Here is a 57,671-nt window from a genome sequence, read left to right on the forward strand (position 1 = left end):
CGAGTATATTTTTCAATGGTATCTTCCTTCCGCTTAGTTTAATGAATCTGTTACTTCTTAGGTTCTGCTTATGCGATCGTATTTAAAATACATGGCAATTCCGTATACGATGTGTAATACGCCAAATCCCAATACCCAAAACCAAAATCCATATCCGGGTAAACTTACGCTCAGCAGTCCTAAAACAATCTCAGAAAGTCCTAAATACTTGATGTACCCCAAGGTAAATTTAGAAGCACTCACCAAAGAAAACCCGTAAAAGAGTAACATTAAGGCTCCCGATTGTCCATAACGACCTTGCCATAAGCTAATGCAAATATACAGTCCTCCTGCCAATAAAGGCACTAACATATGACCTAATAAACTGCGCGTTTTCGCATCCCAAATAGATTCTCTATTCTTTTTTGCCTTACGCGTTGTTAGCCATATTCCGGTTCCAACACTCAAGATAGCCACGGTAGCCAATATTCCCAAACACTGCCAAAATATAGTACTTCCCAATACCAATATACCTTTCGACTTTTCTTCTACTAACCAGTAAGCATAGGCTGCACCGATCAATGCATAAGATCCTGCCAGTACCCCTGACAAGCCATTGAGCGATATAAATCGCGATGATTTTTGCATGATGCTTCTGATTTCTTGCAGGTCGTCTAGGTATTTTTCTTTAGTCATAATTAAAAGTACTTTGCATTACAAAGTTAAAATATAAATATCAATACACCAAAAAAAACGGGAGAAAAGCATTGGCTCTTCTCCCGTTATCAGTATCTATATACGTTTTTAAATCAATCGGAATTCGATGTACACATCTCCATCCACTACTAAAAACAACTTTTGACAGTTTTTACTCGGTGTAATTTTAATGTATCCTACACTGTTTTTATACACCACACTCGGCTTTTGTGCAAAGCGATAACTACTCAACCCACAGAGAACGGTTTGAAATGAGAGCAAATTCTTCACCTGTAAGGTCAGTGATTCTCCCTCTGTGGTTTTCAACAAACCATTGGTTGGCGCGATGAGTTCAAGATTTGTTTTTAAGAACTCCGTCGTATAAATGGGTTGTTCGTAAAACTCTTTTTTACTCATCTCACTTCCCATTCTCCAGCGAGAAAGCTCTGGGTAATGTGTTTTTAAAAAATGCTTTTCTGGAATTTTAAAATAGTAGGTGTCAAACTGAGGTTGCCAGCGGCCGTTAATCACGGAACCTGCTGCCCACGTAGCATCGATCGCCATCCATTTATCTTTTATAAACACCGCATTCCACGCGTGGTTTGGTCTGGCCAAGGGCGCACCTATTTCCATGTAGGAGTTGCGTACATATCCTTTCACCACCTCGTTTTGTATGCCGAGTTCACTCAATATTTTCGCCAAGGTTTGAGCATAACCTTCACAAACGGCCTTTCGTTCTTTTAGGGTTTTGACGACGATACTGTCTTTTATAGCTCGTAATTTCTGTAAGCGTTCTTCTTCTGATCGGTATCGAAATCCTACCGATTTTCTAATGCCTCGTCTGTACGCATTAAAATTGTACTTGATATTTTTTGCAACCCAAATAAAGGCCGCTTTTGCCTGCACTTCGGGGTCGTCAAAATCCACAGCGATTTTGTCGGCGATTACTTTTGCCGAATTTGCATTGCTGTACAGCTGAACTTTTTGCGCGATGCTCTTATAGCTTTGCGCATACGTTTGACAGCTTAAAAAAATAAGTAGGTAGAATAGCCGCTTCATATTCATCAGAAAAATTACAACTTTAGCAAATAAACAAAAACTATGCCTATAATGCCAAGACAGTTTTTCTAATTGCTACTAAATTACTCAATAAACCTTCTAAATGTTTTAAATCTAACATATTTGCTCCGTCACTTTTGGCATTTGCTGGGTCAAAATGCGTTTCGATAAACAAGCCATCGACATTGTTTACCACTCCTGCTCTAGCGATGGTCTCTATCATTTCTGGACGACCTCCGGTCACACCACTCGACTGGTTGGGTTGTTGCAGTGAATGGGTAACGTCTAATACTGTAGGAGCGATGGCACGCATGGTAGGAATCCCTCTAAAATCTACGATCATATCTTGGTATCCAAACATGGTTCCTCTATCGGTGATCCAAGCCTTTGAATTTCCACTATCGTGAACTTTTTTCACTGCGTGTTGCATGGCTTCTGGACTCATAAATTGTCCTTTCTTCAAATTTACTACTTTTCCAGTTTCAGCAGCAGCCACCACTAAATCCGTTTGACGCACTAAAAAGGCTGGAATTTGCAATACATCTACGTATTGGGCTGCCAACGCAGCATCACTTACCTCGTGGATATCGGTAATGGTAGGCACCTCAAAAGCTTCTCCTACCTTCTTTAAAATTTCCAATGCTCTTTCATCACCGATTCCAGTAAAACTATCGATTCTACTGCGATTTGCCTTCTTAAAACTCCCTTTAAAAACATAGGGAATCTTCAATTTATTGGTAATTTCCACCACGCGTTCCGCAATACGCATTGCCATATCTTCTCCTTCAATGGCACAAGGTCCTGCTAGTAAGAAAAAGTTGTTTGAATCTGTGTGTTTTATACTCGGTATCTCTGATAAATGCATAGTCATTGTTAATTTCCTACAAAAATAAGAAATTAAATTAGCTATATTTAAGCTTTAAAATCAAATTAACATGAAGAAACACACCGTTCTTTTTATCGGATTGAGCATGGCTTTATTTGCGTGTAAGCAAAATAGCAGCAACGACAAAAAAGACCTCCCCGAATCCACTGAAACCCAAGAAGTGGCAGTGACTACTACCCAACCGGTGATCGATTCACTAGTAATAAAAAAACACCTCTACACGCTAGCCTCTGATGAAATGACCGGGAGATTACCGGGTACAGAAGGTATGGAGAAAGCTACTCAGTACATAGAAAATGAATACAAGCGTATTGGTTTAAAGTTTTACGGCGATCTTACGAGCTACCGTCAAGAATTTGAGCACAACGGTATTAAGATGTCCAATATTATCGGAGTCTTGGAAGGCAAATCTAAAAAAGAGGAATTTGTAGTCGTTTCGGCCCATCACGATCATTTGGGTGTCAAAAAAGACGGTGAAGGCGATACTATTTTTAACGGAGCCAACGACGATGCCTCAGGAGTTGTTGGAGTACTTTCCTTGGCTGAATACTACGCTCAAAAAGGAAACAACGAACGTTCGATCGTTTTCGTTTGTTTTACTGCTGAAGAAATGGGACTTGTTGGATCAAAACACTTCGGAAAAGATATTGACGCGTCTAAATTCGTTGCTGGAATTAACCTAGAACTCATCGGTAAAGAACCAAAAACAGGACCTAAAACGGCATGGTTAACAGGTTTTGACCGTTCTGATTTTGGTAAAATCATACAAAAAAATCTAGAGGGTACTGGCTACAAACTCTATCCAGACCCCTATCCAAAATTCAACCTCTTTTTCCGTTCTGACAATGCTTCATTGGCACGCCTAGGGGTACCCTCACACACATTTTCAACAACGCCTATCGACGTCGATGCGGATTACCACAAAGTATCGGACGAGGCGGCTACTTTAGATACTCGTGTATTGACAGAAACGGTTAAAGCTGTAGCTAAAGGAACTGAAAGTATCATCGAAGGAAAAGATACTCCCACTCGTGTGGTGATTACCGACTAGCTACCAAAGAATTAAACAATCTCAGTAATAGCAAGGGCTCTCCCTTGCTATTTTTTTTGTTTTAATTTCTTTCGATTACCAATTTGCTATTTTTGATATTACTTTTTTACGATATACTATATTTTTGATTGTATTTTTTAATATATTCGCTATAATTTAATACAAAACCCTTCAAAACCATGAAAAAAATACTCATGAGTATAGGAATCGTATGCCTTATGATTTCCTGTTCGTCGAATGATGCCCTAGAAGTAGAAAACCAGGTAACGCAAGATGCTCTAAGTAAAACCGAAATCAATTCTCTTATCAAAAAATCACTAGAAACTACCGGTGATTTTGAGTGGACCAAACAAAATGCACATACCATTTGGAGTGCATTAAAGCACGGTGAACAGATTTTAACGGTTGGTTATGGAACCTCAGCCACTGACTATCAAAGAAGTGCTTCTTCCAAAAATATCAAAGAACAACTCGTAGCTTTAATCTCTCAATCAGAAAAACAAGGTTCACGTGCCAAAAACGAGTTATTTTCCGATGAAAATATCAATGTACTCGATATCAAGGTCGAAAACTTAGCCACGATAGAAGCCTTACTCAAAGACAGTCGTGTACGCTATGTTGAACCTGCCGGATACACTGCCTTTACAGCAGGAGCCGAAAAAATGGCTTCTTCTGCAGGATGTGGTTACCGCCAAAATACCATAAATGCTAACGATTACAGAACCATCGCTCCAGGAGCCAAATTACCTTGGGCCTTTGATGCTCATAAAATCCCACAAGCTTGGAATCACAGTACAGGAGCCGGAGTAACCGTGGCTGTTATAGACACCGGATTATCACCAGAGCAAAAATGGATGAATCAGTACTTTAACGATGGCTATTCATCGGGAAGATTTGTACAGAAGTACGGAACCTATGTAGATTCGTGGTGGGCTTGGTCAAACAACTACGATGGTGTCAATGACAAATGCGGTCACGGAACCAGTATGGCTTCGGTTGCCACTGCCCCAAGAAATAACGACAATTTACCTGTAGGAGTTGCTTACAACGCCAACTTAGTGAGCTATAGAGCAGTTGCCAACGTGGTTATTGATGATTATCACGAAAAAAGAGGTATTGCTGAAGCACTGACGGCTTTAGGAAATCGAAGTGATGTCAAAGTTATTTCGATGTCGCTAGGATCGCCATTCAGTATCAGTCGCGTAAAAGACGCTGTAAAGTATGCCTACAACAAAGGAAAGATGATTGTCGCTGCTGGAGGAACTTCCACTTCTTTTACTACTTGGTACGGCGTTATTTTCCCGGCTTCTATGGATGAAACGGTTGCCGTAACAGGAGTTCAGGAAGGCGTTTATGACAATTGTGACGTTTGCCACAAAGGATCGAAAATCGATTTTACCATTCAAATGCAACGCAGAAATGGTACAGACAATAAAATTCCGGTGTTGAGTTACTACAACGGTAAAGAAAATTACGTAGGAGGATCGTCGATAGCAACGGCTACGACTGCTGGAATCGCCGCTTTAGTATGGTCGAAAAATCCAGGCTGGTCCAGAGCTCAGGTATTGCAAAAAATGAAGCAAGCCTCAGAGTTTTATCCAAATAAAAATGGAGACTACGGATATGGTAATATTGATGCTTTGAAAGCAGTGCAATAAACCACCTACATACACATGCATGAAAAGCTTCGAAGAAATTCGAGGCTTTTTTTAATAAGGTACAATTTTTGTTACTTTAGCTCCTAAAACGGAATCATGAGAACATTCAAATATATCTTTCTATTCATTTTTATAAGCTGCTCGTCCACGAAAGTCGTGTACGATTACGACAGTGCGGCCAATTTTGCGAAGTACACCAGTTTTAACTACTTTGAAGATGCCGGGAACGGCTTGAATGGACTAGATATCAAACGCGTACAACAGGTGCTCGATCAACAATTAAAACTCAAGCGCATTACGCAGTCAACATCACCTGCCATACTCGTCAACTTTTTTGTAGAAAAACAACCGGTTCAAAATCGAAATACTATCGGAGTAGGTATCGGTGGTGGCGGAAATATAGGCTTTGATATCTCTGGAGGTATTCCTATTACTACCGTAAAAATTAAAGAAGTATTTACCCTCGATTTTGTAGATGCTGAAAAAAACGAATTGCTTTGGCAAGGAGTTATTTCTTCTGAGGTCAGAGACAATTTAAAGCCTGAAGAAAAAGAGAGACACTACCAACACATTATCAGTAAACTGTTGAGTAAATACCCTCCTAAAAAATAAAAATAGCAGCTTTCGCTGCTATTTTTTTTATGTCTAGTACTCTAATTTTTTTAAGTAATCCAACTTCATTTGCCAGATGTCGAGTTCGTCTTTAAATTCTTGAATTCCTCGACGTACATTTTGTACTAATGGGTTGTCTTCCGTAGCGTTTGAGATAAAGCTCAAGTTGTTTTCTAACTGTTGCATTTCTCGGACATTCTCGTCAATCTTACGTCGGATAAACAACTGCTCACTATCGAGTTTCCTATAATCTTCTTGGTCTAGATAACCGTCTACCACGTTTTTAAATTTCAAAAACTCGATATCTGTTCTGCTCATATCTAGCTTTTCTAAAAACGCATCTACCGCCTTGTTAAATTTGTCATTTAAATGACGCGCATTTCTCGGTAGGTTTCCTAATTTTTTCCAATCGGCGATGGCTGCCAGCACTTCATCCAACGATAAACTTGCCTTTTCTTTAAACGCATCTAAAAATTCTTTTTTCGCATCAACTACGACTAAAAGTTCTTTATTAAGTTCGTTCTTGCGTTCGTGCAAACGATCAAAATAATAATTACAGGCACTCTTAAAACGCTTCCAAATTTCATCGGAGTACTTTCTTGGCACATGTCCTATTTTCTTCCAATCTGACTGAATGCGTTTCATGGTATTCGTCGTAGTATCCCAGTCATCGCTTTCTTTTAAACTCTCAGCGAGTTCTACCAATTCCATTTTCTTTTTAAGGTTGTCACTTTGCGCGCTTTTTTCCTGTTTATAGAACGCGTTTTTAGCGGTGTTAAACTTCTTGGTAGCCGCTTTAAACTTCTGCCAAATAGCTTCGCTTTTGTTATAAGGTAACTTCCCGATATCAAAGTACTTTTTGCGCAATGCTTCAATTTCCACGATGCTCTTTTGCCAATCGTTGTGGGTTTTGTTCCCCGACACATCGAAGGCGTTAATTTCATCGACAACGACTAATTTCGCATCGATCATATCTTGATACTTTGATTTCAACTCTTTGAAATACTGATGACGTTTGTCGTGAATTTTTTTCGTAGCCTCACTAAAACGCTTCCACACATCTTCTCGGTGCTCTTTACCAACCGGTCCAATTTCTTCTTTCCACAAGCGGTGTAACTCTTGTAATTCTTTAAAAGCAACATTGATATCTACCAACTCATTTAAAGCTTCCGCTCGCGTTATGAGCTTTAACTTTTCTTCCAGGTTGTGTTTGAAATCGAGTTCTCTGAAATCTTTATTCAAATGTAGTAAATCGTAGAAACGCTCTACGTGGTGGTGGTAAGTTTTCCAAGTATCGTTGTACTTGGTTTTTGGCACTGCTCCAATATTTTTCCAACGCTGTTGAATTTCTTGAAAATCGTTGTACATAGACTTGACGTCTCCGTGCTCGATTAGTGATTTCAATTCTTCAATCAGCTCGTTTCTTCTTTCTAAGTTATCTTTCAGTTGCTTTTCCAACTGATTGTAATAGCTATCTCTTTTGGTTTTGTACTCTCCAAGTAACTTATTGTATTCCGATTTTACCGGGCTAGAAAACTGAAAGTCTATAGAATTTCCACCCTCTGCTAAAAACGCCTCTTTTTTATCGGCCAACAACTTGCCGAACTTCGTATTGAACGCTAATTTTAACGCATCTACATTGGCTTTTAATTGTTGTATCGGGTGTGCTTTAAGTAATTTTTTTAACTCATCTACCAACGCATCTAGTTCCATGGCTGCGTAGTCGAGCATAGGTATCTCATGTTTTTCATCTGCTTTTTCCGCTTCCTGAGCTACTTCGTTCTCAATATCAGAGACCGCTTTTTCAGCTCCAGTCACAACAGTTTCTTCATGATTTGTTGGTTGTTCAACCTTTTCTTCGTTGTTTTCTAACATATCTACAATGTTTAAGTTCCTTTCGATTAGAGCTTAAATATAAGCATTCTAAAAGAAATGCAAACTTTATTTTTTGTTTAAATTATTGATTTGAGTTCCATATTTCCCAAGCTTTCTCAGCTTGTTGCTCTAACATTTCCAACCCATTTTTGATTTGAGCACCGCGCAATCTTCCATTTTTTAAAAATGCAGTCTCTGCCGGATTGTATATCAAATCATATAGCAAATGCCCTTCTCCAATGCCCTCGTATGGGATATCAGGACATTGTTCTACATCCGGAAAAGTTCCGAGAGGTGTACAGTTTACTATCAGGGTATGTGTCGCAATTAGCTCAGGAGTCAACGCGTCGTAAGTAAGTGATTTCTCAGAGGCCGATCGCGAGACAAAAGTATAAGGAACCCCCAATTGTTTTAAGGCATAGGCAACCGCTTTTGAAGCGCCACCCGTTCCTAAAATCAAGGCTTTAACTGCTCCTTTTGGCAGTAAGGGAGCTAGTGACACTCGAAATCCATAAACATCGGTATTGTATCCTTTTAAGCCACCGTTCTCTAGCAGCTGTACGGTATTCACAGCGCCAATTTCACGGGCTTCCTCATCCAACTCATCTAAAAAATCAAAGATGGCTAATTTATAAGGAATCGTCACATTCATTCCTCCTAGCTCGTGAACCTGTGTTGCCAAAGTAGCTTTTAACTCCGAAATTTCTGCCAAATCAAAATTGACATATTCGCAGTTTTCCAGGCCTAATTTCTGAAACTTCTCCGTAAAATATCCTCGTGAAAAAGAATAAGAAATATTTCTTCCTATCAAAGCAAAACGCTTAGTTAGCACGTTTTCTTCCATAATAATCAATTAATAATATCAATGCTATACCGATAGCTATAAAAGTGATGGCTAGCCAGGTAGCTCCCAGTTGCATGTCGGGAATATAGCGTTCGTAGTTTTCTATAATTTTATTGCCTTTTTTGTCGAGTAGGTATACGCCTGCCTCCATTTTATGAATCGTCGTTTTCCAAGGCCATACATTTCCTAAGGACCCCGTAATAAACCCGATAATGATAGCAGTAACCAGCTGATGCCACCTTTTGAGCACATAGCCCAAAACATGAGAAATTGAGACCAACCCAAAGGCCGATCCTGCTGTAAAGACCGCAATTATTTTTAAATATCGCTGCTTAACAGCATCTTGGAGCACCGAGAAATCTCCTTGGAGTAAACTGGTAATGACGCCTCCAAACACATTGACACTATCTACTAAAAGCAATACGTAGTTACCGAGTAAAATTAAAATAAATGAACCCGACAATCCCGGTAAGGTCATACCTGAGACACCGATGATGCCGCAGAGAAAAACAAACCACAAATTATCATTTTCCTTGGCAGGTGTCATAAAACTTATCGCAAGTCCCACTCCAACTCCCAACAAGAGGCCGATACCATTTTTTAAGCTCCAATCAGCAAAATCTTTAGCTATGTAATAAATAGACCCGATGATCATTCCAAAAAACCACGACCACACATAGAGTTCGTAATTCTTTAAAAAATAATCGAGGAGTAACGATACGCTAAAATAACTACACATGCTCCCCGTCATCACGAGTACTAAAAACTCCAAATTAGTATAGCGACTAAAACTTTTAAACCGACCGTTAAACAGCAGTTTAAACGCCTTGCCATTAACGCGTTGGAAGGTAAAGATGAGCTCTTCGTAGAATCCCATAACAAAAGCTACCATACCTCCAGAAACTCCTGGAACTTTATTGGCACCTCCCATGGTTAAGCCGCGAATAAATAGCCCTATCTTTTCACGTAGTGATCGTTTATTGTGCATTTCCAATTCCTTAGTCGAACGAAGTTACACAATTTCTAGCTCTTTTCAACAGCTAATTTTTCTAGGAGTAAAATCAATCCAAAACCGACTACAGCAAGTCCTATTGCCGCGAACAACTGTGGATCTCCTTCAAAAGAAAACGGCGATATCGAAAGTTCGTTAAAAGGCACCTGCTCTCCGTGAGAGTTGGTACGATAGGTCAGAACTTTTTTCCATGGCCATATTTTATTTAAAGACCCTAAAATAAAGCCCGTAAGTACCGCCAGTGTGTAATTTTTATAATGGGCAAATAACCATTTCAAGATTCTCGAAAAAGACAATAAACCAACAATCGCTCCTAATCCTACGACAGCAATGGTAAACAAATCACGTTGATTTACTGCTGCGAGTATCGCTTTATAAGCTCCGAGCAATACCAAAATAAAAGACCCCGAAATCCCTGGTAAAATCATGGCACAAATTGCCAAGGCACCTGCGAGAAATAAAAATAGCGGGGATGAGTTTTCCGAAACCATAGGGTTGAGTGTGGTGATATAATAGGCCAACACTGCTCCTACGAGCATCAACACCACTGAAGCGACATTCCAGCGTTCTATTTGCTTTCCGATATACAATACACTTGCCAATACCAAGCCAAAGAAAAAAGACCAGAGCAATACCGGATGTGCTTCCAACAACCAGGAAATCAACTTCGCCAGAGAGGCCACACTAATGGCAACTCCGAGTAAAAGCGCTGCTAAGAAATTTCCGTTCACCTGTTTCCAAGCCGTTGCTAGCCCATCGTTTTTCAGTGTTTTAAGCACACCTAGGTTTACAGAACTTATCGACTGTAGCAACTCTTCGTAAATACCTGAAATAAAAGCTATCGTTCCTCCTGATACTCCTGGTACTACATCTGCAGCTCCCATGGCCATTCCTTTTAGTCCTATGATTACATAGTCTTTAATAGATCGTTTCATATTAGTTTGGTTATTTTTTAGTCTTTTTCTTCGATTTAAAATGCATCATTCGATTTTTAGGTTTTTTAGGAAGGCTGTCTTTTTTAGCTTCCTTTTTCTCTTTTTTCTTTAAACCTAATTTTTGTCCTAACTCCTTTAAGTTATTAAAATTTACTTGATATGACAAACCGACTCCTTGCGTATAGCCTTCGTCCTCTGCCGAATACTGTACGTCATTTTGCCTGTTAAATACAGTACCTCTAAAGTTTCCTTCCTCATTTAGTAGCACCTCAACCTTAACCTCTCCCACTACACTGGTTTGAGTGTTAGCTCCAACGGGAACTCCTACTTTTCCGTTGACCAGTACACGATCACTGAGTTGTGTACTCACCGAAACATCTACCTGATCATCACTATTTACATTGTTAACGTCTCCTCGATTTCCTTGCGTATACCCAACTCCAAACTTCACCTTACTTCCATCACTGTTCAGCATGTCTGATAAAATACTCGTCGCAATTTCAGAGGCGGTTCCGGTAAGTCCGTTGGTGGCACTAGTTCCGATAGCCTCTTCGTTATAAAAGGTTCCGAATGCCAATAAAAACGAGAAATGCTGCATTTTGGTATTCAAATCGTTCTCATTGAGTAAAAATTCCAACTCGGAACTCACTGTAGAATTCGCGTTGGGAATTTTAATATCAAATTCCTGTTTAGAACTAAACAAGCCTCCCGTAATTTTGGTGTACAAATCAATCGGGATTTTTCTACTCGAATTAATATTGTCTAATACCTGTGCTGGATTTGCTTTGGTTCGATACACGGCTGTAATATCCAACTCAGCATCAAAAGGACTTCCCGTCCAAGAAATTGTTCCTCCCTTTTGCACCACAAAAGGCTTGGTAATTCCGGCGTATTTAAAGTTATACAACCCTTTTTCTACCTTAAAGTCTCCGAACATATTAAACTTTCCTCGGGTATTGATATCTATCTGGAGGGTTCCTTGTCCACTTCCTTTCAATTCACTTCCCGATACTTTATCGATTACTACCTGTGCTTCCGCATCTTTGGTCACGTCGAGACGCATTTTTAAATCGAGTCCTTTAATATCTTCGATGAGTTTTTCCTTTTCTACCGTTTCTGTAGCGCGCTTTTCAAAATGAATCAACTTGTAATTGTCTATCATTTTAACATCACTCAGCGGAATTACAAACTTAGTATTCGGTTGGGTACTTCCTTCCACAACGATATCTAAGTTACTCGTTACCCCAGTAATTTCGGCTGTTCCCTTTAAAAATGCCGTTCCGTAATAGGGTATTTCATCAGACTCCTTCGTGTCTAAAACCAGTAAATTATCGGTTGTTAAATCTAAATCCATAAACCACAGGTCAAAATTACGATGCGCGATATACCCCGATAAATTTCCTACGGTATTGTGTTTGGTATCTTCCAATATTACATCCGACAAAATAAACTGCTGTCCTTCGAGTACTATTTCAGAATTTCCTTTTAAATCGAAATCAACATTTAAGTACGGAAACGCTAAACCGGCTTCTTCCAGTACCAATTTCCCGTCAAACTCCGGATTTCGGATATAGCCTTTTGAGGTAAAATCACCCGACACTCTCCCCCGAAGTTTTGAAAGCACTTCTTGTCCTAGCGGACTAAATGCTGCTATTTCATAGTCTCGCAGTGCTACCGACAAGTCCATTGTTGGACGTTTTTGGCTGAAGTCGAGTGTTCCCTGCGCAGTAATACTTTTGGCGTTCTCGTTTTCTAAACTCATGTAGGCGCTGTACTTCTCAAAGGAGTTTTCTCCTTTTATTTGCAAAGACAGGTTTCCTTGTTCAAAATCATTAATACTGAAGTCTTGAATGCGCATTTCTGCCTTCGGATCTAGTATTCCTTCTTTTTGCTTTAAGGCAAACAAACCATCTACCTTTCCTCTCAATCGCAGGCTGTCAATACTGGGTAAGAAACTCTGTAATTTTACGGATCGGAAACTCGCTTGGATATCTTTGTAATCCTCTCCTTTGATGTCTCCACGGAAGCCTATGTGTTGTTCCCCAGAAATTAACTCGACAGGAGCTACGCTAAAATCCTTTTTTTGCAAGTCAAAGGTCACCTTACTCTCTTTATCGTTATTAGGATTCACCACCCAGTCAAACCCCTGGTAGTTGAGTGTTGATTTTTGTACTCCTACCACCCATTTCTGATCGGGGTTAATGGTAAAGTAAAAGTCAAAATTAAATTTTTGATCAAAATTCTTCCCCCCGTTAAACAGCGATTTAAAAAACAGCGTGTCCTTCTCTGTCCTGTTCAACAAGTTGAGCTTTTCAATATCGTAGTATTTACTATCTATCTTCCCGGCGGTTAAGTGAGTATTGTACAGTGCATTTTTGTTGTCTAATCGGAGAACTACTGTTTCCAGGAGATTGCCATAGGCGTTGATAACCGGCGTTGAAAAAGTCAATTTTACCGAATTTCTATCCGAATTAATACGTCCTTTCAATCGCGTATTTTTCCCTATGGACATCTGCGGTAAAAACACATCGATGATCTGGTTGTAAATGGTAAAGTCAAAATCTAAAAACTGGTTGGGAGTTACCTTAAAGGGCTCGTAGTTTGTATACACACTTCCCAGAGCATTTTGCGTCACAGACCACAACTCATTAAATAAAAACTTCCCTTCCAATTTCCCTCGTACAATATCTTCCGAGTTGACTTCAATGGTTTTGATACTGTCTTTGACAATAGAACTAATGTCAAATTTCTTAAATCGATAAGCCTGCTTTTGGTTGGTATATACAAAATCTTTAAAGGACGCCTTTCCTATAATATCATCGAACGTATTTCCAGAAATATTCAGTCCTACCTTTCCTTTTAACCTCGCAATACTATCGCGGGTAAAGAGGTTAGTCGCTTTCAAATTTACATGGGCGATATCGGCCTCAAAGTCGAACTTATTAATCGCCGAAGAGAAATCTGCTAATCCTTCAAAAGTCATTTTGAAATTCTCATCATCCGCACTCAAAAACCCGTCGAACTTTTTGTTTTGAAATTGTCCGTTTACACTGAGGTCTTTGTATTCATAGTCGTTAAATTCCAGGTTGGTTATTTTCCCGATAATGGTCGTATTGACATTCTCTACATTAAAGCCACTTCCGTTCACATCGGCAATCAAGGAAATTTTTCCTAAGAGCGGATCGTTGGCAAATACACCTATATCAAAATCTTTAAACTCCACTTCCCCCACGTATTCCGCTTCATCTATGTTCTCGATATTCGTAAGTTGCAGATCGGAGATGGTCGTTCCGATGGCCGATTCGACATTTAGGGTGGCTTCCATTTGCTCCGGAGTTACTTTTACCAGTCCTACCATGGTAAAATTCCCCAAACGCTGAAACTCTGTAGGCAAGGTTTTTCCTAACAAATTGGGCAATACACTTTTTAACTGAAAGTAATTTGCGGTAACATTAGCCAAATCAGCATCAAAAACAAACCCACGTTCGGTACGCAGGGCATTTACAAAGCCCATATCACCAATGATCTTCATTCCATTTTTCGAATGTAATCGAACCTTGGTAGCACTAAAGTTATTTAAAACACCTTGAATTTTACCGGTGAAATGCAGCATATCATCTCCGCTGAGTTCGCGGTATAACTTGCTCAAATCTTTTACCGACATGCTGCTCTTGTTAAACGTCGCTTTGATTTGCACCTTATCGTTAAAATCAACAAAGTCTTTTCGGTTATAGCTCAGTTTGACGTTGGCCGCCAATTTGGAATTGTTGTCCGTGCGCAATACCAGGTTATTAAACAGCATCTTCGTTTTGGTATAACTAAAATCGGTACTCAAATCAGTAACTACCACTCCTCGGTTGTCTGTAAAGCCCATGTTTCGTATGTCTGCATTCACATCGGGCCCCACAACGGCGAAGTTATTTAACGATGCCGAGAGCTTGGACGCTCCAAATTGAAGATCTTCGCTGCGATTTTCATCGCGCAATCGAAAATCCATATCGGCTAAATTAATCTGTTCGCAGCGCAATATAAAAGGAGTCGCAGTGCTGTCTTTAGGCTTATTATCATCAAAACTTTCGATAAATACCGACAGGTTATCATTGGATTCCCCTTTGTAGGTTTTCATATGAAAATGAATTCCGCTCAACGAAGCTTCTCCCAAGTCCACTTTATTCTCCAACACCTTTTTGGCGTTTAACAAAGAGGTCTTTAAGTTTTTTACAAAAATTAAGGTGTCTTGATGGTGATCTCGGATTTCAATTCCTTTCAATTGTACGGTTCCCAACCAAGAAAGGTCTAGTCGCTTTACAACGATATTGGTTCCAAAAGCTTCATTCACGTAATCTGTTGCCTTTTTGGCCAACCTACTTTGTACTGGCGGTAAGGACAGTACTACAATGAGCAACAACAAAAAAAGCACTACGTACTTAACGATCCTCCCCAATATTTTCTTTGCTCTCTTGATACCCGCGAATTTTGATAGTAATAATTTAACAAAAGTAACTAGCTAATACCAAAAATCTTGCCCAAAATGTAAAGAAAATTCGATTTTAACGATTTTCTAACTCATTATGAATATTTTTGCAGGATAAATCTCTTGAAATTGGATAAAAAGAACGTTTATATATTAGGAATAGAGAGCTCTTGTGACGATACAAGTGCCGCAGTTTTACACGATGGAAAAGTATTGAGCAATATCGTAGCCAACCAAGAAGTGCACGCCAAATACGGTGGTGTTGTTCCTGAATTGGCCTCTCGAGCCCATCAACAAAACATCGTCCCTGTAGTACAGCAAGCAATTGCCCAAGCGGGTATTGAAAAATCAGATTTGAGTGCCATTGCCTTTACCAGAGGGCCTGGACTTATGGGATCTTTATTGGTCGGAACTTCCTTTGCCAAATCACTGGCTTTAGGACTTGACATTCCGCTGCTTGACGTCAATCATATGCAGGCACATATATTGGCCCATTTTATCAAGGAAGAAGGATCTAAAATTCCTCCTTTCCCTTTTATCTGTCTTACCATTAGTGGTGGACATACCCAAATAGTAAAAATAACAGACCATTTCGAAATGGAAATCTTAGGTGAAACCATCGACGATGCCGTTGGAGAAGCCTTTGATAAATCAGCAAAAATATTAGGACTCCCCTATCCTGGAGGTCCTTTGGTCGACAAGTACGCCCAACAAGGGAACCCCAAAGCCTATAGCTTTAGTAAACCACGTGTGGGAGATTTGGATTTTAGCTTCAGTGGACTCAAAACAGCTATTTTGTATTTTATCCAACGAGAAACCAAAGCCAATCCAAATTTTATCGAAGAAAACCTCTACGATATCTGTGCCTCAATACAACATACGATTATTGAAATTTTAATGGACAAAATTAAAAATGCAGTAAAAGCTACAGGTATCAAACACATTGCTATTGCAGGAGGTGTTTCGGCAAATTCCGAAATAAGAAAGCGTTTAGAGCTCGCAGAAAAACACTGGGGATGGAACACTTATATTCCAAAATTCCAATACACCACAGACAACGCGGCAATGATTGCCATCACTGGATATTTAAAATACCTAAACAACGATTATTCGGATGCGAGCATCACTGCTCAAGCACGTTTAAAAGTTACTGAATAATTCATGAACACATTAAAAACCAGAGCCGAGCTCGCCTTGTTTTATTTTCTATGGTGGCTCGGATATTTTGCCTTTTCTCGCTTTTTATTTCTGATCTTTTACATGGAAAAAACTCGAGAAGCTGGTCTACTTACAAGTATCAAGACTTTCGTTTACGGAATCCAATTAGATCTTTCCTTTACAGGATACCTGTCCTTGATTCCTTTTCTCATCCTCATGCTAACGGTTCCGTTCAGAGCAACGGCAACTCGTTTTTTACTGAAAGCCTACAGCTACCCTATCATCGCCTTGACGAGTTTACTCATCATAATTGACACTGTACTGTATAAATCATGGGGAGTTCGAATCGACAGTACCTTATTTAACTATATCAGCACGCCAAAAATCATGCTCGCCTCGGTATCGGGAACCTTGCTCGTTGTGGGTATTTTTATATGGCTCAGTTTTACTGCAATCAGTTGTTATACCCTTAACAAAACACTTCAAAAACCACTATCGCAGTTAGCCCCTGGAAAACTCTGGGAACTCCCAGTATTTTTAGTTGTGATTGCCTTGTTAATCCTTCCTATTCGCGGCGGTTTTCAAACAGTTCCCATCAATCAAAGTAATGTGTATTTTTCCAATAATATGTTTGCCAATCACGCGGCTATAAATTGTATTTGGAATCTAGGAAATACGCTGACACACAAAACAGAAGACCACAATCCATACACGCATTTTGACACCAAAATTGCGCAAGAAATTATCGAAAAACGCCGAACTCCTTTATTACAAAGTACCGACAGTGTGCTGTTAGCTAACAAGCCTAATGTATTGTTGATTATCTGGGAAAGCCTATCTGCCAAAGCAGTAGGGTCGCTAAACGGTGCCGAAGGAGTGACAGAGCACCTCGATCAGCTGGGTAAAGAAGGCATCTTGTTTTCTAATTTTTACGGAAATGGTGACCGTACCGACAAAGGACTTCCTGCCATCTTGAGTGGCTATTATCCGCAACCTACTCAGAGCATCATCAAAACTCCTCATAAAACAAGGTCCTTACCTATGCTGACTGCCGAAATGAAGAAACTCGGGTATACAACCAGCTTTTACTACGGAGGTGATACGAACTTTGGAAATATGAACACCTATTTACGAAATGGTCAAATCGATCAAATCGTCGAAGGAAACGAGTTTGACCGTGCAGATTGGAACTCTAAATGGGGGGCTCACGATCACATCATGCTCGAACGTTGTATGCGTGACTTAAAAGAAAAACAATCAGCACCATTTTTCACCATTGCTTTAACATTAACTAGCCATGAACCCTACGAATTCCCAGGTGAATACAAATTTGGGAAACGCACAGAAACGGACCTGTACAAAAGCGCACAAGCCTACACCGATGCAGCTATCGGTGCCTTTATAGCGGAAGCAAAACAGCAAACTTGGTGGGACAACACCCTAGTGATCATCGTAGCAGACCACGGACATCCATTGCCTAAACACGAGGGGTATTTCAATGCTCCAAAGAAGTTTCAAATCCCAATGGTATGGTTGGGAGGTGCTTTAAAGCAAAAAGGAGTGGTCAATACCACTGTGGGCTCGCAAATCGATATTCCCTATACCTTACTCGACCTGCTCAAAGGTGATAAAGACGCTTTTTCGTTTGGATCAAACTTGTTTAATCACAACGAGCAACACTACGCTCATTACATTTTTAACAAAGGATTTGGTACCGTTAGTAAATCAGGAGCATATGTTTACGATTACGTAAGCAATAAGCCCGCCCTTACCCAAGGAACGACCGACGATTTAGAAAAACTAGGAAAAGCCATTTCTCAAGAGGCTTATCAGGATTATCTCGATAAATAAGAAACTATGAATCCTTGTATTCGTTTATTCTCCAAAATTACCCGTTTAACACCAGAGGCTATTGAGGCCCTAACCAAAGTTGGTTATGAAAAGTATTCGGTAAAAAAGGGTGCCCCCCTCATTCGGGTACATCAGGGCTGCCAAGAGTTATTTTTTATTGAAGAAGGCCTGGTAAAGTTGCGTTTTTTTAAGGATGATAAAGAGTTTATCATGCGTTTCTTTAAGGAAGGAGAGGCGGTTACAGACTTGGCTAGCTTTTACGGAAACACCAGTGACAAATACGAAATCATAGCCCTCGCTACTACAAAAGCTTTCGCTATTCCATTACAGGCATTAGAACAATTGTGTACACAGCATCCGTCCATAAATACCGCTTATCGCAAATTTATGCTAATGGCTAACCTCAACATGATCCAACGTATTTCAGAAATGCTCGAACAGGATGCGAGTATTCGTTATAAAAATTTCTCTCAACAAAACGCCGAACTCCTACAACGTATAAACTTAGGAGATGTGGCTAGCTATCTCGGTATCACCCAAGTTTCTTTGAGTAGAATTCGAGCTAAATAAGTGTTTTTATCATTTGTTAAAGGATTCAAGTCGTCAAAAGATGAATTTTGACACTAAACTTTAACACATATGAAACAAGCAAAGCTCACCATCGTCCATGAACACCTTCGTTATCCCAAAGTAAGCCTATGTGCCACTAGTTCGGCGAAATTCATCCATATTGCTGCTGAAATCGATCGTAGTAGCACTCCTTTTTATTGGCGAACATCTTCGAAAAAAAAGGCTGCCATTGGTTTGAGTACAGAGGCTCTTCAAAAACTTCAGGCACAGCACCCAGCTATGGAATTCTCTTTATTCAAAGCAAAATTGAGGCCTCCAGGTAGAGGGCGATATATTCGAGAACACTACGCCGAACATCAGTTTGCTGCTTACGACTTCGTCATTTTTATTAGCATCGATTGCGAAAACTCTCGACAAACTCTTATGAGTTCCCCAACTTTTCAACAGCTCGTACAAAAACTCAATCAGCTCGCTCATAAAACTACGATAACACAGGCTTCCAACATTCGTCAAATTGGACCTGTTCCTCCCCTTGCAGGCCACACTTTTCTCTTCAACTATTTCAGCGCAGAAAACACAGCTCAAAACCTAGGTATCTGGGAATATACCGCCTCTTGGTTTGAGAAGGAAACCCAACTCAAAAACTCTGTGCTACTCTTACCTGATAGTTCGAGTTCTTACAGTATCATCAACCATTGTTCCTGGCCGAGCATTTGGGACATCCTCCCTAAATTACTATTTAAATCGTCCTTTCGTTCGTATGTATTGGATAACTTTTATGCAAATAATGTGGGAGCACAACCCATACTCTACCGTTTAATTTATACCCAAAAGCATTGATTATCAAGTATTTTTTAATTACCTTTAAGGGACTAGTCAGTCAAACAGAAGGCTAAAGAAAACAACTAATTAATTTATTAACTTACTTACGCGATGTCTAATCTATCAAACCTCCGTCCCCCGAAGTACAGTGATAGGATACAGTTACCTGTCCACTTCGACGTCGAAAAGATGCTTCAAGAATTCGAAGCTTTAAAGAAAAACCACTTAACGAGTTATGAGTATTACGATGTAATTCCACTGAGAGCACCTGCTCATATGGTAAATCCCAGTCTACCTTTTCCACCTCCGGCAAATGATTATGCCGATGGTTCTTGGACCGACTGGCTCGATACGGAAGCCTTAAAAAACTCAGCGTATCTTACAGAAATCATCGATTATTTTAAAACCCATACTACGGTCACTTTGGTTCGTTTACTTCGACTTGCTCCTGGAGCTATTGTCAAAGAACACACAGACCCAACACTGGCTTTGGAAGTTCCTAAATCGGTTATTCGAATTACCATTCCCATATTGAAAAACAACCAGGTTACCTTTTACCTCAACAATAGCATTGTGACTATGCAACCTGGAGAATGTTGGTACCTCAAACTCGATGACCCGCACAAAGTGGATAATTTAGGAACCACAGAGCGCGTAAATTTGACCATCGATCTAATACCCAACAAATGGTTGCGAACGCAACTCAATCTAGAAGAATCAGAAAATGCGGTTAAAGAACGTCAGTTTGAAGCCTAAAAAAAATCCCCAAAGCTCTTGCCTTGGGGATTTTTTTAGACCGTATTTCTAACTTACTTCTTCGTTTTAATACTACAACCAATCGCTTTTGTATAGGTTGTTTTTGGCGCAGCTCCTCGGAGTAATGCATGTACTGCTTCATCGACATAACGCGTTGTAACAGCTTCTGGATTTCGAGAACTATCATCAATAGCTCCGATATAAGAAACCACGACAGCCCCTTCCTTTTTGGTTAAGATATAAACATGCGGTGTTCTCGTAGCTCCAAACTGAGGGTATACTTCCTGCTTTTCATCAAACAAATACGGAAATGTAAACTTCTTTTCCGCTGCACGTACCTTCATTTCTGCAAATCCATCACCAGGTGAAACCGCAGGATCATTTGGGTTGATGGCGATTACGGGATATCCTTTTCCTTTAAACTTTCTGTCCAATGCGAGAATTCTATCTTCATTTGCTACCGAATACGGGCACATATTACAGGTAAATACGACAATGAATCCCTTAGCGTTCGGAAAATCGGCCATCGACACCATTTTTCCATCCGTATTTTTCAACGAAAAATCAGTTACTACATCACCTACCTTATACCCAGTATCTACTTTTACTGCAAAGGCCAAACAAGTTACAAGGGCGACTACAACTCCTATTGATTTTAAAATTTTCATGATTGCTTTATTTTAAAAAATTAATTAATTCGTTTTCTAAGGCACCTTTTTTAAAGGTTTGCTCATAAAACTTTCTCTTTTTCGCATCGTAAATGAGCGTAGCGGGAATTGACCCAGTCCAATTAGGATCTACCTTCGGTATCCATTGCTGTTCTTTCGGATCGTCTAAGTGAATTACTTCTGACTGCAATTGGTGCTTTTTAATAAACTCCAAGAGGGCCGTATCTCGGTGTTTTGGAAAATCTAAACTCACCAATATCACTGCTACCTTTTTCTTTTTATAGCGTTTTGAAATTGACTCAAACAAGGGAAGTTCCTCTACACAGGGCTTACACCAAGTTGCCCAAAAATTTACGATATAGGTACTGTCACTTTGAGTGGTCAGGTGAGGTTTTAAGCCTTCAAAATCGACACTAGAAAGCGCTGTTACCTCTGCGTATTTATTAGACTGTCCGTAACTGATCGTCGTTAGGAAGCCTATCAAAATTAGAAATTTATTCATACTAGTTTATTGCTTCTCTAAAAATAATGAAAAATTTTAGTGGATACAATTAAAAAGCCTTGGCAAGAATACCAAGGCTTTTAGGGTGCTGACTACTCTTTGCTTAGTCAAAAATATCATTTAATAGCTTTGCCAAACGCAAACCTCCTTTTTGTAATTGTTGACGCACTATTGGAAAGTACACATACGAATAGCGATACCCGAGCTTCTCTCCTACTTTCGCCGATTTGTACACTTTCTTCGTTAAGCTATGCGTATCCTTCACCCAATCCAAAACAGAACCCGCTTGCAATGCTTTAATTTGGTGCTTGCTTAAATGCTTGGCATTATCTGCGAGCTCTACATAACTCATATCCCATTTTTTTATCAGATTTTCATCCCATACTCTGTGCAAATTGGAACCGCGTCCATGCCACTGCACTTGGATGGTGTTTCCTCCTTTGTCTTCTTTCTGACCTATGTGCATAGGTTGATGTAAATCACCGATAAGGTGCACCAACATTTTTAAATAAAAGCGCTTGTCATCCACCGATGCATTCTTGTCTTTTAAAACTTTGATACAGTGTTGAATTCCGGTTACTAAATCGCCTTTCGGATTTTTAGCTGCTGTTTCATAATTCCCATCCAAAGGCATATTCACATAGTGCCACGGATAAAATTTTCTGTAATTCTTATCCGACTTAATCTCATCTGCATAGGTAGACACAAAGGCCAAACTCTCTCCTTCAAGTAATTCGTCAATCGCTCTTTTTGCTTTTTTAGTCAAATGCTTTTCCGCAATTTTACCCGTAGCTCGATGTCCTGTTGGACCCCAAACATCATCCGTAGCAAAAGCTCCGAGTACCCAAATAAAACTGAGGGTTATCGTTATAATACGTTTCATCATTTTTGAATATTTTTTGCTAAGGTACATAATAGCTAAAAACAACATTTGGATTTATATAACTTTTTTTCATATATTTATGATATCAAAATAATATCAAATTAATTAATATGGAATCAGAAAAAATTATCAAACCAGCCAACGGATATCTCATACTACTCGTTGTTTTTACTTTAATCATCGGTGGAATTGCATTTGCCATTCGCGAAGAAAACCCAGCATACATAGTATTCATTGTACTAGGATTGTTTTTTTCTACCGGATTTATTCTTGTCAACCCAAATTCTTCGAAAGTAATTTTACTTTTCGGAAAATACATCGGTACCGTAAAACAAAACGGATTGTTTTGGGCAAATCCATTTTATACCAAAAAGAAGATCTCACTTAGAGCGAGTAATTTTGACAGTGAGCGTTTAAAAGTAAATGACAAACTCGGTAATCCGGTTATGATCAGTACCATTCTTGTTTGGAAGGTTACCGAAACCTACAGAGCCGCTTTTGATGTGGACAATTACGAAAATTTCGTACGAGTACAAACGGATGCTGCCGTTCGTAAGTTGGCAAGTATGTATCCTTATGACAACTTTGCTGATGAAGGTCACGAAGAAGAAATTACCTTGAGATCGAGTTTAAACGAAGTAAGTGATGCACTTGAAAAAGAATTGGAAGAGCGTTTAGCCATTGCAGGAATTGAAGTTCTTGAAGCTCGAATAGGATATCTTGCCTATGCACAGGAAATTGCCAGTGCCATGCTAAAACGCCAACAAGCAACCGCTATCGTTGCCGCCCGTCATAAAATTGTAGAAGGAGCTGTAAGCATGGTAGAAATGGCCTTAGACGAACTCAATAAAAAAGACATTGTAGAACTTGACGAAGAACGCAAAGCAGCCATGGTAAGTAATTTAATGGTTATATTGTGTGGTGACAGAGAAGCCACTCCTGTAGTGAACACCGGAACGTTAAATCAATAAATAATCACATACTATGAAAGAATACAAAGTAATCAATTATAAAGTAGGATTGACCAAAAACAACCAACGCTTAGAAGAAGCCTTAAACACCTATGCAAAACAAGGATGGCGAGTATTGCATGTAGCAGAACAATCTGCGCGAATTATTTTTGAACGCGATAAAAACAGATAGTCATGAAGGTATTTAAGGAGGTACAGCGATTTACACAACCTTGGTTGCTGATCCTACTCGGTATTAGCACCCTTGTTCCCAGTGTTATTCTGTTCCAAGCGTACTTTAACGAAGAAGTTTCACTTTTTCGTTTACTAGGACTACTGGCTTTACTAGTCCTTGCTACGGGTAGCATTTTTTTATTCAAACTGAGCACACGCATAGACGAGCTCGGCATACATTATCAATTTTTTCCCTTACACCGAAAAAAGAGACTCATCGCTTGGTCAAGTATTGCAAGTGCCGAACTTCGTACCTATGACGCCATCGGTGAATACGGGGGATGGGGATTGAAGTCGGGAGCTCTTTGGAACACCAAAGGAGGGCTTGCCGTGAATGTTTCTGGTTCCCTTGGTATTCAGCTCGTACTGAATACTGGTCAGAAAATCCTCATCGGTACGCAACAACAAGAAGCCGTTAAGCAAGTCTTAAAAAACTATATAAAAGATTCAAAAGAATGATTCGATTTATTCTATACATTAGTGCACTGATACTCCATTCAGTTAGCGTGTTTTCGCAAGTTCAACGCGAAGACATAACTCTCATGAACGGACCAATCACCTTGTCTGGAACGCTGAGTTTTACGGAAACAACCCAACCGCTAGTCATTTGGGTTCACGGGTCAGGAAATATCGATAGGAATGGAACGCAAAAAGGGCTTTTACCGCTCCGCTACATCCAAAAATGTAGAGATTCATTAAACGCTCGAGGCCTTGCTTTTTTCAGCTATGACAAACGAACTGCGAACAGCGCTAACAAAGACCTGTTAAAAACAACCTTATTTGACGATCTCGTCACAGATTTACAAATTGTGGTTGACCACTTAAAAAAAGAGAAGCGTTTTTCTAAAATCGTGTTAATCGGTCACAGTCAAGGATCATTAGTTGCCATGCTTGGAGCTAAAAACAGTGATAAGATTATATCTTTGGCTGGACCAGCAAGTCCTATTCAAGAAATCATCGTGCAGCAAATCGCAAAAAATGCAGCCATATTAGCTCCTTTTGCGAAAAAACACTTTGAAGAACTTGAAAAAACAGGTACTATAAAGGAAATTAATCCGATGCTAATGAATATTTTTGCAAAACCAATGCACGCCTTTTTGCGTTCTTGGATGCACTATCATCCTACTAAAGTTGCTAGTACATTACAACAACCTTTATTGATTATTCAAGGAGAAAAAGATCTTCAGGTGGCTGTTCGAGATGCACAACTTTTAAAAGACGCGGTACCTAAGGCTACATTGGTGCTCATTAAGAACATGAATCACGTTCTTAAAACCATACAAAAAGACTCGGATAACATGACTTCCTATACGGATCCTTCGTTTCCCTTGTCTGTAACTTTAGTTAACGCCATCGTTAAATTTGTAAAACAACCCTAATGTCAAAGAAAAAAGCATTTGCATTACGCATACAAGAAGACATGTTAAAGTCCATTGAAAAATGGGCTGCAGATGAATTTAGATCTACCAATGGTCAAATTGAGTGGATGCTAATGAAGGTGCTAAAAGAAGCCAATAGAGCTCCTAAGAAAAAAGAGTAAGCAATTCTAAAACAACTATTTTTCAGACCTTCCTTTCCCGAGGAAGGTCTTTCTATTCCTTAACATTTTTTTAAGAAGTTTAATTAATATTTTTACCTGATTACAAACGTACTAATTAAACTTACACATGAAACAACAGTTATTATTTGTTTTATTTTTTACCACAATCCTAGGATTCAGTCAAGAGTTTTCTATGGATTTAGTAAAGAACATGAAACCGAGAAATATAGGTCCCGGGGGTATGAGCGGACGTGTTACTGCCATTGATGTAGTACAAAACAACCCTGATATCATGTATGTCGGAACGGCTTCCGGAGGAGTATGGAAATCTACTTCAGGAGGTATTAAATGGCAGCCTATTTTCGAAAAGGAAGTGACCGCTTCTATTGGAGCGGTAGCCATACAACAATCAAACCCCAGTGTTATTTGGGCGGGAACAGGTGAAGGAAATCCTAGAAATAGCCTCAACGGCGGTTATGGTATTTACAAATCACTCGACGCCGGAAAAACATGGAAAGCCATGGGCTTAGAAAAAACGCGTCACATTCACCGCATCCTCATCCACCCCAATAATCCGAACATCGTGTACGCGGCAGCTATAGGATCGCCGTGGGGAGTTCACAAAGAACGCGGCGTGTACAAAACCATCGACGGTGGAAAAACTTGGAAACAAATCTTATTTACCAATGAAAAATCAGGAGCTGCTGATTTAGTTATGGACCCTGCGAACCCCAATAAAATCATCGCAACTATGTGGGAGCACAAACGCGATCCGTGGTTCTTTAAATCTGGAGGTTCAGGAAGTGGAATGTACATCACCCATGACGGTGGAGATACTTGGAAGAAAATTACAGACAAAGAAGGTTTTCCTAAAGGAGAACTCGGAAGAATTGGCGTTGCCATAGCGCCTTCAAATCCAAACACTATCTACGCGCTAGTAGAAGCGAAAAAAAATGCGCTGTATAAAAGTGTAGATGCCGGATTTACTTGGAAAAAAATAAACGATAAAAAAGGAATTGGAAATCGACCTTTTTATTATTCCGAAATTTATGTAGACCCACAAAATGAAAACCGATTGTATACCATTTTCACGTATGTAAATGTTTCTGATGATGGTGGAAAGAGTTTTAGACAACTGATGCCTGCCTATGGTGTGAGTAACGGTGTACATCCCGATCACCACGCTTGGTGGATTCACCCTAAAGACGGTTCTTTTATGATCGATGGTAATGATGGTGGACTCAATATCACACGTGATCACGGTAAAACGTGGCGATTTATTGGAAATTTACCCATTGCGCAATTTTACCATATTAATGTCGATAATGAATTCCCGTATAATGTATACGGTGGTATGCAAGACAACGGATCGTGGAGAGGCCCCGCCTATGTTTGGAAAGCTCAGGGGATACGTAACTCTTATTGGCAAGAAATTAGTTTTGGAGACGGCTTTGACGTAGTTCCTGATAAGGATGATTCACGTTATGGCTGGACCATGAGTCAACAAGGATTCGTTTCTCGCTACGACCATGTAACAGGTAACAATTACACAGTACGCCCTACACATCCAAATCCTGAAGTTCGCCTGCGCTTCAATTGGAATGCGGCCATCAATGGTGACCCTTTTGACAATGCTACCTTGTATTTCGGAAGTCAATACGTACACAAATCAAAAGATAAAGGACTTACTTGGGAAATTATATCACCCGATTTAACGACCAATAATCCAGCAAAACTAAAACAATCAGAAAGTGGTGGGTTGACTATGGATGCCACGGGGGCCGAAAACCACTGTACTATCCTGGTTATCGAACCTTCTCCTTTAGAAAAAGACATGCTTTGGGTTGCCACTGATGACGGTCAAGTACAGCTTACACAAGACGGTGGTACTACTTGGAAAAACGTTTCTAACACGATCAAAGGACTTCCGAAAAACAGTTGGATTACTCAAATCAAAGCTTCCAACAAAAACAAAGGTGAAGCACTATTAGTAGCGAACGATTATCGACGCTTTAATTATACACCGTACGCATATAGAACTAAAAATTACGGAAAAACTTGGGAGCGTATCGTAGATGCCGAAGATGTAAAAAGCTATGCGCTGTGTATCATCGAGGATCCTGTAACTCCGAACCTCCTATTTTTAGGAACAGATGACGGATTATACGTCTCTATAAACTCTGGAAAAAACTGGACAAAATGGACCAATGGATTTCCTACCGTATCTGTAAAAGATTTAGTTATCCATCCTAGAGAACACGATTTGGTAATCGGGACTTTTGGACGTGCTGCTTGGGTACTCGACGATATTCGCCCCTTGAGAGCCATGGCTACAAAACCTAGCGTACTACAAGAGAAACTCACAGTATTTTCACCTCCAACGGCCTATTTAGCTGCGTATCAACAACCATCGGGAAGTAGGTTTGGCGCAGATGCCTTATTCAATGGTCAAAATAGGGGTCGTGGAGCAAAAATTTCATATTTCCTTCACCCACCGAAAAAAGCTAAAAAAGAGCAATCAAAAGCGAAGAGTACTACTGAAAGTACTGATAAACCCATCGTTAAATTCGACTCTATTACCTTTGATATTTATAAAGGAACCACACTTATCAGAACGCTCAAACGCAAAGCTCCGAAGAAACACGGGGTGCATAAAATTACCTGGAATATGGATGAAAAGGGTGTTACGCGTCCTTCACGAGTACTGCGTAACTCAAAAAGAGAACCAGGAGGTGTACGCGTATTACCAGGTGACTACCGCGTAAAAGCGACCTACGGTGATCAGGTATCAGAGACAACGATAACAGTAAGCTACGATCCTCGCTTGGAGATGTCAACATCAGCCATGACTGAAAAGTACCAAACGGCAAAAAAGCTTGAAAGCTACCAAGAAACCATAGCTGCCGCTGTAAAACAATTAGTAACGTCGAAAAAAATAGCTCAAGGATACAAATCTAAATTGAGCAAGAAAGATAAAAAGCGCTACAAAACTACGATTGAAGCATCGGGAAAAATGATTAAAACCATCGATGCCTTACTCGATCAATATCTAGGCAAAAGAGACAAGCGACAGGGAATCACGAGAAACCCTGAGCCCAATGTATACCAGCGTCTTAACACGGCACGATGGTATGTTAACAGTCGTTTTGGTGCACAAACTTCCACAGAACAACGCCTAGTTACTCAAATTAGAGAGGCTCTGAATAAAGCACTAAAAGAAACAAATAGCTTTTTTGACACCGAATGGAAGACCTATCAGACTGCTGCTGAAAAGATCCAAATATCTCCTTTTAAGGAAATTACGAATTTCTCGATAAAATAATTATTTTTACGTAAATGAAAACAAAATCTCCTGTTCACGCAGGAGATTTGTTTTAAAAGCTCTTTACATGAAAAAATTATTGATCGTATGCATCTTACTTAGTAGCTATCATTTCCCAACGCAAGCGCAGTCTAACCCCGAAAGTCAACTGGGAGCCTGGTATATGTATGGAGGATCCCACGAACTAGCTGCCTCATGGAAATTAAAATCACTCGCGCACTTCAGAATGTTTGAAGTTGCTGATGAATTACAACAATACCTCTTTAGAATAGGAGCAAATTACAAGATCAATAAGCACCTTAGCCTTACGGGAGGATATGCCTACCTTAATACGGACGCTAGCTATCGTCAGCGCGGTGGTACCGAAAACGAACATCGATTGTACGAAGATGTACTTATAAATCACGCCATTGCAAAGTTAAAATTAGCGCATCGCATTCGACTTGAACACCGATTTTTTGAACGTGATACACAGCATTGGATTCGCTATGAGCTAGGGTTCTCCTACCCTTTAAACAAGCGATGGGGTACCTATTTGTTTGATGAAGTATTCTTTAATTTCCAAGGAGAAACCTTTGCTCAAAACTGGTTGGGAGGCGGTTTTACTTACAAATTGAGTTCGACCACTAAATTCAAACTAGGGTTTATGAATATCGCTACCAATACTGCCAGTTTTAACCGACTGCAAATTGGGGTCGCCTTTAGCACACAGCGAAAATCAAAACGCCCTCAATAGTTTTCTTACATTTGCCAAAATTTTTTCCATATGAATATAACCGAAATTACTAATGATATTCCTTTTTTAGCAAAAGACACCACCATATTTGGAGTGTTATGCATGATTTTAGCAGGAATATTTTATACTTCTAAACACCCGTTATTCTCTAAATTTTACAAAGTTATTCCGGCTTTATTGCTGTGTTACTTTGTTCCTTCTATTTTCAGTTCTATAGGCATTATCGCTGATAAATGGATTGATGTTCAAGCCACTATTGCCCACCTCAGCAAGGTCTATGGCAATTTGGACGGCGTTCATAACCTAGAAGAACTCAAAAACTACATCAGCACGCATCAGATTGCCGCTGCAGAATACCAACAATTTACAGGTAAGAGCAGTATTTATTTTATAGCTTCTCGTTTCTTACTCCCTGCTTCTTTGGTATTGTTAACCTTAAGTATCGATTTAAAGGGAGTGTTCAAATTAGGGCCAAAAGCATTGATCATGTTCTTAACAGCAACGGTAGGTGTTATGATTGGAGGTCCAATCGCCATCGTATTTTTTAAATTCGTCGCCCCTGACATCTTAGTACAAGTAGAAGGTACTGATTTGTGGAAAGGCTTGTCAACAGTGGCAGGTAGTTGGATTGGTGGTAGTGCAAATCAACTCGCTATGAAAGAACAATGGGAAGTAAGCGACAGCTTGTTCAGTATTATGGCTGTTGTGGATGTTTTGGTAGCCGAAGTTTGGATGGCGTTTTTACTCTTAGGAGTTGCTAAATCGGATGCCTTAGACCGTTGGTTAAAAGCGGATAATTCATCCATTACCGAACTCAAAGACAAAATGGAAAAATACTCTCTTGAAACGGCTCGAATTCCTTCGTTTCACGACTTGATGATCTTATTAGGTATTCCTTTTGGGGTAACTACTTTAGGACACATAGTAGGAGACAATCTCGGTCCTTGGATTAAAACAAATTTACCTGGATTGGTCGATTTTGGTTTGGGGAGTTCTTTTTTCTGGTTAATTATCACCGCAACTACTATAGGTATTGCCCTATCTTTCACAAAAGTGAAATCGTATGAAGGTGCTGGTGCCTCAAAAATTGGAACCGTATTTATTTACATACTCGTTGCCGCGATTGGGATGAAAATGAACTTGAATGCAATTGTAGATAATATTAGCTTATTCGCTATTGGTTTTGTTTGGATGATAATTCACGTCGGACTTTTATTCTTAGTAGCAAAACTTATCAAAGCTCCGTATTTCTTTTTAGCTGTAGGTTCGAAGGCGAATATCGGAGGAGCTGCTTCTGCTCCGGTGGTTGCGGGAGCTTTTCATCCATCATTGGCACCCGTAGGCGTACTCCTAGCTGTTTTCGGATATGCTTTAGGTACCTATGGTGCATTTTTCTGTGCAATTATGATGAAATGGATGAGTTAATGCAAATCTTTTAGCAAGATCCTAAAATAAATATAAAAATTCTGCATATTTGCAATCCTTAAATGAAACAACCAATTGCTTTAAGCAATTACTCTTAAGAAAACACACATGAAAAAAGTATTACTTACATTTTTAATAGCGATAGTAGCGCTCGCTTGTTCATCGAAAAAGCAGGGGAATATGATTGTAAAAGGTCAAATTAGAGGGCTTAAAAAAGGAACCTTATACCTCCAAAAAATGAAAGATACTGCTATTATTTCTGTTGACTCAGTTTCTTTACTTGGCAAGGACACTTTTACCTTAACTGATGATGTTACTTCACCAGTGATGTATTATTTAACCTTTACAGGAAATAAGGATAACAAGAAACTCTTGTTCTTTGGAGAACCAGGAGAAATTACTATTAATGACAATATTGAAGAATTCGGGTTTGCTCCAAAAATTTCGGGGTCTAAAAACCAAGAAGTAATGGATAAGTTTGCCAAAGTTGACAAGCGTTTTATCGATCAGCGATTAGATTTTGTTAAGAAAGACTTAGAGGCAAAGCAGGCAAAAGACGAGGCTTTAATTGCGCAACTTGAGCTGGATTATAAAAAGATGGTACGCAGACGTGTGCTTTTTGCTACCAATTTTGCAATTGCGAATGCAGATACTGAAGCATCACCGTATATTGCCCTCACGCAACTTTACGATGCAAACATTAAACTTTTAGATACGATCAATAGTAGCTTATCTGACAAAGTAAAGAAATCAGATTACGGACTACGTCTTCAAAAGTTTGTCGATGAAATTAAGAGTAAGGAAAAACAATAGTTTCCAACAATAGTAAAAAGCTGCTTCTAAGCAGCTTTTTTTTTGCTCCATTCTCAGGCTTTCCTCTCCTAAGAATAGATTTAGCCAAAGTGATTTGTGTATCTTTAGCAAAAATTTACTCTATATGAAAAACAACCTTTTTTGGGTTTGTGCATTGTTTATTTACAGTGCTACTGCCCAAGTAAAAACCATTTCAAGAGATTGGACCTCATTTGTTCAATCTGTAACTATTTCAACTAAGACTCCCAAAAAATTCAAGTTGGTCGCAAAGGTAAAAGTAGCTCCTGACGACAACAGAGCTTGGGCTGGGCTATGGGCCAGGGTTGACACTAACAATAGTGAGCCTGGATTTTTTGACAATATGAATGATCGCCCTATAAAATCGACAACCTGGAAAGAGTACAGTGTTGAGGGCAAGCTAGACAAAAATGCGGCATCTTTACATTTCGGAGGCTTGTGTTTATACAATGGATCATTTTGGTTTGATGATTTTCATTTATACATCGAAGACGACCAAGGAAAGTTCAAGGAATTCCCAATTGACAATTACAATTTTGAAACGACTATTCGCAATCAGAAAATAAAGAGTTGGAACGAGTCTATCACTGCTGGAAAATCTGTTCGAGTAAAGGAATTTACTATTAGCTCGAGTACTGATGCTGCTGAAGGAAGTCGTTCTTTATTGATTCGCAGTTCTGGAATTGAGACTCCTGAATACGAGCGAGGAAAAATTGGTAAGGCGGATGCTAAAAATCCACAGATTGACAATATGATTTCGATGTTAGAAGATTTAAGGCTTCGTGTTTCAGGAGCTGTAAAGCATTTAGATTTAAGGGAAACGGATCACTTGCACGACGCCAAGGCCAATCGTATTGGAGCGTTGGTATTACACTTAGCTGCTGCGGAGGTTTATTATCAGAAATACACTCTTGGGGAGGCTTACAAGGACGCTAAGATAGACAAGGAATTAAAAGCTGCGATGGACTTGGACGATGAAGGAAGAAAAGTACTCAAAGGCAAAGAAATTGGATACTACCTAGACATTTACAACAAAGTACGTAAGAGAACTATTGAAGCGCTTCGCAAAAAGGATGATCGTTGGTTTAAGCAGGTAAATCCTGGCAATGGCATTTCAAATCAATACGCATGGTTTCATGTAATGGAACATCAATCGAGTCATTTGGGTCAGATATTATTCTTAAAAAAGCGAATTCCTAAATTGGAACAGGAGGTAAAACTCAAAAAAAATATTAAAAGTTAATATAAAAAATAGCGTACTCTAGTACGCTATTTTTTTTATGAATAAACCAAAAATCTTCAAAAGAGAATCGTACATATTCTCAAGGGGATACAACAGGGGATAACCATTGAAGGAAACTAATGGTAAGTAAGGTAAAAGCGGAGTCCCCTGTTGTCCCTGTGAAGCAAACCATAATTATTACTCCGTAGATTATATGCAACGGATATTTCTTGTATTCAATGCTAAACTTTGTAATCATTCTATAAAAGAGATTGCTCATTAGAGAAATTAAAAAAGAGATTGCTGGTTGCAAATGGATTTGAATTGGAATAGAACAATTAACCAAATATCTAATATTCAAAAATTAACGAAAAAGGCACCCCTCCACTCCCAACAATCTCTTACTAACTAACTAGATTACAACATTCTTTTACTAATCATAATACATTTTGTTTCTACTAATATTTATTGCTTTACGATTATTTAATACAGTTTTTATTCATTTTATTTCGGTTCTTTTCATATGCCAAGTCCTAGCAAAAAGCTTTCAGACAGCCTGCCATTAGCAATAATCCCACAGTACTCAATGCTATCAACAGCTTATTCCCTAATCTCAGATACGACCAATTGGCTCCCACCTGCTCTCTTTCAACAATCCTCCCTCTTTTCGTTCTACTTATCCTCTCCCAACAACTAGTGCTAGTTTCTTGCTTTGCTATCTTTTGTTCCTCTAGCGCATAATGTATTGGTTCCTGTTTCATTTTCCTATAAATTCCTCCCTTCTTCTCCATTGTTTTCTCTACTTCCTTCTCTCCTCTCTTTCTTCTTCGCTGTATCTTATTTCTCTCTATTCTGAACTGTACCTCATTTTTCCTTTCTAGTTCTCGCAATCTACAAAGCACCCAATTCGCTTTCAATTTGTTAAAAAGCTCCTGATTTCCTTTAGATTTCCGTATCCAATGAATCACAACGCGTTCTTCTTTTCTTGTTACTTTTCGCTCCAAATACCTAATTAAACTCACTTCATCCATGACTCTTCGTTGTATATTCCCTTTATTAGAAGATTATCAGAACTTTTCTATTGCTACAATTGCTAATTCAACTTTTCTAACGGGCTCCTAGTACTAGTACCACCCCAACTAACCCAAAACAGTCAACCTTTACACTGCTCCTACTGCAGTAAGGCTTCTTCATTCACCTCCTCACTCACTCACTCACTCACTCACTCACTCACTCACTCACTTCGTCCACTATTTACTGGCCTGCGGGTTCTCTGTCATCGTCCCTTGCCACATATCGGAGGCGGCTATTCACTTCGATCGATCTAACGATAACTACCACTCAATTTTGATCTCATTCAATTTAGCTAACTTCCAATTTTGTCATCTTCCAATTTTGCCATCTTCCAATTTCGCCACCTTCCAATTTCGCCATCTTCCAATTTCGCCATCTTCCAATTTCACCACCTTCCAATTTCACCACCTTCCAATTTTGCCACCTTCCAATTTTGCCACCTTCCAATTTCACCACCTTCCAATTTTGCCACCTTCCAATTTTGCCACCTTGAGTGTGTCTCCTACTATGTAGACGAAAGAAAAATGATTTCCCCCTATGGGGAAGTAAAAAAAATCACAAAAAATCTTTTAAATAAGCTCTCATGAGCTTGAGGGCTTTGGTCATTTGATTCTCAACAGTTTTAATAGAAATGTTACACTCTTGGGAAATTTCTCGATTCTTATACCCATGAAATCGACTTTTCACAAATACATTTCTGCACTTTTCAGGTAGGTTTGCGATGGCCTTTGCAATTTGCTCATTCAGCTCTTCTTCGATGATCATCATGCTAACGTCATCTTGGAGTGTAGCTACTTGCAGCTCGTTTTCCAGGCAACTAAAAGGATCGTCTAAATACAAATTATACTTTCGCTTTCTGAGATGATCCAAACAAGCATTTCGAGTCATGGTAAACAAAAGGCTGCTCAAGCTTTTCTTCACTACTAATGACTTCTTCTCATGCAGTTTCAAAAAAACGTCGTGAACAACTTCTTCGGCATCTTCTTTCTTTACATAGCTTTCGGCAAAGCACAACAATCGCGGATAATACAAATCGAACAGCATGCTAAAAGCTCGATTATCTTTGCGTTTTAATAATTGAAGTAATACAGTATCCCCCATAGATCTAGGTTTCTTGTGAACATCGAAATTGTGCATGACAAAGCCGTTGTTCTATTAAACAACAAGTCTAGGTGGGTATGGGTTAACTGGGGTAGTTCGCTATCCTTTTAATCTCGATAGCATTCGTATATTAAATTAGAAATTTATACTACTCGTTATGACAAAAATTGAAATTATAAAAGTCGGCTTAAAAGCCGTCGGAAATATCTTTCAATCCTTTTTCATTCAAAACAAAAATTTCTTTTCCTTTTAAATTGATAAGGCCTTTCTTTTTAAACTCTGACAACAAGCGAATTGCTGACTCAGTTGCTGTACCGATGACATTCGCAATATCTTCACGTGATAAATGAATATCGATGGCTCCCGCTTCGGTACTGTTAAAACGATCATTCAAATACAACAAGGTAGCGGCTAAGCGCTGTTTTACTGTTTTTTGCGCCATATCGACGATCACATTATCTGCATTTTTTAGAGACAGGGCCATGTTCTTGAGAATCTCCATGGTAAAGTTAGGGTTTTTCTCCAAATCTTTCAATATCTCTTCTTTGGGAATAAAACACACCTCCATGTCATTAACTGCAATTGCCTTTAAATTTGACACTTCGTTATTCACGAGACTTCGTTCGCCAATGAGATCACCTTTACGAATCAAATGAACAATCTGGTCTCTTCCATTATCACTCATTTTAGAAACCTTACAAACACCGTCGCGAATACAGTATACACCATTAATATGTTCGCCTTCTTCAAAAAGAATTTCTCCTTTTTTGACGTATTTAGACGTTTTACATCCTGATATTCTCACCAACTCATCTTTAGTTAGTGCTTTTAGTGAATTAAACTGACGTACAATACACTGTTCACATTTCCCGCTCATATCGTGCCATTTTGAGGTACTCAAAGGTACTAAAAAGCTGACAAATATCATATTTTTAACGAGGGTATTGTCTGACCTTTGCACTAGGCAAACGAGTAAATATGAAAAATAAAGTGTGTTTCCACTGTGGCAATGAATGTGAAACAGACACCATAGTGCTTGACGAAAAGTTTTTTTGTTGTAACGGTTGTAAAACGGTTTATGAAATTTTTTCAGCAAACGACCTTACCTGTTATTACGACTTACAAAATGCACCTGGTGCAGCACCGTCAGAAATTCAAGGTAAATATGACTTTCTAGAACAAGAGGCGATTATCGCTAAACTGCTTGAATTTCATGAAGAACAGCACCAAGTAGTCCAATTGTACATCCCACATATCCATTGTAGTTCGTGTATCTGGGTTTTAGAAAACCTACACAAACTCCATTCGGGCATCAGTTCGTCACAGGTAAACTTTCCTAAAAAAACAGTGAGAATTGGTTTTAACACCGAAGAAATAAGCTTAAAAGAAGTCGTTTTACTACTCAGTAGCATTGGTTACGAACCTTATATAAGCTTAGAAGACTATGAGGTTGGCAGTAAAAAAGTAGACCGCTCGCTAATTTATAAATTGGGCGTGGCAGGATTTGCATATGGAAATGTCATGTTTTTATCCTTTCCGGAATACTTTGAAGTGAATGAATTTTGGCTCGATCAATACAAAGTCGTATTCCGTTGGTTAATGTTCTTCTTTTCTGTTCCGGTTGTGGGCTACGCAGGTGTTGACTATTTTACGACTGCCTATAAAGGGCTTCGCAACAAAATTCTCAGTATAGACGTCCCCATTGCTCTCGGAATCCTAGTACTCTTTATTAGGAGTACCTATGAAATTTTATTTGATAAGGGAACGGGATTCTTCGACAGCTTAACCGGACTGGTCTTTTTTTTACTCCTCGGAAAATTCTTTCAGCGAAAAACCTATAATTTTCTTTCTTTTGAACGCGATTACAAATCCTACTTTCCGATTGCCGTAACGAAAATACACAAAGACGGCAGTGAAGAAAATATTCAAATTTACGATGTTGTCCAAGGAGATCGCTTGCTGATTCGCAACCACGAATTAATTCCGGTCGATGGTATTGTCATCAATGGAAATGCTCAAATAGATTACAGTTTCGTCACGGGTGAGGCACATCCTGTTCGCAAAAAATCAGGAGATAAAATTTTTGCAGGAGGAAAGCAATTGGAGGGCACTATAGAAATGGAAGTTTTGCACTCCGTATCGCAGAGTTATCTCACTCAATTATGGAGTAATGACGTGTTTCAAAAAGATAAGCGATCAACCTTTACCACGCTCAATGATAAAATTGGAAAAAATTTCACCATTGCCGTTTTAACCATAGCATTTGTAGCCGGGAGTTTTTGGCTTTGGTACAACAGCGGGAAAGCACTCAACGTAGTCACGGCAGTTTTAATCATCGCCTGTCCCTGTGCTATTGCATTGGCAGCTCCGTTTACGCTTGGTAACCTTCTACGCATACTAGGCAAGCGAAAATTCTACTTAAAAAACGCAACTGTCATTGAACAATTGGCCACCATTGACAGTGTCATTTTTGACAAAACGGGAACCTTAACAACTCCATCAGAAAATCAAATCACGTATCAGGGTACTGAGCTTTCAGCTGCGGAAACTCAACTCTTAAAGAACACGCTCCGTTCCTCAAACCATCCGCTGAGCAGAATGGTATACGCGTACTTACCTCATAGTGAGAAACTCACCTTAACTAATTTTCAGGAACATATTGGTAAGGGGATTAGCGCCAGTCATCAAGGAATGAACATAACCGTGGGCGCTGCTAGTTTTGTAGGAGCTTCTGAAGAAAAGGACCTCCTTGAAACGGCCATACACATCTCCATAAATGAACAATACGCAGGTAAATTTGTCGTGAAAAATGCGTATCGAACACATATCAAAGAAGTTTTTACAGCCCTTGAAAAGCACTGCGAACTCGCAGTAGTTTCTGGAGATAATGAAGGAGAAAAAAACTATTTAAGTACACTACTCCCTGAAAAAACAACGTTCTTGTTTCACCAAAAACCGGCAGATAAGTTAGCCTATGTGGCTGAACTTCAAAAAGCGGGAAAGAAAGTTTTGATGATCGGCGACGGACTCAACGATGCAGGCGCCTTGGCACAGAGTAATGTCGGTATTGCGATTTCAGAGAATATCAATGTCTTTTCTCCTGCCTGTGACGCTATCTTGGACGCCACTAAATTCGAACAAATCAATACCTACTTACAGGTAGCAAAGAAAGCTATTCAAATAATCAAATATTGTTTTATATTATCCTTGTGTTATAATGTCATTGGCCTCTATTTTGCGGTTACTGGGCAGTTAACCCCTGTCATAGCTGCCATCTTGATGCCATTGAGCTCAATCAGTATCGTTTTATTCACTACTATTGCCACAAACATCCTAGGAACTAAAATCAAATAATTATGAAAATCAACCAATATATAGACCACACCTTGTTAAAACCAACAGCTAGCTCAGCCCAGATTGTACAACTCTGTGAGGAAGCCATTACTCATGATTTTTACGCTGTATGTGTGAACGGAAGTCGCGTAGCACTCGCTAAAAAAAGTGTCGCTAACTCGGCGGTCAAGGTCGCGGCGGTCATCGGATTTCCTTTAGGAGCTATGGACACCGAGAGTAAGGTCTTCGAAGCTCGGAAAGCTATAGAAAACGGTGCGGATGAAATAGACATGGTCGTTAATATCGGCAAGGTCCTCGAAGGAGAGTTGTCAGCTGTACAAGACGAAATTTTTCAAATTAAACAAGCAATCGGCGATAAGGTATTGAAAGTAATTTTTGAAAATTGCTACCTAGAAGCTTCACATATTACTGCTCTCAGTGAAATTTCATTGAAAGCTGGAGCGGATTTCATCAAAACATCCACCGGATTTGGAACAGGTGGAGCCACTTTGGAAGACGTGTATCGAATGGCTGCGGCTACGAATAATGGCATTGCAATCAAAGCTGCAGGAGGTATTCGCGACTTGGACACCGCTGAAAAATACCTAGCACTCGGCGTTACGCGTTTAGGAACCTCATCGGGGGTAGCTCTAGTTACTGAAGGAATAGCAAAAAAAGACAGTTATTAATCCACAAACTATGAGTATACACATTGGCGCTCCTGAAGGAGCTATCGCAGAAACCGTATTACTACCAGGTGATCCTCTTCGTGCAAAATGGATTGCAGAAAACTTTTTAACAGATGCTGTTTGTTATAATGAAGTTCGAGGCATGTTGGGCTACACAGGCTACTACGATGGAAAACGCGTATCAGTACAAGGTACGGGAATGGGAATTCCAACCACCTTAATCTACGCACATGAACTCATCAACTCCTACGGAGTAAAAAATCTAATCCGAGTGGGTTCAGCAGGTTCTTATCAAAAAGACGTACAGCTCAGAGATATCGTTATTGCCATGGCTGCCTCTAGCAATTCTGGACTTAACAAAATAAGGTTCAACGGAGCTGATTTTGCACCTACCGCTAGTTTTTCACTGTTTAATAAAGCCATAGAAATGGCACGACAACAACAGCTCCCTATCAAAGCAGGCAATATTCTGAGTTCCGATGAATTTTATGCGGATGATTATGACAGTTACCAGCAGTGGGCAGATTACGGAGTTCTCTGTGTCGAAATGGAAACAGCTGGGCTGTACACCATAGCAGCTAAGCACCGCGTAAATGCTTTGGCCATTTTAACTATATCTGACAGTTTGGTGACCAAAGAACACACTAGCGCAGCAGAACGCGAACAAACTTTTAAAGAAATGATCAATTTGGCTTTGTCCATTGCTTAATTCAATACCTCAAGACTTATGAACACGCTCATACAAAAATACAACATACCAGGACCTCGTTATACGAGCTACCCTACAGTGCCTTATTGGGATGAAAAGACTTTTAGTCGTGAAAAGTGGATTTCTAGCTTCCGCCAATCCTTTGAAGAGAGCAATAGTGCGGAAGGGATTAGTTTGTATATCCACCTCCCCTTTTGCGAATCGCTGTGTACCTTTTGTGCGTGTCATAAGCACATTACCAAACGTAAGGAAGTTGCCGACCCCTATATCGCCACCGTATTAAAAGAATGGGATCTTTACCTAGAGCAGGTCAGCTCAGTTCCTCTTATTCGAGAAATTCACCTCGGTGGTGGTACTCCAACTTTCTTTTCGCCAAAGGCCTTGGAACAACTCATCACGGGCTTGTTAAAAAAAGCGCAGAAACATCCTGATTACGAATTCAGTTTTGAAGGACACCCCAACAACACCACTAAAGAACACCTGTTGCAACTGTATAACTTGGGGTTCACAAGAGTGAGTTTTGGCGTTCAGGACTACAACCCTACTGTTCAAAAGGCCATACATCGCGTACAGCCCTTTGAGCAAGTGGCCAAGGTTACCCGATGGGCACGTGAAATTGGCTATACTTCAATCAGTCATGATTTAGTTTTTGGCCTTCCTTTTCAAACAAAGGAAAACGTTATCCATACGATCAATAAAACCAAAGAATTACAACCGGATCGAATTTCTTTTTACAGTTATGCACATGTTCCGTGGGTAAAGGGTGTTGGACAGCGTGGCTTTAATGAAAATGACTTACCTAAAAACGAAGACAAACGCAAACTCTACGAAATAGGAAAAGCACTATTCGTTGAAATGGGCTATCAAGAAATCGGGATGGATCACTTTGCGCTTCCTACAGACAGTTTATACAAAGCGAGTATACAGCAAAAGCTCCACAGAAATTTTATGGGCTACACCGCACATAAAACACAACTGATGATTGGTTTGGGAATGTCATCGATTTCTGACTCTTGGTATGGCTTTGCCCAAAACGTCAAAACTGTTAAGGAATATGAAGCTTTGGTTAACGACGGAATACTTCCTGTATTTAGAGGTCATATTCTTACTCAAGACGATTTGGTTATGCGCCAACACATCCTCAATATCATGTGTCATTTTACTACCTCTTGGGAAACTCCTGCGCTCGAAATAAAAGACGTAGAACTGCATTTGTTAAAACTGCGTGAACTCGTAAAAGACGGATTGGTTCAGGTGCATGACACCAGCTTAAAAGTACCGGAAAAAGCCCGTCCTTTTGTGCGAAACATCTGTATGGCCTTCGATAAAAAACTCCACGAAAAACAGCCGGATACTCAGTTGTTTTCTATGACCATTTAACTAAAATAAATCCTGAGCTCGAAAACTCAGGATTTTATTTTATAGTAAGTGTTTGTAACAAAATGATAAAGTGAAAAAAAAGGACTATAAATGAGCAATTTAATTTTTCTACTAACTTAACAATTCAATCTATATAATGAGTCCGAAAATTTAACGTCCTATAGTCCCTAGTTAAATAGAATGCGAAATCATTCAGTGGCCAAAGGTACTCATATACAACAACTTCACCTATACCTATTACCCCTATACTTGGTATCAGGGTTTTCCCTGAGTTACCTACTCAACGCCCCTTAAATCGTTCAATACTGGACACTTACTATTCAGCAACTACAGAAAACTTCGTTTTTTACTTGTGAGAGTACTTTGTCGTTGGTAGCACTGATGTCTTTTCTATTGATTATACATGAGTATTACTACTATTTAGAACTTCTAAAATTAAGTAAACATGACAAATATCATATTTTAAACAGGCCTCTAAAACTACCTTTGACCTATAATTATCAGGCAAATTATGAGCGTTATTTACTTATTACTTTCACTTAGTATTCTGGTGGCTATAGTCTTTTTTGTAGCCTTTATAGTATCTGTCAAAAAGGGTCAATATGACGATGCGTATACTCCATCGGTTCGTATGCTGTTTGATGATGAATTGGTAAACGAAGAACAACTTAACCAACCGCGTTAAGCTCAACGACAACACCAATGAGAAGCGAACTAACAATAAAAATTAAATTCAAATAGATTATGGAAATGCAACAATTTTATTACGATAATAAAATCGTAAAAAAATTCATCTATGCAACCTTACTATGGGGGATAGTGGGATTCTCGGTAGGATTGCTCTTGGCTTTTATGTTTCTGTTCCCAAATATCACAGATGGCATAGCTTGGCTGAGTTTCGGACGTATTAGACCTTTACATACCAATGCCGTAATTTTTGCCTTCGTGGGGAATGCAATTTTTGCGGGTGTTTACTACTCCTTACAACGTTTGCTAAAAGCGAGAATGGCAAGCGACTTTTTAAGTAATTTCAATTTCTGGGGATGGCAGCTCATCATCGTTGCTGCTGCAATTACGCTCCCCTTAGGATATACTACTTCCAAAGAATACGCAGAACTAGAATGGCCAATTGATATTGCCATTGCACTAGTATGGGTAGCTTTTGGAGTCAACATGATATGGACCATATTAAAAAGACGTCAACGTCATTTGTACGTTGCTGTATGGTTCTATCTAGGAACTTTTGTTACCGTAGCTGTGCTACATATCTTCAATAGTTTAGAACTACCAGTAAACTTCTTAAAAAGTTATTCAGTGTACGCGGGGGTACAAGATGCTTTAGTTCAATGGTGGTATGGGCACAATGCGGTAGCTTTTTTCTTAACCACTCCATTTTTAGGACTGATGTACTACTTTGTACCGAAAGCTGCAAACCGTCCGGTATATTCGTATCGTTTGTCAATCGTACACTTTTGGTCGCTCATCTTCATCTATATTTGGGCTGGACCACACCATTTATTGTATTCTTCACTACCAGACTGGGCTCAAAACTTAGGAGTTGCCTTTTCGGTAATGCTTATCGCTCCTTCATGGGGAGGAATGATCAACGGGTTGTTAACTTTACGTGGTGCTTGGGATAAAGTACGTACCAATCCCGTATTGAAATTTATGGTGGTTGCAATTACCGGATATGGTATGGCTACCTTTGAAGGACCAATGCTGTCATTGAAAAACGTAAACGCTATTGCGCACTTTAGCGATTGGGTTATTGCCCACGTACACGTAGGGGCACTCGCCTGGAATGGTTTCTTAACCTTTGGTATGCTCTACTGGTTAATTCCACGTATGTTTAAAACCAAATTGTACTCAACAGCTCTTGCTAATTTCCACTTTTGGATTGGTACCTTAGGGATTATCATGTACGCCTTACCAATGTACGTCGCTGGATTCGTTCAGGCTTCTATGTGGAAACAATTTAACCCAGACGGAACCTTAACCTATGGAAACTTCTTAGAAACAGTGAACGAGATCATTCCGATGTACTGGATGCGTGCCATTGGAGGAAGTTTATTCATCTTCGGAGCTATCGTAATGCTCTACAACGTGGTAAAAACTGTAAAGCAAGGAACTGAAGTAACCGATGAGTTAGCAGAAGCTCCAGCCTTGAGCAAGGTATCTAAACACAGAACAGGTAGCGAAACTTGGCATACTTGGTTAGAAAGAAGACCTATTAAATTAACAATCTACGCTACGATTGCTATTTTAATTGGAGGTGTAGTTCAGATTGTACCTACCTTATTGGTAAAATCCAACATTCCAACAATTAGTAGTGTCAAACCTTATACTGCCTTAGAATTAGAAGGAAGAGATATCTATATCCGTGAAGGTTGTGTGAGTTGTCACTCGCAGATGATTCGTCCGTTCCGAAGTGAAGTAGAACGTTACGGTGAATATGCGAAGGCAGGAGAGTTTGTTTACGATCACCCGTTCTTATGGGGAAGTAAGCGTACAGGACCCGATTTATTACGTGTAGGAGGTAAATACCCTGACAGTTGGCACTTAAATCACATGTACGATCCACAAAGTACCTCTCCAGGTAGTATCATGCCTCGTTATCCTTGGCTGTTAAAAGATGCCCTTGACAAATCGTACACTGAAAGTAAGATGAAAGCCATGGTAAACCTCGGTGTCCCGTATACTGATGAAGACATTACCAATGCGCAGCAAAGTATGGATGCCCAAGGAAAGCAGATTGAGGAAAACCTCCACAGTGACCCTGACTTTGCAAAGGCCTACCAAGAAGACAAAAAGTACGCTCGTGAAAACGGTTTACAATTCATTGAAATGAAAGACCGCGAAATCGTTGCCCTTATCGCCTATTTACAGCGTTTAGGAACGGATATCAAAGTAAAAGATGTTCAAGAACAATTAGGATCTAAAACCAACTAGTCATGTTAAAATTTGTAAAAAATCACCTCGAATCCATTGCGGGAATTGAAATCTATCCGATTATTTCCCTTACGATCTTCTTTACATTTTTTGTAATCCTTTTTTGGTGGGTATTCACCGCAAAAAAAGAGTATTTAAGCAAGGTAAGTCAATTACCATTAGATAATCAATAGAAAACACGACACTGATGAAAAAATATTTTCAATCACTTTTATACATAACCTTCTTAGCTGTGAGTTCATTCGCTATCGTTACCGCGATAAGCAGCTACGAAAATCCATTTAGTCTTTACGAAAACCCGTTGGTATGGATTGCCATTAGTGCAGTAATACTCGTGGTACTTCTGAAAGAATTAGTCAACATCGTCGCCCTTAAAAAAGCAGAAGAGTTGACCTTAGAAAAACAGGGAATTAATCCAGAAGAAATTGACCATTGGGCCTGGGCAAAAGCATTGATAAAAAAATGGACGAAAGCCAAAGCCATTGCCGATGAAGGTGAAATCGAACTCGATCACAATTACGACGGTATTAAAGAATTGGACAATTCTTTACCGCCATGGTGGTTGTACATGTTTTACATGACCATCATATTTGGAGTAGTCTACCTCATGCGATTCCACGTCTTTGGAGGAGATAACCAAACTGTTGAATACGAAAAAGCCGTAGCCATTGCACAACGTGAACTCAGCGAGTTTCAGGCAACTTCTAAAGAAGCGGTTATCGATATGGAAAACTTAACGGCACTAACCGATGAGGCTTCGTTAAAAAGAGGACGAGCGGTATTTAATTTAAACTGTGCGGCCTGTCATGCAAAAGATGGTGGTGGACTTATAGGACCGAACCTTACAGATCAGTATTGGATACTCGGAGGCGGTATTAAAAATGTATTCCGTACCATTTCGAAAGGTGGACGTGACGGAAAAGGAATGGTAGCATGGGAAAAAACCTTGAAACCTATTGACGTGCAAAAAGTAGCGAGCTACGTACTGTCATTACAAGGTACGACTCCTGCTAAACCAAAGGCTGCAGAGGGAGACTTGTACGAAGAAGCTGCCGCGGCTGCTCCAGTGAAGGAAACCGACACAGCAGCACCAGCAACTCCTGAAGAGCAAGAAACAATTAAAGAATAACCCTATTTGTTATTTATTATTAGGTAAAGATGGAAACACCCGAGAATGAAATTTTTAGAGATAGTATTAGTACTGTAACTAGTGAAGGGAAGCGTTCTTGGGTATTTCCTAAGAAGCCGAGCGGGAAATTTTATAAGTACAGAAGTTTTGTTAGTTATTTTCTGCTCGTCTTTTTACTCAGTGCGCCGTTTATCAAAATCAACGGTAATCAGTTTTTACTATTCAATGTTTTAGAGCGACGTTTTAATATTTTTGGATTCCCTTTTTGGCCACAAGATTTTCACCTCCTAGTAGTCTCTATGATTATTGGAGTAGTGTTCATCATCCTCTTTACGGTTGTTTTTGGTCGAATATTTTGCGGTTGGATTTGTCCTCAAACCATTTTCATGGAAATGGTATTCCGCAAAATTGAATACTGGATAGAAGGTGATCGAGGAAAACAACTGCGATTGGAAAAACAAGCTTGGAACGCGGAGAAAATCAAAAAACGCTTGCTCAAATGGAGTATCTTCTTTTTGATTTCCTTTGGTATCGCCAATGTATTTCTGGCCTACTTAATCGGTAGTGACACGCTTATTCAATACGTAACAGACAATCCTTTACACCACGTAAGTACCTTGATTTCTCTACTTATTTTCACCGGTGTATTCTATTTCGTATTCGTGTGGTTTCGCGAGCAAGTATGTATCATCGCTTGTCCGTACGGTCGACTACAAGGAGTACTACTCGACAACAAAACCATCAACGTCGCTTATGATCACGTTCGTGGAGAGAAGGAAAAAGGAAGAGCGCGATTCAAAAAGAACGAGGATCGAGCGGCCAGCGGAAAGGGAGACTGTATCGATTGTTTTCAATGCGTCCACGTTTGCCCAACCGGGATTGATATTAGAAACGGAACACAACTAGAATGTGTTAACTGTACCGCATGTATCGATGAATGCGATCATATGATGGAAAAAGTAGGACTTCCTACCGGACTCATACGCTATGCCAGTGAGGAGAACATCCGCAAAAAGGCTCCCTTCAAATTTACGGCGCGAATGAAAGGATATACCGCCGTTTTAGGTATCCTTATCAGTGTATTGATAGGTATGCTCTTTTTACGAAACGATGTGGAGGCTACAATACTGCGATTACCAGGGCAATTATACCAACACAAAGAAGGAGGTATTATCAGTAATATATACACGTTTAAAGTAATTAACAAGACCATTGAGGAAATCGATGATGTCAGTTTTAAAATACTCTCTCACAAAGGAAGTATCGAAACGGTTACCCATCAGAATTTTTCCGTTCCTAAACAAGGGCTTGCAGAGGGTACCCTCTTTGTTGAATTGCACACATCGCAAATGAAAAAAGAACGGGTTACCTTAACAATTGGAGTTTACAGTGGCAGTAAACTCATAGAAACTACCAGCACTAATTTTCTAGGGCCAAGGAGTTACCGATAAATTAACCGATAGCCTAGCTATCACAAAACAACACTTATGAAATTAAATTGGGGCACGAGTATCGTTATAGCAATTATCGCCTTTATAGGCTTCATCATGTACTTTGTAATTACCATGAGTACGGACAAAAGTTATAACCACGATTTAGTAACTGAAAAGTACTATCAAAAAGAATTGACCTATCAGGAAAGTATCAATGCTAGCAAAAATGCGAAACAATTGAGCAGCCCTGTCAAGATATACCGAAGTTCTAACGGATTGACCGTTGAGTTTCCGGAAAACTTTGATCCTACCCTACTTAAGGGAAAAGTGTTCCTATACAGACCATCTAATAAACACCTGGATTTTGAAATGCCACTTTCACTCTCCAATAACTATTTGCTCGTGCCTGAGAATCGTTTATTGGATGGTCGCTGGAACATCACTGTACAGTGGACGTACAAAGATACGCCCTATTTAGTCACGGATGAAATTCTTTACTAATGTTAGTATCTGCACTCATACTAGGACTACTAGGAAGCTTGCATTGCGTGGGCATGTGCGGTCCTATCGCATTTATGCTTCCCGTCAGTAGAAATCAACCCGTAAAGCAGTTTTTTCAAATAACGAGTTATCACCTCGGGCGCGTGCTCAGCTACAGTATTATCGGATTGCTATTTGGCCTACTGGGAAAAGGATTTTTCTTATTCGGGTTTCAACAGCAATTGTCAATACTCGTTGGAATTGGTATGATACTCTTTGTACTCGTACCCAAAATAGGCAGCAAACTACACCAAATGCACTCCCCGCTTCAAAAGGTTATTCTCCGCGTAAAATCGGCCTTGGGAAAAGAACTAAAGAAACAACAAAACGACACCTTTTTCACTTTGGGCTTTTTTAATGGTCTGTTGCCCTGTGGACTTGTATACATGGCAGTGTTTGGAGCTATTGCCACGGGAAACGCTTGGAAAGGTAGTTCGTATATGGCGCTGTTTGGCCTAGGGACTATTCCGTTGATGACTGCTGTCATCTATCTAAAAGGAATCGCCAGTACACAACTTCGCAAAAGGGTGCAAAACGCACTTCCTTACGTACTCGTTTTTATGGGAATTTTGTTTGTAATTCGAGGCTTAGGCCTAGGAATCCCCTACCTCTCTCCAGCAACTCAGGTAAGTATCCTCGAAGCCGCTCCAAAAGGTTGTCATTAAGCATTTTTTAGAAGCGTAACCTGACAAAAATCATGTTTTAAAACGAGGATTCACAGTACCTTAGAGTAACATTAAAAACCAACGACACTATGAAACGAATAATAGTACCAATCGACTTTTCTGTTTACTCTGAAAACGCCTTAAAATCGGCTGCATATCTAGCAAAAAAATACGATGCTGAAATCCTAGCAGTACACATGTTAGAATTGTCAAATGCCATCGTTTCTAGATCAGAATCCTACGCGCAAGAAGAAACTCTCTTTTTGTACAAATTAGCTGAAAACAGATTCAATGAATTTCTTGACAAGTCCTATTTAGAAGGGCTGTCTATAACTCCCATTATCAAGCACTTTAAAATATTTAGCGAAATTGATCAATTAGCACGTGAAGAAAAAGCCGACCTTATTGTGATGGGTTCACAAGGTAGTAGTGGTATTAAAGAGCTCATTATAGGATCGAATACAGAAAAAGTAATCCGCTATGCTCATATACCAGTATTAGTGGTTAAGGACGTTCCTATTGAAGCATCCTTTAAAAAAGTGGTCTTCGCCTGCGATTTTTCAGACGATGATTTGACTGCTTATCAAGACGTCAAAAACTTTTGTCAAAGTATGGACTGTGAATTAAACTTGGTGTATGTAACCACACCCAATGGTCGTTTTAAAAGTACGGAAGAAATCACTCAAAAACTCAGTAAATTTATCAACAAAGCACACGAAAGTATCGAGCTACTAGAAAACGTAAAAATCATTGCTGACTACAGCGTAGAAGAAGGTGTATTGTACTATGCGAATACTGTACACGCCGATGCCATAGTACTGGCAACCCACGGACGAAAGGGAATCGCTCATTTCTTTGAGGGCAGTATAACCGAAGATATAGCCAACCACAGTCAACTTCCGGTAATGACTTTCAAAATATAAAAAAAGGTGTCTTAAATGACACCTTTTTTAGTTTTATGCTTCTCCTGTAGTTCCACCGAAATTCATCGGGATTGGAGGCTGTTCGTAATCTTTAATTTCCCCGTGAACTTGTTCAAACTTTCGAACGTTATCCGCAAGTGCTTTGGTGAGTCTCTTTGCGTGTTGTGGGGTTAAAATAATTCTCGACTTTACCTTAGCTTTAGGCACTCCAGGCATAATATTGATAAAATCGACGATAAACTCAGATACTGAATGATTGATGATCGCTAAGTTACTGTAGGTACCTTCTGCGATATCCTGATCCAATTCAATATTTAACTGAGGTTCGTGATCATTGTTATTATTGTGATCTTCCATAATTTCTGGGTTTAAAAGAGAAAGGCCTCTGCATTAGAGGCCTTTTCTATATAAGTTCTTATAAACTATTTTCGATTTCGTCTTTTGGTCCAACGATTTGTCTATCGTAGTTTCTCATACCTGTACCTGCAGGTATTCTCTTACCAACGATAACATTTTCTTTAAGACCTTCTAAGTAATCAATCTTACCATTTACGGCTGCTTCATTCAATACTTTCGTAGTTTCCTGGAACGATGCCGCTGAGATAAATGATTTCGTTTGTAACGATGCTCTCGTAATACCTTGTAAGATTTGCTCTGCAGTAGCTGGTTGTGCATCTCTAGCTACTACTAAGTCTTTATCTGATCTACGCAATAACGAGTTCTCGTCTCTCAATTGACGCGCGGTAATCATCTGACCTGCTTTTAGGTTTTCTGAATCACCAGCATCTTCAACGATCTTCATTCCGTAAATATTATCGTTCTGCTCGATAAAGTCATTCTTGTGAATCAATTGATTTTCTAAGAATAACGTATCTCCTGAATCGATAATTCTAACTTTACGCATCATTTGACGTACTACTACCTCAAAGTGCTTATCGTTAATTTTTACCCCTTGTAAACGGTATACTTCTTGAATTTCATTTACCAAGTACTCCTGAACTGCTGACGGCCCTTTGATATTCAAAATATCGATTGGCGTAATAGCTCCATCAGATAATGGCATACCTGCCTTGATAAAGTCATTTTCTTGTACTAAGATCTGGTTCGATAATTTGATGAGATATTTCTTGACTTCACCAGTCTTCGACTCAATGATGATTTCACGGTTACCTCTTTTAATCTTACCGAATGATACTACACCATCAATTTGAGCAACTACTGCTGGATTCGATGGGTTACGCGCTTCGAATAATTCCGTTACACGTGGTAAACCTCCTGTAATATCCCCAGCCTTACCAGACTTACGAGGAATCTTCACTAATGTTTTACCAGCTTCCACCTTTTCACCGTCTTCAACGATTAAGTGAGCTCCTACTGGTAAACTGTACGAACGCAATGCATTACCATCTGCATCCTCAATGATTAATGAAGCAATAATTTTCTTGTTCTTAGAATCGGTAATTACCTTCTCTTGGAAACCAGTTTGTTCATCGATTTCAACTGAGTAGTTAATTCCTTGCTCTAAGTTATCAAACTTCACTCTTCCACCAAACTCAGAAACGATTACCCCGTTAAATGGATCCCATTGACAGATTTCGTCTCCTTTGCTGATTTCAGTTCTATCCTTATTGAAAATAATCGATCCGTAAGGAATGTTATTCGTACTTAAAGTGATTCCAGTTTTCTTATCTGTTACTTTAATTTCTGCAGTACGAGAAATTACGATTTCGATTTCTTTACCTTCAGCATCTTTACCAGTTACTGTACGCAAGTCATCGATAGCAACATTTCCAGAGAACTTAGCAATCATCTTGTTGTCCTCAGAGATGTTTCCTGCTACCCCTCCAACGTGGAAGGTACGCAGTGTTAACTGTGTTCCTGGCTCTCCAATTGACTGCGCTGCAATTACACCTACAGCTTCACCAATTTGAACTTTTTTACCAGTTGACAAACTCTGACCGTAACACTTAGCACAGATACCGCGCTTCGACTCACAAGTCAATGCCGAACGTACTTCTACGCGATCGATACCCGCTTCTTCGATAACATCAGCAAGCTTAGGAGTAATCAATCCTCCAGCTTCTACCAATATCTCATCCGACATTGGACGATAAACATCGTATAAAGCAGTACGACCTGAAATTCTATCAGAGATAGACTCTACAATCTCGTCGTTCTTCTTTAATGGCATGATTTCTAATCCACGTAACGTACCACAATCGTCTTGATTCACAATTACATCCTGTGAAACGTCTACTAGACGACGTGTTAAGTATCCAGCATCTGCTGTTTTTAATGCGGTATCGGCAAGTCCTTTACGCGCACCGTGAGTAGAAATAAAGTATTCTAAAATTGATAGTCCTTCCTTAAAGTTCGAAAGAATCGGGTTTTCGATAATTTCACCACCACCCGCAGTTGATTTTTTCGGCTTTGCCATCAGACCACGCATACCCGTCAACTGACGAATCTGCTCTTTCGATCCACGAGCTCCAGAATCTAACATCATAAATACCGAGTTAAATCCTTGTTGATCCTCACGTAAACGCTTCATCGATAACTCAGTTAATTCATTATTGGTTCTACCCCAAATATCAATTACCTGGTTATAACGTTCTTTTTGAGTCAACATACCCATGTTATAGTTCATGATAATTCCGTCAACCTCTTTGTTGGCTTCAGCAATCATTTCATGCTTTTCTGGTGGGATAATGATATCCCCTAATGAGAATGACAATCCACCTTGGAAGGCAAATGTATAACCCATATCCTTGATTGAATCTAAGAATTTACCTACTTCAGGTATTGAAGTCACCTTTAAGATTCCTCCAATAATTCCACGTAGTGATTTCTTAGTCAATACTTCGTTGATATATCCAGCTTGCTCAGGAACTACCTCATTAAACAACACTCTACCTACAGTTGTTGCAATGATTCTGTCTACTAAGTTTCCATTCTCATCGATGTCCTTAGTACGAACTTTAATTCCGGCATTTAAGTCAACACGCTCTTCGTTGTAGGCGATGTTTACCTCTTCAGGAGAGTAGAAAGTTAATCCTTCTCCTTTAATAGGTACTTCTGGCGTTGACTTACGCTCTTTTGTCATATAATACAATCCTAATACCATATCCTGAGAAGGTACGGTAATAGGTGCACCGTTTGCTGGGTTTAAGATATTGTGAGAAGCGAGCATTAATAACTGAGCTTCTAAAATAGCCTCTGGCCCTAACGGTAAGTGAACCGCCATCTGATCCCCATCGAAATCGGCATTGAAGGCCGTACATACTAATGGGTGTAAGCGAATTGCTTTACCTTCGATTAATTTTGGTTGGAAGGCTTGGATTCCTAAACGGTGTAAGGTAGGAGCACGGTTTAATAATACCGGATGTCCTTTAATTACGTTTTCAAGAATATCCCAAACTACAGGTTCTTTTCTGTCGATAATTTTCTTCGCAGATTTAACCGTTTTTACGATACCTCTTTCGATAAGCTTACGAATTACGAATGGCTTGTACAATTCAGCAGCCATATCTTTTGGTAATCCACACTCGTAAAGCTTTAACTCAGGTCCAACAACAATTACCGAACGCGCTGAGTAATCCACACGTTTTCCTAATAAGTTTTGACGGAAACGTCCTTGCTTCCCTTTTAAACTATCAGAAAGTGATTTTAATGGACGATTCGATTCTGTCTTAACAGCTGATGCCTTACGCGTGTTATCGAATAACGAATCTACAGATTCCTGTAACATACGTTTTTCGTTACGCAAAATCACCTCAGGTGCTTTGATCTCCATCAAACGCTTTAAACGGTTGTTACGGATAATCACACGACGGTATAAATCATTCAAATCAGAAGTCGCAAAACGACCACCATCTAACGGTACTAACGGACGTAATTCTGGTGGGATTACTGGTACCACCTTCATGATCATCCATTCTGGTTTGTTTTCTCTGTTCTTTTGAGAATCTCTAAACGACTCTACAACATTCAAACGCTTTAATGCCTCGTTTTTACGTTGCTTAGAAGTTTCTGTATTGGCTTTGTGACGTAACTCGTAAGAAAGTGCATCTAAATCGATACGCTCTAACAAGTCGATCAAACACTCAGCTCCCATCTTAGCGATGAATTTATTTGGATCACTATCTTCAAGGTACATATTATCTTGAGGAAGTTCATCCATAATATCCAAGTACTCCTCTTCCGTTAAGAAATCCATTTTTTGCAATGGCTCTCCTTCGGTATTTTTGGCGATACCTGGTTGAATTACTACGTAACGTTCGTAGTAAATAATCATATCTAATTTCTTAGATGGCAACCCTAAAAGGTATCCCATCTTATTTGGTAACGATCTGAAGTACCAAATGTGTGCTACAGGAACGACTAAGTTAATGTGTCCAACGCGGTCTCTACGTACTTTTTTCTCAGTAACTTCAACCCCACAACGGTCACATACGATTCCTTTGTAACGAATTCTTTTATACTTACCACAAGCACACTCATAATCTTTTACAGGACCGAAGATTCGCTCACAGAACAAACCGTCTCTTTCCGGCTTATGCGTACGGTAATTAATAGTTTCTGGCTTTAACACTTCCCCTCTAGAAGCCTCCAAGATAGACTCTGGTGATGCTAAACCAATTGAAATTTTGTTAAACTTCTTAACAGTGTATTTTTCGTTTTTTCTTGCCATGATAATGGATTCGAATTAAAATAAAATGTCTTTTACAAGACGCATATTGAAAAAATGATTTGCCTCAGCACACGAGGTGCTGAGACATTTCACTGTGCTTATTCTTCTAACTTAACGTCTAATCCTAAACCTTTAAGTTCGTGCATTAATACGTTGAATGATTCTGGTAAACCAGGTTCTGGCATAGCCTCACCTTTAACGATGCTCTCATAAGTTTTGGCTCTACCGAGTACATCATCAGATTTAACCGTTAAGATCTCACGTAGGATACTAGATGCACCATAGGCCTCAAGAGCCCATACCTCCATCTCTCCAAAACGCTGACCTCCAAACTGAGCTTTACCTCCTAATGGCTGTTGAGTAATCAACGAGTAAGGTCCAATAGAACGGGCGTGCATCTTGTCTTCAATCATGTGACCTAGTTTAATCATATAGATTACCCCTACGGTTGCTGGTTGATCAAAACGCTTCCCTGTACCTCCATCAAATAAGTAGGTATGACCAAAACGAGGAATTCCAGCTTCGTCTGTCAACTTATTGATTTCGTCTAATGAAGCTCCGTCGAAAATTGGAGTTGCGTACTTCTGACCTAATTTCAATCCAGCCCATCCAAGTACTGTTTCATAAATCTGTCCGATGTTCATACGCGATGGTACCCCTAATGGATTCAATACGATATCTACTGGTGTTCCATCTTCTAAGAATGGCATGTCTTCCTGACGAACGATACGTGCAACGATACCCTTGTTTCCGTGACGTCCTGCCATTTTATCTCCAACTTTCAATTTACGTTTCTTAGCTACGTAAATTTTAGCCAATTTCAAGATACCCGCTGGAAGCTCATCCCCTACAGAAATGGTAAACTTCTCTCTACGCAATACCCCTTGTAAGTCGTTCACTTTAATCTTGTAGTTGTGTACTAATTCCACAACCAATCTGTTTAAGTCTTTGTCTGTTGTCCAAACACCGCTCAAGTGCGTGAAGTCTTCTACAGAATTCAACATCTTTTGCGTGAACTTCTTACCTTTTGGCAATACCTCTTCTCCTAAGTCATTGTAAACTCCTTGTGAAGTTTTTCCAGTAACTAAATTGAAAAGTTTATCTACTAAACGCTCTTTAAGCCCTTCGAACTTAGAAACGTAAGACGCTTCTAAGGTTGCAATAGCTTCCTTATCACGTGCACGTTTGTTCTTGTCCTTAACAGCGCGTTTGAATAATTTTTTATTAATTACAACTCCTCGTAACGAAGGTGATGCTTTTAATGATGCATCTTTAACATCTCCAGCTTTATCACCGAAGATTGCGCGTAATAATTTCTCTTCTGGAGTTGGGTCAGATTCCCCTTTTGGAGTAATCTTACCAATTAAGATATCTCCAGGATTTACCTCCGCTCCAATTCTGATCATTCCGTTTTCATCGAGGTCTTTAGTAGCCTCTTCAGAAACGTTCGGAATATCATTTGTCAATTCTTCCGCACCTAACTTCGTATCTCGTACATCCAATGAATATTCATCGATGTGGATAGATGTAAAGATATCCTCACGTACTACACGCTCAGAAATCACGATTGCATCCTCAAAGTTGTATCCTTTCCAAGGCATGAAGGCAACTTTCATGTTTCTACCTAAAGCTAATTCCCCTTGTTGGGTAGCGTATCCTTCACAAAGTACTTGTCCTTCCTCAACGCGATCTCCTCTCTTAACGATAGGCTTCAAGTTGATGTTGGTTCCTTGGTTGGTTTTTCTAAATTTAATAAGGTCGTACGACTTTTCATCAGAATCAAAACTCACCATACGCTCTTCTTCGGTACGATCGTATTTGATAATAATTTTGTTCGCATCAACGTACTCTACTTCACCAGCTCCTTCCGCATTGATCAAAATACGTGAATCTTTGGCAACGCGACGCTCTAATCCAGTTCCGACAATTGGAGATTCTGGACGCAATAATGGTACTGCTTGACGCATCATGTTCGATCCCATCAAAGCACGGTTGGCATCATCGTGTTCCAAGAAAGGAATTAGCGACGCTGAAATCGAAGCGATCTGGTTAGGAGCAACGTCCATATAATTAATTGCCTCAGGCGTTTCCACTGGGAAGTCACCTTCTTCACGAGCAATAACTCTGTCCGTTCCGAAAGTTCCATCTTCGTTAACAGGAAGATTCGACTGTGCAATTTTCTTTCCTTCTTCCTCCTCAGCACTTAAATAGATAGGCTCTTCTGGAGCAACAACCCCATTCTCTACCTTTTTATAAGGAGTTTCGATAAATCCTAAATTATTTACCTTAGCAAATACCGCTAAAGACGAAATAAGACCAATGTTCGGTCCTTCCGGTGTTTCAATAGGACATAAACGACCGTAGTGCGTATAGTGAACGTCACGCACCTCGAATCCTGCACGCTCTCTCGATAAACCTCCAGGCCCTAATGCCGATAAACGACGCTTGTGAGTAATCTCTGCTAATGGATTGGTTTGATCCATAAATTGAGACAACTGGTTAGTTCCGAAGAACGAGTTGATTACAGACGATAACGTCTTTGCATTAATCAAATCGATTGGCGTAAAGACTTCGTTATCACGAACGTTCATACGCTCGCGAATCGTACGTGCCATACGCGCTAAACCAACACCGAATTGTCCGGCTAACTGCTCACCAACGGTTCTCACACGACGGTTCGATAAGTGATCGATATCATCTACTTCAGCCTTAGAATTGATCAACTCAATCAAGTACTTGATAATGGTAATGATATCGTTCTTAGTCAATACCTTTTGATCTAAATCTTCATCTAAACCTAATTTCGTATTCATTCTAAAACGTCCTACTTCCCCTAAACTATAACGTTGTTCAGAGAAGAATAACTTCTCGATAATTCCACGAGCAGTCTCCTCATCTGGCGGTTCAGCATTACGTAATTGTCTATAGATATGTTCTACGGCCTCTTTTTCAGAGTTGGTAGGATCTTTTTGTAATGTATTGTGGATGATGGCATAATCGGCCTGTAAATTATCCTCTTTGTGAATAAGGATAGTTTTAGCTCCAGACTCGATAATTTCATCGATGTGTTCTTTCTCTAAAATGGTATCACGATCAAAAATGATTTCGTTACGCTCAATCGATACTACTTCTCCTGTATCCTCATCAACGAAATCTTCGTGCCAAGTTTTTAATACTCTCGCAGCTAATTTAGCCCCTAAAATTTTCTTTAATCCAGCTTTAGAAACCTTCACTTCCTCTGCTAAATCAAAGATCTCTAAAATATCTTTATCTCTTTCAAAACCTATGGCTCTGAATAACGTAGTTACTGGTAATTTTTTCTTTCTATCGATATAGGCGTACATCACCTGATTAATATCGGTAGCAAATTCAATCCATGATCCTTTAAAAGGAATAACTCTGGCTGAATATAATTTTGTTCCATTTGCGTGGAACGATTGTCCAAAGAATACACCAGGAGAACGGTGTAACTGAGATACCACTACACGCTCGGCACCATTGATAATAAAGGTACCTGAATTGGTCATATAAGGAATTGTACCTAAATACACATCTTGAACGATCGTTTCGAAGTCTTCGTGTTCAGGATCGGTACAGTATAACTTTAAACGCGCTTTTAAAGGTACACTATAAGTTAATCCACGCTCAATACACTCTTGGATGCTGTATCTTGGTGGGTCAACAAAGTAGTCTAAAAATTCTAATACAAATTGATTACGGGTATCAGTAATCGGAAAGTTGTCCATGAAAGTCTTGTATAAACCTTCATTACCTCGCTCCTCAGCCTTCGTTTGAAGTTGGAAAAAATCCTGGAAAGATTTTACCTGAATATCTAGAAAATCTGGATAGTCAGCTCCTAATTGAGATGATGCGAAGTTAATTCTTTCAGTAGTGTTTATCGTTGCCAAAAGAGATACTATTTTTAAATTAAAAATATTTTGTTTGAAACTGTAGGTTTCAAGAATGCAATTTTTATTGCAACAACCGATTCTAAATCAGTTTTTTATAGTCGTATAATCACAGAGAACGGTCTGTGATTCGATATAGAACGAATATATACACAAAATGGTTTAGGTCTAGAAACATAAGTCTCTAGTACCTAAACCTTTATTGTTTTCCCCGTGGATTCACGGGTGAAGAAATTACTTAAGCTCTACTTCAGCTCCAGCTTCTTCTAAAGACTTCTTAAGACCTTCAGCCTCATCTTTAGATACTGCTTCTTTTACTGCTGCTGGTGCGCTATCAACGATCCCTTTAGCTTCTTTTAATCCTAAACCAGTTAATTCTTTAACTAATTTAACAACTGCTAATTTAGATCCTCCTGCTGCTTTTAAGATAACGTCAAATTCAGTTTTCTCTTCAGCTGCTTCTCCTGCTCCTCCAGCTGGACCTGCTACTGCAACTGCTGCTGCAGCTGGCTCAATACCATACTCTTCTTTTAAAATATCAGCTAATTCATTAACTTCTTTTACTGTTAAGTTAACTAATTGTTCTGCGAAATCTTT

General features: G+C 39.5%; 49 protein-coding genes (2 of these 49 cut by a window edge). 30 read left to right on the plus strand and 19 right to left on the minus strand.

What is annotated here, in order from left to right; translation table 11 throughout:
* The 4 genes from ACKTS5_RS16490 to kdsA all read right to left on the minus strand — a co-directional run.
* A protein-coding gene (locus tag ACKTS5_RS16490; protein ID WP_408044986.1) for a winged helix-turn-helix domain-containing protein crosses the window boundary here: on the minus strand, window positions 1-16 show its 5' portion. Its footprint begins 281 nt before the window's first position; the window shows 16 of its 297 coding nt (coding positions 1-16); it begins with the start codon at window positions 14-16; its stop codon lies off the left edge, out of view.
* 41 nt (window positions 17-57) lie between these two features.
* Window positions 58-675 carry a hypothetical protein gene (locus tag ACKTS5_RS16495; RefSeq protein ID WP_408044987.1) on the minus strand — a complete coding sequence of 206 codons (618 nt, stop codon included), beginning with the start codon at window positions 673-675 and terminating at the stop codon, window positions 58-60.
* A 108-nt stretch (window positions 676-783) separates the two neighbouring features.
* Window positions 784-1,734, minus strand: a complete 951-nt coding sequence (locus ACKTS5_RS16500; protein WP_408044988.1) for a transglutaminase domain-containing protein — start codon at window positions 1,732-1,734, stop codon at window positions 784-786.
* A 46-nt stretch (window positions 1,735-1,780) separates the two neighbouring features.
* Window positions 1,781-2,599, minus strand: coding sequence for a 3-deoxy-8-phosphooctulonate synthase (gene kdsA / locus ACKTS5_RS16505; RefSeq protein WP_408044989.1), 819 nt, complete (start codon window positions 2,597-2,599; stop codon window positions 1,781-1,783).
* 70 nt (window positions 2,600-2,669) lie between these two features.
* On the opposite strand from kdsA, the gene ACKTS5_RS16510 reads away from it, so the two are divergent.
* From ACKTS5_RS16510 to ACKTS5_RS16520, 3 genes are all read left to right on the plus strand, one after another.
* The gene (locus tag ACKTS5_RS16510) at window positions 2,670-3,671 is read left to right on the plus strand and encodes a M20/M25/M40 family metallo-hydrolase (RefSeq protein ID WP_408044990.1); all 1,002 of its coding nucleotides are present in this window, start codon (window positions 2,670-2,672) and stop codon (window positions 3,669-3,671) included.
* Between the two features lie 179 nt (window positions 3,672-3,850).
* Window positions 3,851-5,329, plus strand: a complete 1,479-nt coding sequence (locus tag ACKTS5_RS16515) for a S8 family peptidase (protein WP_408044991.1) — start codon at window positions 3,851-3,853, stop codon at window positions 5,327-5,329.
* A 96-nt stretch (window positions 5,330-5,425) separates the two neighbouring features.
* Entirely contained in the window at window positions 5,426-5,941 is a 516-nt protein-coding gene (locus ACKTS5_RS16520; RefSeq protein ID WP_408044992.1) for a DUF4136 domain-containing protein, read from the plus strand.
* A gap of 33 nt (window positions 5,942-5,974) precedes the next feature.
* On the opposite strand, the gene ACKTS5_RS16525 is transcribed toward ACKTS5_RS16520, so the two are convergent.
* The 5 genes from ACKTS5_RS16525 to ACKTS5_RS16545 form a co-directional block, all read right to left on the minus strand.
* On the minus strand, window positions 5,975-7,816 hold the full coding sequence (locus ACKTS5_RS16525) for a DUF349 domain-containing protein (RefSeq protein ID WP_408044993.1): 1,842 nt from the start codon (window positions 7,814-7,816) through the stop codon (window positions 5,975-5,977).
* Between the two features lie 82 nt (window positions 7,817-7,898).
* On the minus strand, window positions 7,899-8,660 hold the full coding sequence (locus ACKTS5_RS16530) for a shikimate dehydrogenase family protein (RefSeq protein ID WP_408044994.1): 762 nt from the start codon (window positions 8,658-8,660) through the stop codon (window positions 7,899-7,901).
* The gene (locus ACKTS5_RS16535) at window positions 8,638-9,648 is read right to left on the minus strand and encodes a DUF368 domain-containing protein (RefSeq protein WP_408044995.1); all 1,011 of its coding nucleotides are present in this window, start codon (window positions 9,646-9,648) and stop codon (window positions 8,638-8,640) included. The genes ACKTS5_RS16530 and ACKTS5_RS16535 overlap by 23 nt, the downstream gene beginning before the upstream one ends.
* A 35-nt stretch (window positions 9,649-9,683) precedes the next feature.
* Window positions 9,684-10,607: a DUF368 domain-containing protein gene (locus ACKTS5_RS16540; protein WP_408044996.1), complete on the minus strand. Its 924-nt coding sequence runs from the start codon at window positions 10,605-10,607 to the stop codon at window positions 9,684-9,686.
* A 10-nt stretch (window positions 10,608-10,617) separates the two neighbouring features.
* Window positions 10,618-15,027: a translocation/assembly module TamB domain-containing protein gene (locus ACKTS5_RS16545; RefSeq protein WP_408045234.1), complete on the minus strand. Its 4,410-nt coding sequence runs from the start codon at window positions 15,025-15,027 to the stop codon at window positions 10,618-10,620.
* 183 nt (window positions 15,028-15,210) lie between these two features.
* On the opposite strand from ACKTS5_RS16545, the gene tsaD reads away from it, so the two are divergent.
* From tsaD to ACKTS5_RS16570, 5 genes are all read left to right on the plus strand, one after another.
* Window positions 15,211-16,239: a tRNA (adenosine(37)-N6)-threonylcarbamoyltransferase complex transferase subunit TsaD gene (gene tsaD / locus ACKTS5_RS16550; protein WP_408044997.1), complete on the plus strand. Its 1,029-nt coding sequence runs from the start codon at window positions 15,211-15,213 to the stop codon at window positions 16,237-16,239.
* A 3-nt stretch (window positions 16,240-16,242) separates the two neighbouring features.
* Window positions 16,243-18,090 carry an LTA synthase family protein gene (locus ACKTS5_RS16555; protein ID WP_408044998.1) on the plus strand — a complete coding sequence of 616 codons (1,848 nt, stop codon included), beginning with the start codon at window positions 16,243-16,245 and terminating at the stop codon, window positions 18,088-18,090.
* A 6-nt stretch (window positions 18,091-18,096) separates the two neighbouring features.
* On the plus strand, window positions 18,097-18,660 hold the full coding sequence (locus ACKTS5_RS16560) for a Crp/Fnr family transcriptional regulator (protein ID WP_408044999.1): 564 nt from the start codon (window positions 18,097-18,099) through the stop codon (window positions 18,658-18,660).
* A gap of 69 nt (window positions 18,661-18,729) precedes the next feature.
* Window positions 18,730-19,500: a hypothetical protein gene (locus ACKTS5_RS16565; protein WP_408045000.1), complete on the plus strand. Its 771-nt coding sequence runs from the start codon at window positions 18,730-18,732 to the stop codon at window positions 19,498-19,500.
* A 93-nt stretch (window positions 19,501-19,593) separates the two neighbouring features.
* Window positions 19,594-20,238 carry an aspartyl/asparaginyl beta-hydroxylase domain-containing protein gene (locus ACKTS5_RS16570; protein ID WP_408045001.1) on the plus strand — a complete coding sequence of 215 codons (645 nt, stop codon included), beginning with the start codon at window positions 19,594-19,596 and terminating at the stop codon, window positions 20,236-20,238.
* Window positions 20,239-20,291: 53 nt separating this feature from the next.
* On the opposite strand, the gene ACKTS5_RS16575 is transcribed toward ACKTS5_RS16570, so the two are convergent.
* The 3 genes from ACKTS5_RS16575 to ACKTS5_RS16585 all read right to left on the minus strand — a co-directional run bounded on the left by ACKTS5_RS16575 (window position 20,292) and on the right by ACKTS5_RS16585 (window position 22,291).
* The gene (locus ACKTS5_RS16575) at window positions 20,292-20,906 is read right to left on the minus strand and encodes a thioredoxin family protein (protein WP_408045002.1); all 615 of its coding nucleotides are present in this window, start codon (window positions 20,904-20,906) and stop codon (window positions 20,292-20,294) included.
* A gap of 7 nt (window positions 20,907-20,913) precedes the next feature.
* Entirely contained in the window at window positions 20,914-21,408 is a 495-nt protein-coding gene (locus ACKTS5_RS16580; protein WP_408045003.1) for a TlpA disulfide reductase family protein, read from the minus strand.
* A gap of 103 nt (window positions 21,409-21,511) precedes the next feature.
* Window positions 21,512-22,291 (minus strand): S1/P1 nuclease, encoded by a 780-nt coding sequence (locus tag ACKTS5_RS16585; RefSeq protein WP_408045235.1) that lies wholly within the window; start codon window positions 22,289-22,291, stop codon window positions 21,512-21,514.
* Between the two features lie 110 nt (window positions 22,292-22,401).
* Between ACKTS5_RS16585 and ACKTS5_RS16590 the strand changes: the two genes are divergently transcribed.
* The 10 genes from ACKTS5_RS16590 (at window position 22,402) to ACKTS5_RS16635 (ending at window position 32,572) form a co-directional block, all read left to right on the plus strand.
* Window positions 22,402-23,262 (plus strand): SPFH domain-containing protein, encoded by an 861-nt coding sequence (locus ACKTS5_RS16590; RefSeq protein ID WP_408045004.1) that lies wholly within the window; start codon window positions 22,402-22,404, stop codon window positions 23,260-23,262.
* Between the two features lie 13 nt (window positions 23,263-23,275).
* Window positions 23,276-23,434: a DUF4177 domain-containing protein gene (locus ACKTS5_RS16595; protein WP_408045005.1), complete on the plus strand. Its 159-nt coding sequence runs from the start codon at window positions 23,276-23,278 to the stop codon at window positions 23,432-23,434.
* Between the two features lie 2 nt (window positions 23,435-23,436).
* A complete protein-coding gene (locus ACKTS5_RS16600; RefSeq protein WP_408045006.1) occupies window positions 23,437-23,934 on the plus strand; it encodes a hypothetical protein in 498 nt (165 codons plus the stop codon).
* A complete protein-coding gene (locus ACKTS5_RS16605; protein ID WP_408045007.1) occupies window positions 23,931-24,854 on the plus strand; it encodes an alpha/beta hydrolase in 924 nt (307 codons plus the stop codon). The genes ACKTS5_RS16600 and ACKTS5_RS16605 overlap by 4 nt, the downstream gene beginning before the upstream one ends.
* Window positions 24,854-25,015: an Arc family DNA binding domain-containing protein gene (locus ACKTS5_RS16610; protein WP_408045008.1), complete on the plus strand. Its 162-nt coding sequence runs from the start codon at window positions 24,854-24,856 to the stop codon at window positions 25,013-25,015. The genes ACKTS5_RS16605 and ACKTS5_RS16610 overlap by 1 nt, the downstream gene beginning before the upstream one ends.
* A 127-nt stretch (window positions 25,016-25,142) precedes the next feature.
* On the plus strand, window positions 25,143-28,337 hold the full coding sequence (locus tag ACKTS5_RS16615) for a WD40/YVTN/BNR-like repeat-containing protein (protein ID WP_408045009.1): 3,195 nt from the start codon (window positions 25,143-25,145) through the stop codon (window positions 28,335-28,337).
* Between the two features lie 67 nt (window positions 28,338-28,404).
* Window positions 28,405-29,073, plus strand: coding sequence for a DUF2490 domain-containing protein (locus ACKTS5_RS16620; protein ID WP_408045010.1), 669 nt, complete (start codon window positions 28,405-28,407; stop codon window positions 29,071-29,073).
* 30 nt (window positions 29,074-29,103) lie between these two features.
* Entirely contained in the window at window positions 29,104-30,498 is a 1,395-nt protein-coding gene (locus tag ACKTS5_RS16625) for a DUF819 family protein (RefSeq protein WP_408045011.1), read from the plus strand.
* A gap of 108 nt (window positions 30,499-30,606) precedes the next feature.
* A complete protein-coding gene (locus tag ACKTS5_RS16630) occupies window positions 30,607-31,311 on the plus strand; it encodes a DUF4369 domain-containing protein (RefSeq protein WP_408045012.1) in 705 nt (234 codons plus the stop codon).
* Between the two features lie 124 nt (window positions 31,312-31,435).
* Window positions 31,436-32,572: a mycothiol transferase gene (locus tag ACKTS5_RS16635; protein WP_408045013.1), complete on the plus strand. Its 1,137-nt coding sequence runs from the start codon at window positions 31,436-31,438 to the stop codon at window positions 32,570-32,572.
* 512 nt (window positions 32,573-33,084) lie between these two features.
* Here the strand turns inward: ACKTS5_RS16635 and ACKTS5_RS16640 are convergent.
* The 3 genes from ACKTS5_RS16640 to ACKTS5_RS16650 all read right to left on the minus strand — a co-directional run bounded on the left by ACKTS5_RS16640 (window position 33,085) and on the right by ACKTS5_RS16650 (window position 35,603).
* Window positions 33,085-33,582: a hypothetical protein gene (locus ACKTS5_RS16640; protein ID WP_408045014.1), complete on the minus strand. Its 498-nt coding sequence runs from the start codon at window positions 33,580-33,582 to the stop codon at window positions 33,085-33,087.
* 598 nt (window positions 33,583-34,180) lie between these two features.
* Window positions 34,181-34,726 (minus strand): RNA polymerase sigma-70 factor, encoded by a 546-nt coding sequence (locus tag ACKTS5_RS16645; RefSeq protein WP_408045015.1) that lies wholly within the window; start codon window positions 34,724-34,726, stop codon window positions 34,181-34,183.
* A 187-nt stretch (window positions 34,727-34,913) separates the two neighbouring features.
* Window positions 34,914-35,603 (minus strand): Crp/Fnr family transcriptional regulator, encoded by a 690-nt coding sequence (locus ACKTS5_RS16650; RefSeq protein WP_408045016.1) that lies wholly within the window; start codon window positions 35,601-35,603, stop codon window positions 34,914-34,916.
* A gap of 101 nt (window positions 35,604-35,704) precedes the next feature.
* Here ACKTS5_RS16650 and ACKTS5_RS16655 point away from each other — a divergent pair, with 101 nt between their 5' ends.
* The 12 genes from ACKTS5_RS16655 (at window position 35,705) to ACKTS5_RS16710 (ending at window position 48,476) form a co-directional block, all read left to right on the plus strand.
* Complete coding sequence (locus ACKTS5_RS16655; RefSeq protein WP_408045017.1) at window positions 35,705-38,080, plus strand: heavy metal translocating P-type ATPase; 2,376 nt, start codon at window positions 35,705-35,707, stop codon at window positions 38,078-38,080.
* 2 nt (window positions 38,081-38,082) lie between these two features.
* On the plus strand, window positions 38,083-38,748 hold the full coding sequence (gene deoC, locus ACKTS5_RS16660; protein WP_408045018.1) for a deoxyribose-phosphate aldolase: 666 nt from the start codon (window positions 38,083-38,085) through the stop codon (window positions 38,746-38,748).
* A 10-nt stretch (window positions 38,749-38,758) separates the two neighbouring features.
* Window positions 38,759-39,457, plus strand: coding sequence for a purine-nucleoside phosphorylase (deoD, locus tag ACKTS5_RS16665; RefSeq protein ID WP_408045019.1), 699 nt, complete (start codon window positions 38,759-38,761; stop codon window positions 39,455-39,457).
* An 18-nt stretch (window positions 39,458-39,475) separates the two neighbouring features.
* Complete coding sequence (gene hemN, locus ACKTS5_RS16670) at window positions 39,476-40,837, plus strand: oxygen-independent coproporphyrinogen III oxidase (protein WP_408045020.1); 1,362 nt, start codon at window positions 39,476-39,478, stop codon at window positions 40,835-40,837.
* A gap of 511 nt (window positions 40,838-41,348) precedes the next feature.
* Window positions 41,349-41,522 (plus strand): cbb3-type cytochrome oxidase assembly protein CcoS, encoded by a 174-nt coding sequence (gene ccoS, locus ACKTS5_RS16675; protein ID WP_408045021.1) that lies wholly within the window; start codon window positions 41,349-41,351, stop codon window positions 41,520-41,522.
* Window positions 41,523-41,581: 59 nt separating this feature from the next.
* Window positions 41,582-43,786, plus strand: a complete 2,205-nt coding sequence (gene ccoN, locus ACKTS5_RS16680; RefSeq protein WP_408045022.1) for a cytochrome-c oxidase, cbb3-type subunit I — start codon at window positions 41,582-41,584, stop codon at window positions 43,784-43,786.
* 2 nt (window positions 43,787-43,788) lie between these two features.
* Entirely contained in the window at window positions 43,789-43,959 is a 171-nt protein-coding gene (locus tag ACKTS5_RS16685) for a CcoQ/FixQ family Cbb3-type cytochrome c oxidase assembly chaperone (protein ID WP_408045023.1), read from the plus strand.
* 14 nt (window positions 43,960-43,973) lie between these two features.
* Entirely contained in the window at window positions 43,974-44,915 is a 942-nt protein-coding gene (locus ACKTS5_RS16690) for a cbb3-type cytochrome c oxidase N-terminal domain-containing protein (RefSeq protein WP_408045024.1), read from the plus strand.
* A 29-nt stretch (window positions 44,916-44,944) separates the two neighbouring features.
* Window positions 44,945-46,366, plus strand: coding sequence for a cytochrome c oxidase accessory protein CcoG (ccoG, locus tag ACKTS5_RS16695; RefSeq protein ID WP_408045025.1), 1,422 nt, complete (start codon window positions 44,945-44,947; stop codon window positions 46,364-46,366).
* A 36-nt stretch (window positions 46,367-46,402) separates the two neighbouring features.
* Window positions 46,403-46,849 carry a FixH family protein gene (locus ACKTS5_RS16700; RefSeq protein WP_408045026.1) on the plus strand — a complete coding sequence of 149 codons (447 nt, stop codon included), beginning with the start codon at window positions 46,403-46,405 and terminating at the stop codon, window positions 46,847-46,849.
* Window positions 46,849-47,553 carry a sulfite exporter TauE/SafE family protein gene (locus ACKTS5_RS16705; protein ID WP_408045027.1) on the plus strand — a complete coding sequence of 235 codons (705 nt, stop codon included), beginning with the start codon at window positions 46,849-46,851 and terminating at the stop codon, window positions 47,551-47,553. Before ACKTS5_RS16700 ends, ACKTS5_RS16705 begins: the two co-directional genes overlap by 1 nt.
* 89 nt (window positions 47,554-47,642) lie before the next feature.
* The gene (locus ACKTS5_RS16710; protein WP_408045028.1) at window positions 47,643-48,476 is read left to right on the plus strand and encodes a universal stress protein; all 834 of its coding nucleotides are present in this window, start codon (window positions 47,643-47,645) and stop codon (window positions 48,474-48,476) included.
* Between the two features lie 33 nt (window positions 48,477-48,509).
* Here ACKTS5_RS16710 and ACKTS5_RS16715 read toward each other — a convergent pair whose 3' ends face one another.
* From ACKTS5_RS16715 to rplL, 4 genes are all read right to left on the minus strand, one after another.
* Window positions 48,510-48,833 (minus strand): DUF3467 domain-containing protein, encoded by a 324-nt coding sequence (locus ACKTS5_RS16715; RefSeq protein WP_408045029.1) that lies wholly within the window; start codon window positions 48,831-48,833, stop codon window positions 48,510-48,512.
* Between the two features lie 58 nt (window positions 48,834-48,891).
* The gene (rpoC, locus tag ACKTS5_RS16720; RefSeq protein WP_408045030.1) at window positions 48,892-53,166 is read right to left on the minus strand and encodes a DNA-directed RNA polymerase subunit beta'; all 4,275 of its coding nucleotides are present in this window, start codon (window positions 53,164-53,166) and stop codon (window positions 48,892-48,894) included.
* A 98-nt stretch (window positions 53,167-53,264) separates the two neighbouring features.
* Window positions 53,265-57,074, minus strand: a complete 3,810-nt coding sequence (gene rpoB / locus ACKTS5_RS16725) for a DNA-directed RNA polymerase subunit beta (RefSeq protein WP_408045031.1) — start codon at window positions 57,072-57,074, stop codon at window positions 53,265-53,267.
* Window positions 57,075-57,308: 234 nt separating this feature from the next.
* Window positions 57,309-57,671: the 3' portion of a 50S ribosomal protein L7/L12 gene (gene rplL, locus ACKTS5_RS16730; protein ID WP_408045032.1), read on the minus strand. Its footprint extends 12 nt past the window's final position; the window shows 363 of its 375 coding nt (coding positions 13-375); its start codon lies off the right edge, out of view — the gene reads right to left on this strand; its stop codon occupies window positions 57,309-57,311.

Origin of the sequence: Tenacibaculum litopenaei (genome assembly GCF_964514025.1) — a bacterium.
GTDB classification, from domain to species: Bacteria; Bacteroidota; Bacteroidia; order Flavobacteriales; family Flavobacteriaceae; genus Polaribacter; species Polaribacter litopenaei.

Coding starts and splice junctions, on each gene's coding strand:
- ACKTS5_RS16715 (WP_408045029.1), bottom strand. CDS start 48,833: ATGGAAGATCACAATAATAACAATGATCACGAACCTCAGTTAAATATT.
- ACKTS5_RS16635 (WP_408045013.1), top strand. CDS start 31,436: ATGAAAAACAACCTTTTTTGGGTTTGTGCATTGTTTATTTACAGTGCT.
- deoD (WP_408045019.1), top strand. CDS start 38,759: ATGAGTATACACATTGGCGCTCCTGAAGGAGCTATCGCAGAAACCGTA.
- ACKTS5_RS16610 (WP_408045008.1), top strand. CDS start 24,854: ATGTCAAAGAAAAAAGCATTTGCATTACGCATACAAGAAGACATGTTA.
- deoC (WP_408045018.1), top strand. CDS start 38,083: ATGAAAATCAACCAATATATAGACCACACCTTGTTAAAACCAACAGCT.
- ACKTS5_RS16500 (WP_408044988.1), bottom strand. CDS start 1,734: ATGAAGCGGCTATTCTACCTACTTATTTTTTTAAGCTGTCAAACGTAT.
- ccoS (WP_408045021.1), top strand. CDS start 41,349: ATGAGCGTTATTTACTTATTACTTTCACTTAGTATTCTGGTGGCTATA.
- ACKTS5_RS16630 (WP_408045012.1), top strand. CDS start 30,607: ATGAAAAAAGTATTACTTACATTTTTAATAGCGATAGTAGCGCTCGCT.
- ccoG (WP_408045025.1), top strand. CDS start 44,945: ATGGAAACACCCGAGAATGAAATTTTTAGAGATAGTATTAGTACTGTA.
- ACKTS5_RS16525 (WP_408044993.1), bottom strand. CDS start 7,816: ATGTTAGAAAACAACGAAGAAAAGGTTGAACAACCAACAAATCATGAA.
- ccoN (WP_408045022.1), top strand. CDS start 41,582: ATGGAAATGCAACAATTTTATTACGATAATAAAATCGTAAAAAAATTC.
- ACKTS5_RS16605 (WP_408045007.1), top strand. CDS start 23,931: ATGATTCGATTTATTCTATACATTAGTGCACTGATACTCCATTCAGTT.
- ACKTS5_RS16645 (WP_408045015.1), bottom strand. CDS start 34,726: ATGGGGGATACTGTATTACTTCAATTATTAAAACGCAAAGATAATCGA.
- ACKTS5_RS16620 (WP_408045010.1), top strand. CDS start 28,405: ATGAAAAAATTATTGATCGTATGCATCTTACTTAGTAGCTATCATTTC.
- ACKTS5_RS16650 (WP_408045016.1), bottom strand. CDS start 35,603: ATGAGCGGGAAATGTGAACAGTGTATTGTACGTCAGTTTAATTCACTA.
- ACKTS5_RS16530 (WP_408044994.1), bottom strand. CDS start 8,660: ATGGAAGAAAACGTGCTAACTAAGCGTTTTGCTTTGATAGGAAGAAAT.
- ACKTS5_RS16575 (WP_408045002.1), bottom strand. CDS start 20,906: ATGAAAATTTTAAAATCAATAGGAGTTGTAGTCGCCCTTGTAACTTGT.
- ACKTS5_RS16640 (WP_408045014.1), bottom strand. CDS start 33,582: ATGGATGAAGTGAGTTTAATTAGGTATTTGGAGCGAAAAGTAACAAGA.
- ACKTS5_RS16520 (WP_408044992.1), top strand. CDS start 5,426: ATGAGAACATTCAAATATATCTTTCTATTCATTTTTATAAGCTGCTCG.
- hemN (WP_408045020.1), top strand. CDS start 39,476: ATGAACACGCTCATACAAAAATACAACATACCAGGACCTCGTTATACG.
- ACKTS5_RS16690 (WP_408045024.1), top strand. CDS start 43,974: ATGAAAAAATATTTTCAATCACTTTTATACATAACCTTCTTAGCTGTG.
- ACKTS5_RS16655 (WP_408045017.1), top strand. CDS start 35,705: ATGAAAAATAAAGTGTGTTTCCACTGTGGCAATGAATGTGAAACAGAC.
- ACKTS5_RS16495 (WP_408044987.1), bottom strand. CDS start 675: ATGACTAAAGAAAAATACCTAGACGACCTGCAAGAAATCAGAAGCATC.
- ACKTS5_RS16510 (WP_408044990.1), top strand. CDS start 2,670: ATGAAGAAACACACCGTTCTTTTTATCGGATTGAGCATGGCTTTATTT.
- ACKTS5_RS16595 (WP_408045005.1), top strand. CDS start 23,276: ATGAAAGAATACAAAGTAATCAATTATAAAGTAGGATTGACCAAAAAC.
- ACKTS5_RS16685 (WP_408045023.1), top strand. CDS start 43,789: ATGTTAAAATTTGTAAAAAATCACCTCGAATCCATTGCGGGAATTGAA.
- ACKTS5_RS16580 (WP_408045003.1), bottom strand. CDS start 21,408: ATGAATAAATTTCTAATTTTGATAGGCTTCCTAACGACGATCAGTTAC.
- ACKTS5_RS16570 (WP_408045001.1), top strand. CDS start 19,594: ATGTCTAATCTATCAAACCTCCGTCCCCCGAAGTACAGTGATAGGATA.
- ACKTS5_RS16565 (WP_408045000.1), top strand. CDS start 18,730: ATGAAACAAGCAAAGCTCACCATCGTCCATGAACACCTTCGTTATCCC.
- ACKTS5_RS16515 (WP_408044991.1), top strand. CDS start 3,851: ATGAAAAAAATACTCATGAGTATAGGAATCGTATGCCTTATGATTTCC.
- ACKTS5_RS16540 (WP_408044996.1), bottom strand. CDS start 10,607: ATGAAACGATCTATTAAAGACTATGTAATCATAGGACTAAAAGGAATG.
- ACKTS5_RS16590 (WP_408045004.1), top strand. CDS start 22,402: ATGGAATCAGAAAAAATTATCAAACCAGCCAACGGATATCTCATACTA.
- kdsA (WP_408044989.1), bottom strand. CDS start 2,599: ATGCATTTATCAGAGATACCGAGTATAAAACACACAGATTCAAACAAC.
- ACKTS5_RS16625 (WP_408045011.1), top strand. CDS start 29,104: ATGAATATAACCGAAATTACTAATGATATTCCTTTTTTAGCAAAAGAC.
- ACKTS5_RS16700 (WP_408045026.1), top strand. CDS start 46,403: ATGAAATTAAATTGGGGCACGAGTATCGTTATAGCAATTATCGCCTTT.
- ACKTS5_RS16705 (WP_408045027.1), top strand. CDS start 46,849: ATGTTAGTATCTGCACTCATACTAGGACTACTAGGAAGCTTGCATTGC.
- ACKTS5_RS16585 (WP_408045235.1), bottom strand. CDS start 22,291: ATGAAACGTATTATAACGATAACCCTCAGTTTTATTTGGGTACTCGGA.
- ACKTS5_RS16615 (WP_408045009.1), top strand. CDS start 25,143: ATGAAACAACAGTTATTATTTGTTTTATTTTTTACCACAATCCTAGGA.
- ACKTS5_RS16555 (WP_408044998.1), top strand. CDS start 16,243: ATGAACACATTAAAAACCAGAGCCGAGCTCGCCTTGTTTTATTTTCTA.
- ACKTS5_RS16560 (WP_408044999.1), top strand. CDS start 18,097: ATGAATCCTTGTATTCGTTTATTCTCCAAAATTACCCGTTTAACACCA.
- rpoC (WP_408045030.1), bottom strand. CDS start 53,166: ATGGCAAGAAAAAACGAAAAATACACTGTTAAGAAGTTTAACAAAATT.
- ACKTS5_RS16600 (WP_408045006.1), top strand. CDS start 23,437: ATGAAGGTATTTAAGGAGGTACAGCGATTTACACAACCTTGGTTGCTG.
- ACKTS5_RS16535 (WP_408044995.1), bottom strand. CDS start 9,648: ATGCACAATAAACGATCACTACGTGAAAAGATAGGGCTATTTATTCGC.
- ACKTS5_RS16710 (WP_408045028.1), top strand. CDS start 47,643: ATGAAACGAATAATAGTACCAATCGACTTTTCTGTTTACTCTGAAAAC.